Genomic DNA, 53,906 nt, shown 5'->3' with positions numbered 1-53,906 from the left:
GGGCCGACCGGCACGGTGATCCCGGGCGTGTTCGTGGCGCGGTAGGCGGCGCGCCCCGGACCGGTCAGGTCACCAGCGCGTTCAGGAACACCGCCACGGTGCTGCCGACGACCGCGATGCCGAGCAGGACGACGCTGCTGACCTGATCGCCCGTGTCGACGGTCTGGCCCGGACCGAGGGACTGGACGTAGGCGGACCCATGGGGCGTCCCGTGGGCGGTGTCGTGCATGGCCATCCCTCTCTCCTGCGCTGCAGCCGCTTCCGGGCGGCGACGCTGTCAACGCGCGAGGGGCGCTTTTGTCTCGCCCCGTTCGCCCCCGGGCTTGACCGCGCCCGGCCGGCGGCGTTCGAGGAGCGCCGCGACCCGAGGAGCCGGAATGACGCAGAGCCGAGAGAACGACCTGTCCGGCCCGGTGGGGCCGTGGCGGGGCGCAGCGCCGCTCGCCGGATCGGGCATCGCGGTGGTGTGCTTCGTGGCGGCACTCGCGCTCGCCTGGATGTCGGCGGGCACGCTGCTGCTGATCTTCGCCGGGGTGCTGCTCGGGGTGTTCCTCGACGGGCTGACGCGCGGGCTCGGGCGGGTGCTGCCGCTGCCCCGCGGCCTGCGGCTGACGCTGGCGAGCGTCGCGGTGGCGGCGCTCGGGGTCGGGTTCGCCGTCTACGGCAGCGCCACGGTCGTGCAGCAGAGCCGCGATCTCGGGGGCACGATCAAGGCCCAGGCCGACGCGGTGAACGGCTGGCTCTCGCAGCGGGGCATCGACGTCCCGATCCTGGCCAAGCCCGGGGACGGCCATTCCGGCCGCGAGCCCGGCCAGCAGGAGGGGGGCCTGGGCGGCCTCGCCTCGGGGCTGCTCAAGGGGTCCGGCTCGGTGCTCTCGGACGCGGGCAGCGTCCTGGGGCCGGCGGCGACCGTGATCCTCGGGGTGTTCGACGCGCTGGGCAACCTGCTGGTGATCGTGTTCCTCGGGCTCGCCTTCGCCGCCGATCCCAAGAGCTACCGGGACGGGGCGGTCCGCTTCGTGCCGCCGCGCAAGCGCTGGCGGGCGGCGCAGGTGCTCGACGGGGCGGGCGAGACCCTGCGGCACTGGCTGTTCGGCCAGCTCGTGACCATGACGGTGATCTTCCTGTGTACCTGGGCGGGGCTCGCCTTCCTGGGGATCGGCGGCTCGCTGATCCTCGGGCTCCAGGCGGGACTGCTCGCCTTCGTGCCGACGGTGGGGCCGCTGGTCGCCGGCCTCGTCATCCTGCTCGCGGCTCTGGCCTCCGGCACCAAGGCGCTGCTCGGGGCGCTGGGCGTCTACCTCGCGGTGCAGTGCCTGGAGAGCTACGGCCTGACGCCGTTCATCCAGAAGCGGGCGCTCGACATCCCCCCCGCCACGATCTTCGCCGGCCAGCTCATCCTCGGCGTGATCTTCGGTCTCTGGGGCATCGCCCTGGCGCTGCCGCTGCTCGCCGTCATCAAGGTGCTGCTGGAGCAGCTCTACGTGGAGGACACGCTCGGCGAGCAGCCGGATTCATAGCGGGGATCCCGAAGGGACGGGTCCCTTCGGCGGGTCCGGGTGGAGCCCGGTTCTTTCGGTCTCAGCCCCGCAGGGCCCCCTCGACCAGGGCCGCCACGGCGAGCGCCCGCCCGTCGTCGCCGAACCGGCCGATCACCTGCACGCCGACCGGCAGGCGGAAGCCCGGGACCGGGACGTTCACGCAGGGCACGCCCATCAGGGTCCACAGCCGGTTGAAGCGGGCGTCGCCGGTGGAGGCGAGCGTCTCCGGGGCCGGGCCGGGGGCGGAGTAGGTTAGGATCGCGTCGAACTCCGCGAACAGGTCCTTGAGCAGGCGCCGGGCACGGTGGGCGTGCCGACGGGCGTCGTCGTAGGCGGCCGGCGTGATCGCCGCGCCCGCGTCGAGATGGCCCCGGACGAGCGGTGCGAGGCGGTCCCGGTGCCGGTCGTACTCCCAGGCGAGCGCCTGCCGGGCCTCGAAATCCTGGATGGTCGCGTGGCGTTCCCAGGCGCTCGCCAGTTCCGGCGGCAGCGTGAGGTCGAACACCGTGGCCCCCGCGGCCTCAGCGGCGGCGCGAGCCCGCTCCAGGGCCTCGACCGATTCGGGCCCGGGGGCCTGCGCGAAGTCCTGCCGGACGACGGCGATGCGGGGGTTCGAGGCCGTCGCGGGCGCGGTGATGCCCGCGCGGCCGGTGAGCGCCGCGAGCGCGTAGGCGAGGTCGCCGACGCCGGCCGCGAACAGGCCGACCGTGTCCAGCGCCCAGGAATAGGTCTTCACGCCGGTCGTCGGGATCAGCCGGAACGAGGGCTTGATCGCCGCGCAGCCGCAGAAGCTCGCGGGGCGGATCACCGAGCCGCCGGTCTGGGTGCCGAGCGCCAGCGGCATCAGGCCGGCCCCGACCGCGGCGGCCGAGCCCGCCGAGGAGCCGCCGGGGGTGTGGCCGGGATCGTGCGGGTTGCGGGTCTGCGTCGGGTCGAGGCTCGCGAAGGCGGTGGTCGTGGTCTTGGCCAGCACCACAGCGCCGAGCGCTCTCAGCCGCGCCACCACCGCCGCGTCGGCCCGCGGCCGCCAGCCCTCATAGATCGCCGAGCCCATCTGTGTGGGCAGGTCGGCGGTGTCGATGATGTCCTTCACCCCCACCGCGATCCCGGCGAGCGGCCCGCTCTCCGGGATCGCGGGGGCCGCGTCGATGGCGACGAAGGCCTTGAGCGCCGGCTCGCGGGCGGCGATCGCCTCCCGGCACAGGTCGAGCGCGCCGGCGGGCGTCAGGGTGCCGGCAGAGATGCGGGCGCGGATGTCGATCAGGGATTGCATCCCGCCATCAGCCGGGGATGGGGCGCGCCTGTCAACACGGCGTCAACGCGGGGCGGCGAACGCGAAACGGCGTTGACGAAGGCTTTACGGGATCGCGCGCATCGTCCGGATCATGCGGCGTAGCGTTCTCGCGTTCTCCGCCCTGGCGCTGTTCGGCGCGGGGCTCACGGCCTGCTCGGTCAACCGGTTCGAGCGGCGCGAGCCGTGGCGCGACCAGGCCGAGCAGATCTGCCTCGCCAAGAAGCTCGTCCAGACCACCGAGTACGTCACCGCCGTGGCGGCGATCGACGGCCCGGGCCCCTGCGGCATGCAGCAGCCGTTCCGGGTGACGCGGCTCGCGGGCGGCACGGTGATGCTCAAGCAGCGCATGACGCTCGGCTGCCCGGCGCTCGCCGAGGCCGAGGCGTGGCTCGCCGACACGATCCAGCCCGCCGCCGAGCTCTACTTCGGCGTGGCCGTGGCCGAGATCAACGCCGGCACCTATGCCTGCCGCGGGCGCAACAACCAGCCGGGCGCCAAGCTCTCCGAGCACGGCTTCGGCAACGCCCTCGACATCATGTCCTTCAAGCTGGCCGACGGCCACGTGATCACCGTGAAGGGCGGCTGGCGCGGCACCGAGGCCGAGCAGGGGTTCCTGCGCGAGGTCTTCCTGGGGGCGTGCCAGCGCTTCACGACGGTGCTGGCGCCGGGCTCGAACGTGTTCCACTACGACCACATCCACGTGGACCTCGCCCGGCACGATCCCCGCGGCCTGCGGCGCATCTGCCAGCCGATGATCAAGTTCACGCCCCAGCTCGGGGCGGGCGGCGAGCGGCCCCTGTCGCGCCCCCTGCCGCCGCCGCGCCAGCCGGCGCCGCCGCAGGCGCCGGTCGACATCGAGGAGGACGATCCCTACGGCCTCAGCCCGACCGCGCGGGCGCCGGGCGCGGCGCAGGTCGCCCGCGCCCCGGCGCGGGTGTCCGCGGCGTCGGCCTACGCCTCGGTCCCGCCCCGGGCCGCGCCGGCCGCGCGCCCCGCGCCCCGCCCCGCCCCGCAGATCGCCGACGCTGCGGAGCCCGCCGGGGAGGCGTACGACGAGCCGCTCCAGCTCGGGGCGCCTCCGCCGGCGGTGGGGGGACCGATCTACTGAGGCGGGGCTCCCTTCCAAGGCTATCATCAAGTGATAGTTTCGCAGCCCTGCGAGGAAGCCATGCCGTCGAGCTATACCCTGGGCGAGCACGACGAGCGTTTCGTGCGCGAACTGGTGGCGAGCGGACGTTACGCTTCGGCGAGCGAGGTGGTGCGCGACGGCCTCCGACTCGTGGGGGAGCGGGAGCAGGTGCGCGCGGCCAAGCTCGAAGCCCTGCGCCAGGATATCCGCGAGGGCTTGGAGAGCGGACCGCCCGAGCCGTTCGACATGGCGGAGATCATCGCCGAGGCCAAACGACGCCGGGCCGCCCGCGAGCGTGGGTAGGATCAGGCGTCGGCCTCGCGCCCGCGACGACCTCGTCGCGATCTGGACGTATGTCGCCGATGAAAATGAGATCGCGGCGACCACCCTGCTTGAGCGGATGAAAACGACGCTCAGCCTGCTGTCCGATCGCCCGATGCTGGGGCGCGAGCGTCCCGAACTCGCCGAAAGACTCCGAAGTTTCCCCGTCGGGAACTACATCTTGTTCTACAGTACCGATGCGCGGGGGCATCGATCTGATACGTGTGCGTTGTCGCTACTTGGGCCTTGCTTCGGACGACTTTCAGACCTGAGTCGCTGCCCTTGGGCGCGCGAGACGCATCGCGCCCGCAATCGACGCCACGGTTCGACGTGGTCGGACACGGCGAGCTGTATCCCGGCGAACGAGGCATTGACATGCGACCGTGGCCGCTGCGCCGCACCACTCGCCCAAAACATCGCCCAGGTCGCGCCGCTGCTTGACTGGCGCCGGGCGCCGGCCATCGTCGCGCGATGCAGGACAGGAGCCACAGCATGCGCGCGTTCCGCCTCGGCCTCGCCGCCCTGACGCTTCTCGGCGCGCTCGACCCGGCGCTCGCCCGCTCGGCGCGGGAGGACATCGAGCCGGCCGAGGAGCGCATCTTCCCCTTCGACGCGCAGATCCCCGGCTGCCAGGACCCGAATGTGCTGGAGCGGGTCGCCACCAACTTCGCCGAGAAGGAGGCGAAGTTCTGGAACTCGTCGATGACCATCCGGTCGTTCGACTCGATCGAGCGCACCGCGTGGCGGCCCTGGGGCCTCGACACCTACCCGCGCCGGTTCTGCACCGCGGTCGCCACCACCTCGGACGGCCTGCGCCGCAAGGTCGACTACTCGGTGCGCGAGAGCCTCGGCATCATCGGCGCCACCTGGGGCGTCGAGTTCTGCGTGCACGGCCTCGACCGCGACCTCGCCTACGCCTACGCCACGGCCTGCCGCATGGCCCGGCCGTGAGGCGGGCCGCCGCCCTGGCCGCCGCGGCGTTCCTGGCCGGTGCCGGGGCGGCCGCGGCGCAGGATTACGGCGGCTTCGGCCGCAAGGCGGAGCCCGGCGATTTCGACTTCTACGTCCTCGCCCTGTCCTGGTCGCCGACCTACTGCGCGGGGGCGGGCGAGCGCCGCGACGAGGCGCAGTGCGCCCCGGGACGGGGGCTCGGCTTCGTCGTGCACGGGCTGTGGCCGCAATACGCCCGCGGCTACCCGGAGAATTGCGGCGCCTATCCCCGCCCGGTCAGCCGGCAGGCGCTGGAGGTGGCGGGGCAGGTCTTCCCGAGCGAGGGGCTGGCCCGCTACGAGTGGCGCAAGCACGGCACCTGCTCCGGCCTCGACCCGGCCGCCTACTTCGCCGCCGCCCGCGACGCCCGGTCCGCGGTCACGATCCCCGACGGGCTGAAGACCGGCGGCCAGACGCTCGCCCCGATCGAGATCGCCCGCCAGTTCGTCACCGCCAACCGCGGCCTGCGGCCCGACATGATGGCGGTGGCCTGCGCCCGCGGCCGGCTGACCGAGGTGCGGATCTGCTTCTCGAAGGACCTGCGCGGCTTCACCCCCTGCCCCGAGGTCGCCCGCGGCAATTGCCGCGCCCCCGAGATCGCCCTCGACGCCGCTCGCTGATTTTTTCGGACTTTCACGGGACCCCGGCTGGACGGGGGCGAGTCGATCCGGTTGACCGGCTGCCATGAACTACCGGCACGCCTTCCACGCGGGCAACCACGCCGACGTGCTCAAGCACCTCGTGCTGACCCGCGTGCTCGCCCACCTCGCCCTCAAGGACAAGCCGTTCCGGGCGCTCGACGCCTTCGCCGGGCTCGGGGTCTACGACCTCGACGCCGACGAGGCCCGGCGCACCGGCGAGTGGCTGGAGGGCTGGGGCCGGCTCAGTGCTCCGTTCGACCCGGCCGTCGAGGCGGTGCTCGCCCCCTACCGCGCGGCGGTGGCGGCCGTGCAGGCCCGCGCGGGATCGGAGCGGATCTATCCCGGCTCGCCGGCCCTGATCCGCGAGGCGCTGCGGCCGGGGGACCGGGGCGTGTTCGTGGAACTGCACCCGGCCGACGCAGAGGTGCTCAGGGGGCATTTCGCGCGCGACCGCCGGGTGAAGGTGATGCAGCTCGACGGCTGGACCGCGGTGAACGCCCAGATGCCGCCGCAGGAGCGGCGCGGGCTCGTGCTGATCGACCCGCCCTACGAGGTGCCGGGCGAGGTCGGGCGGCTCGGCACCGCCCTGGCCCGGGCGGTCGCCAAGTGGCCGACGGGGATCTTCCTCGCGTGGTACCCGATCAAAGACATGGCGGCGATCGACCGGATGGCGGCCGATCTCGGCGCCGGCCTCGACCGCCCGGCCCTGCGCCTCGACCTGCTGATCGACCGGCCGGACGACCCGACCCGGCTGAACGGCAGCGGATTGATCGTCGTCAATCCGCCCTGGCGGCTGGAGGCGGAGATGCTGGCGGTCCTGCCGGCGCTCGCCGGGCGGCTGGCCCGGGGCGGGTTCGGCGGCTTCCGCTGCGATCCGCTCGGCGCGCCGCCGACCTGAGTCGGCGCCGGTCCGAGTCCGCGCAAGCGCCGCTCGCGCGGATGGGCGGCGCGGCGAGCCGTCAGGTCGAAGCCGCATGCGCCGCGGTGAGACCCGCGACGACGGTCGTTCCCCAGTCTTCGGCGCCGGCCCGGGATGTGTTTGTGGCGCGAATGCCACAACAGTTTACGAGCGGCGGTGAGACGCGCAACTCTGCCCATAATGTGTGCAAGTGCTGATTCTTTGATTTTGTGTCATTCGACGAGCGATGTCAGCTTGGCCGTGGATAGTCCGAACCGAGCTGCGAGATCATGCCGAAGCGTTCCACCCTGGCCGGTCTGGCGACCGCGCTGCTCACCTCCACCAGCGTGCTCGCGGCCGACATGGCCCCCGCCCCTGCCCCAGTCCCGGTCGAGCCGTGCAAGGCGACGCTGCTCGGCCCGACCTTCGGCGGCGTGATCAAGGCCAACCCGAACCCGACCTGCTTCTCGGCCGGCCCGCTCGGCGACATCTACGTCGGCGGCGCGATCTCGGGCTACGCCTACACCCAGACCAACCCGTTCCCGCAGAACTTCCTCGTGCCCCCGGGCGACGCCCCGGACCGGGCCGCGCGGGTCGACTTCACCAACGTCCACGGCATCATCCAGAAGCCGGAGGGCGCGTTCCAGTTCTACGTCCAGGCCGGCGCCTACTCGATCCCGCAGCTCGGCTTCCCGATCTTCGGCACGCTCAACCAGACCGACCTCCTGTTCGGCCCGGTCCCGGTCGCCTTCGGCAAGATCCAGATCAACGACAACTGGTCGATCCAGGGCGGCCGGATGTTCACCCTGATCGGCACCGAGCTGCTGTTCACCTACCAGAACCTGAACATCAACCGCGGCCTGCTGTTCGTGCAGGAGAACTTCATCAACCAGGGCGTCCAGCTCAACTGGGCGGACGGGCCGTGGGCGGTCTCGGTGGCCGGCACCGACGGCTTCTTCTCCAACCAGATCTCGTGGTTCACCGGCGCGGTCACCTACAAGCTCGACGACTTCAACACGATCGGCATCAACGGCGGCCTCAACCTCGACCGCACCAACGCCCTCGACCGCAGCCTGCGCTACCAGTACGCGACGCCGAACCTCCAGCAGAACTCGGGCATCCTCAGCGTCAACTACACCTACTCGAACGGCCCGTGGATCATCCAGCCGTACTTCCAGTTCACCAACGTCGAGCGCGACCCGCGGGTGGGCATCCTCACCGGCGCCTCGACCTACGGCGGCGCGCTGCTCGCGGCCTACAGCTTCAACGAGAACTTCGCCCTGGCCGGACGCGTCGAGTACATCGAGCAGACGGGCGTGCGCGGCTCGGGCACCACCAACCTGCTGGGCTTCGGCGCGGGCAGCAACGCGTTCTCGGTCACCGTGACGCCGACCTTCACCTTCGATCGCTACTTCCTGCGGCTCGAATACGCCCACGTCGAACTCGGCGGCATCACCCGCGGCAACATCGCCGAGGGCACCCTCGGCACCGGCTTCGGCCGCACCGGCAACCGCACCACGCAGGACCGGTACATGATCGAGACGGGCATCACCTTCTGAGGCCCGCGCCGCCCCCCGGGGCGGCACCGCACGGACCGAGCCGTCCGGGATCGCGCGATCCCGGACGGCTTTTTTCTGGGTCCGGGCCGGCGTTCTGGCCCGGGATCAGCCCTGTCCGCCGCCTGCTTCAAGCCGCAGCACCCGGCGCCCGGGGCGGTGGCCGTCCTCGCCGGTGTCGCGGAAGCCGAGCTTGCGCAGCAGGCCCCAGGAGGCGACGTTGCCGGGGCGGCACTCGGCCACCACCGCGCGCGCCGGGAAGCGGCGCGCGAGCAGCGCGAGGAGGGCGGACACCGCCTCGAAGGCGAGGCCCCGCCCCCGCGCCGCGCCGCCGATCCAGGTGCCGATCTCGATCGTGCCCGGCCCGCGCAGGTGGGCGCCGACCACCCCGACGAGCGCCGGCGCACCCGCTTCACGTGTCCAGATCCCGAGGAAGCGGTCCTGCGCGCGGGCGCCGCCGCGGATCAGGTCGTGCGCGTCCTGGAGGGTGAACGGCGCGGGCAGGAAATCGACCGCTCCGGTGATCGCCGGGTCGTCGGTCAGGCGGCGCAGGGCGTCGGCGTCCCCGGGCGCCAGCCCCCGGATCGACAGGCGCGCGGTCGCGAGCGGCGGCAGGTCGGCGAGGCTGTCGCGGGGGGCGCGGCCGAACAACATCCCGCGGATGTGGGGTCGCCCCCGGCCCCGGGAAGGCACGAAGCCCGCGCGGCGGGACGCCTCGGTGCACCGCGGCGGCCGGGGCGTCGAAGCGGTTCCCGGCCATCCGCGTCGGCGCGGCCCCGTGGGGGCGCCGGTCCGCGCGCGAACGTGGTGAACGGGAACGGTTGCTTAACCTGAATCCGGCTTCATTCGGGCATCGGGTTGCGTTGGGCAGACGGGTGCGTCGATGCGGGTGCGCGGAGCTGGGCGGGGGTTGCGGACGCTGTCGCGGTTCGCCCTCATCGGGATCATCGGCGGGGGCGCGGCCGCCTGCTCCTCGGACGCCTCGCGTCTGAGCAACCCGTTCTCGAATCCGTTCTCGTCGGAGCCGGCCGCCACCGGCAGCCTGCCGGACGACGGCCTCAAGCCGGCGCCCGCGATCCGCACCGGCAGGATCCAGTCCGAGGCGCTGCCCGCCCCCGGCGCGCCGACCCGGTCGGCGGCCGTCGCGACCCCGGCCGCGGCCCCGGTCACGACGCCCGCCGCCGCGACGCGCACGGCCGCCACCGGCGCGCCTGGCTGGAGCGCGCAGGGCGGCACCACCATCACCGTCTCGCAGAACGACAGCCTGAACCAGATGTCGACCCGCTTCGGCGTGCCGGCCTCGGCGATCCTCTCGGCCAACGGCCTCTCCAGCGCCAATCAGATCACCCCCGGGCGCCAGCTCGTGATCCCGGTCTACAACGCCTCCGGCATGAACCCCGCCGCCGGCCCGATGACGGCCCGGCCCGCCCGCGCCGCCGAGGAACGGCGCGAGGATGCCAAGGCGGTCGACGCCCGGACGGAAGCCAAGCGCGAGGCCGCCCGCAAGGAGGCCGCCGCCAAGGAGGCCAAGGAGACCGCCGCCCGCGAGGCCGCCCAGAAGCTCGCCGAGGCCAAGGCCGCCAAGGAAGCTGCCCTCAAGGAGGCCGCCCTCAAGGAGGCCGACAAGAAGCGCCACGTCCGGCCCGGCCAGACCGCCAAGGCGGACGAGAAGGGCAAGCCCGAGAAGCGGACGGCCGAGGCGAAGACGGACAAGGCGAACCCGAAGGCCGACCCCAAGGTCGAGGCGAAGGCCCGGGCCGCCGCCGAGGCCAAGGAAGCGGCTAAGGAAGCGGCCAAGGAGGCTGCCAAATCCGCCGCGAAGGCCGAGGCCGCCCAGAAGCTCGCCGAGGCCAAGGCCGCCAAGGAGGCGGCCAAGGACGCGGCCAAGCAGGCCGCCGCCGCGGAGAAGGCCAAGCCCGCACCGGTCAAGGAAGCGGCCCGGGAGCCCGTGAAGGAGGCGAAGGCCGAGCCCGCCCCGGCCGCGCAGGCCGCCTCGGAGAGCTTCCGCTGGCCGGCCAAGGGCCGGGTGATCACCGGCTACGGCACGTCCGGCAACGAGGGCATCAACATCGCCGTGCCCGAGGGCACGCCGGTCAAGGCCGCCGAGGAGGGCACGGTCGCCTACGCGGGTTCCGACGTGAAGGGCTACGGCAAGCTGGTGCTGGTGCGCCACGCCAACGGCTACGTCTCGGCCTACGCCCACAACGGCGAGATCGACGTGAAGCCCGGCGAGAAGGTGAAGCGCGGCCAGACGATCGCCAAGTCCGGCGCCTCGGGCAACGTGACCTCGCCGCAGCTCCACTTCGAGATCCGCAAGGGCGGCGCGCCGGTCGATCCGATGTCCCAACTCGCCAGCAACTGAGCGTTTCGGAGGTTCTCCGGTTCCTGAGCGGCGGCCCCCTGCGGGCCGCCGTTTCGCGTTCGGGGGCGGAGCCGCCGTCCCGGCCGGCGCCCTCAGCGGATCTGCGTGCTGAAGTTCGGCTGCGGCTTCAGCCGCCCGCCCTCGCTGACCTTGGCCACTGCCGCGGGCAGGAATTCCGCCAGCGAGACCGGCACGCGCCCGGGGGGCAGGCTGAGGTCGTCGGCGAGGCGCGCGGTCACCGCCTCCGGCAGGCAGGCGGCGATCACGGCGGCCGGCACCGACCGGCCGGTGTCGCCGCCGAGCCACGCGTCGACCGCCTCGCCCTGCCCCTCGGCGCGCAGCCGGTCGAGGAAGGCCGGCAGGCCGTCGGGGTAGAATTTGGCGAAGGCCATCGCGAGCTTGCCGCTGCCGGCGCGGGCGACCGCCCGCTCGGTCGCCGCCGCCACGTCCCCGAACGCGCTCCGCGCTCCGTCCATCAGCCCCATCGTCCGCCGCTCCCGTCACAGGTCCCAAGCCGAGCGCGGAAGATCGTGCGGGGACGCCCGGCGGCAAGCGCGCGCGACGCGATCGCACGGGCGGAATGATCGTGTAGGGTCGATCCCCCCACGGGAGCCGCCTCCATGAAACGCGTCCGCGCCGGCGTCCTCGACGTCGCCTATGCCGAGATCGGGCCGCCGGACGGGCCGCCCGCGGTGCTCCTGCACGGCTTTCCCTACGCCGCGCACGCCTGCGCGGCGGCGGGCGAGATCCTAGCGGGCGCGGGCGTGCGCTGCCTGATCCCATCCTTGCGCGGCTACGGCGCGACGCGGTTTCGCGATGCGGCGACCCCGCGCTCGGGCGAGCAGGCGGCGCTGGGGGCGGACCTGCTGGCCTTCCTCGACGCCCTCGGGATCGAGCGGGCAGTGCTCGCCGGCTACGACTGGGGCGGGCGCGCGGCCTGCGTCGTCGCCGCCCTCTGGCCGGAGCGCGCGGCGGGGCTCGTGACCTGCGGCAGCGGCTACAACATCCACGACGTCGCCCGGTCCGGCCGGCCCGCCGCGCCGGAGGCCGAGTGTCGGCTGTGGTACCAGTACTACTTCCAGTCCGAGCGGGGCCGCGCCGGCCTGACCGCGGACCGGGCCGGGATCGCCCGGCTGCTGTGGCGGCAATGGTCGCCGAACTGGGCCTTCGACGCGCAAACCTTCGCGGCGAGCGCCGCCGCCTTCGACAACCCGGACTTCGTCGACGTGGTGATCCACTCCTACCGGGTCCGCTACGGCCTCGTCCCGGGGGATCCCGCCTACGCGCAGATCGAGGCGCGGCTGGCGCCGCAGCCGCGGATCGGCGTGCCGACGGTCGTGCTCGAAGGGGGCGACGGCGGCGTCTTCCCGCCGCAATCCGAGCGCGGCGACGCCGAGCGGTTCACGGGCCCTTACGCGTATCGCCGCCTGCCGGGGATCGGCCACAACGTGCCGCAGGAGGCGCCCGAGGCCTTCGCCGAGGCGGTGCGGTCGCTGGTCTGACCGCGTCGGCTGGCGCTTCGGGGCGACCCGCCGCAACCGGCTGCCGTTGCTTTCGGGAAGCCCCTGGCTATAGTCCGCGCGCTTTTCGACGGGCCCCGCGCATGAGGCGGGCGGCCCGCGCCGCAATCGCAGGAGATGAGACGTTGATCACCCCCGCCTTCGCGCAAGGGGCCGGCGCGGCCGCCGGCGGTGCGGAGATCGCCTTCCAGGTGATCCCCTTCGTCCTGATCTTCGTGATCATGTACTTCCTGATCCTGCGGCCGCAGCAGAGGCGGGTCAAGGAGCACCAGGCGCTGATCAAGGGCGTGCGCCGCGACGATACGGTCGTCACCAACGGCGGCCTCGTCGGGCGGGTGGTGAAGGCGGCCGACGACGCCGCCGAGATCGAGGTCGAGATCGCCCCGAACGTCCGGGTCAAGGTCGTGCGCTCCATGATCTCCGAGGTCCGCGCCAAGGGCGGCCCGGCCAAGGCGGCGTGAGCCGGCGTCCCTCAGACATCCGTTGAAGGGGTCGGCTCAAAGGGCCGGCCTGAAAGAGAAAAAGACGGTCGATGCTGCGCTTCTCTCGTGCGAAGATCATCGCGACGCTGGGCGTGATCCTGATCGGCCTCGGGCTCGCCGTGCCGAGCTTCTTCTCGCCGGAGCAGCGCAAGGGCTTCGTCGCGGCGCTGCCGTCCTGGTTCCCGGCCTGGATCGTGCCGACCCGGGCGATCGTGCTGGGTCTCGACCTCCAGGGCGGCTCCCAGCTCCTGCTGGAAGTCGACCAGAACGAGCTGATCGCCTCCCAGGCCAAGGCCCTGCGCGACGACGTGCGCCGCGCGCTCCAGCAGGAGAACGTCCGGGCCGACGGCGGCATCAGCCTGCTCCCGCGCGGCGTGCAGGTGAAGATCGCCGACGACGCGGCGCGGGCCAAGGTGATGCCCAAGCTGCGCGAGCTCAGCCAGCCGATCTCCAGCCCGCTGGTCGGACAGACCGGCGCGCGCACCGTCGACGTGACCGAGCAGCCCGGCGGCGTGATCCGCCTGACGCTCACCGATGCCGGCATCACCGACCGCACGCGGCGCGCGGTGAGCCAGGGCATCGAGGTCATCCGCCGCCGCCTCGACTCGACCGGCACCACGGAGCCGTCGATCCAGCAGCAGGGCGCGGACCGCATCCTGATCCAGGTGCCGGGCGAGCAGAACCCCGAGCGGCTGGAGAAGCTGCTGGGCTCCACCGCCAAGCTCGAGTTCCGGATGCTCGCCGACAGCCCTTCGGGCGACGTCGACATGCTGCCCTCGAAGGACGAGAAGGGCGCCAAGGTGCCGGTGGAGCGCCGCGTCATGGCCGACGGCGGCGAATTGACCGACGCGCAGCCGGCCTTCGACCAGCAGACGCGCGAGCCGATGGTGAGCTTCAAGTTCAACCTGCGCGGCGCGCAACGCTTCGGGCAGGCGACCTCGGAGAACGTCGGCCGGCGCATGGCGATCGTCCTCGACAACGAGGTGGTCTCCGCCCCAGTCATCCGCTCGGCGATCACCGGCGGCTCGGGCCAGATCACCGGCAATTTCACGGTCCAGCAGGCCAACGACCTCGCGGTGCTGCTGCGCGCCGGCGCGCTGCCCGCGAAGTTCACGGTGGTCGAGCGCCGGGTCGTCGGGCCGGGCCTCGGGCGCGACTCGATCGAGGCCGGCAAGCTCGCGACCCTCGTCGCGGCGGGCCTCGTCGTGACCTTCATGTTCGCCACCTACGGGACCTTCGGCTTCATCGCCAACATCGCCCTGATCGTCCACGTCGGGCTGATCCTCGGCCTGATGTCGGTGCTGGAGGCGACGATGACGCTGCCCGGCATCGCCGGCATCGTGCTCACCATCGGCACCGCGGTCGATTCGAACGTGCTGATCTACGAGCGCATGCGCGAGGAGAGCCGCGCCGGCCGCTCGCTGGTCTCGGCGCTCCAGGCCGGCTTCGACCGGGCGTTCGCGACGATCATCGACTCGAACTCGACCATGGCGATCGCCGCGCTGATCCTGTTCTTCCTGGGCTCCGGCCCGGTGAAGGGCTTCGCGGTGGTGTTCATCCTCGGCATCCTGACGACCGTCATCACCGCGGTGACGCTGACCCGGATGATGATCGCCGTGTGGTACAAGACGTTCCGGCCCAAGGCCCTGCCCTTCTGAGGCCCCGCCGCTCCGAGCGCCCCTCTCGGGCGACGACCGCCTCCCGACCGTAAGGTCCGAAAACAATGCGCCTGCTCCGTCTCTGGCCCGACGAATCGCACTTCGACTTCATGCGGTTCCGGCGGATCACCTTCCCGCTCTCGGCGGTGCTGTCGGTCGTCACGGTGGTGCTGTTCCTCACCATCGGGCTGAACTTCGGCATCGACTTCAAGGGCGGCACCCTCGTCGAGCTCCAGGCGAAGTCCGGCACCGCCGACGTCGCCACGATCCGCCACACCGCGGCCGGCTTCGGCTTCGGCGAGCCGGAGGTGCAGGAACTCGGCAACCAGGGCACCGTGCTGGTGCGCCTGCCGCTCCAGCCCGGCGAGCAGGGGCAGACGGCGGTGATGAACAAGGCGCACGCCGCCTTCGACAAGGATTACGACTTCCGCCGCACCGAGACGGTCGGCCCCCGCGTCTCCGGCGAGCTGGTGCAGTCGGGCACGCTGGGCGTCGTGCTCTCCGTGGTCGCGGTGCTGCTCTACCTGTGGTTCCGGTTCGAGCGCGAGCTGGCCCTCGGCGCCATCGTCGGCACCCTGCACGACATCGTGCTCACGGTCGGCGTGTTCATCATCACCCGCATCGAGTTCAACATGACCTCGATCGCCGCGATCCTCACCATCGTCGGCTACTCGCTCAACGAGACGGTGGTGGTGTTCGACCGGACCCGCGAGCTGATGCGCCGCTACAAGACGATCCCGACGGTCGAACTCCTCAACCTGTCGATCAACTCGACCATGTCGCGCACGGTGATGACCTCGATCTCGTCCGGGCTGTCGCTGCTGGCGCTGGTGCTGTTCGGCGGCGAGGCGATCAACGGCTTCGCCGTGGTGATGCTGTGCGGCGTCGTGATCTGCACCTACTCGGCGATCTTCGTCTCGACACCGGTGTTGATCTATCTCGGGCTGATGCTGTCCGGGGCGCGGGCGGCGGCCGAGCGCTCCGGCGTGCCCCAGCCGGCGGAGTAGTCTTTTGGGGTTCGTCGTGGATGTAGCGTCGGACGGCACCCGGATCGGCGCGCGATGAGCGATCCCGCCGCCCTCCCCGATCCCGGCTTCGTCCCGGGCCGGCACATCATCGACACCTACGGCAACGGCGGTTTCCGCTTCGCCGGGATGTCGCACCGCGGCTCGATCCTGCTGCTGCCCTCGGGGGTGCGCGCCTGGGTGCCGACGGCGCCGGGGGAGATCGACCGGGGCGCCCTGCGCCCGATCCAGGCCGAGGCCGCCGACATCGAATTGCTGCTCGTCGGCACGGGGCTCGAGATCGCGGCGATCGACCCGGCGCTGCGCGGCTGGCTTAAGAACTTCGGCGTCGGCCTCGACGTGATGCAGACGGGGGCGGCGGCGCGCACCTACAACATCCTCGTGGCGGAGAACCGCAAGGTCGCCGCCGCCCTGATCGCGGTGGCCTGATGGCCGAGGGCCGGACCGAGAAGGCCGACGCGCCCGCCACGGGGCTGGCCTTCGCGCAGGGCCATTGCGAGGCGCTGGTGCGGGAGGGCGACCCCGACCGCTACCTCGCCACCCTTTTCGCCCCGGCCGCGGCCCGGCCGCACCTGTTCGCCCTCTACGCCTTCAGCCTCACGGTCGCCCGGGTTCGCGAGGCCGCCTCGAACCCGATGGCCGGCGAGATCCGCCTGCAATGGTGGCGCGACGCCCTCCAGGGCGAGGCCCGCGGCGACGTGCGCGCCAACCCGGTCGCGGCGGCGCTGCAGGAGACGATCCGGGCCAACCGCCTCACCCGCCAGCCGTTCGTCGACCTGATCGACGCCCGGGTCTTCGACCTCTACGAGGATCCGATGCCGCGGGTGAGCGATCTGGAGGGTTATTGCGGCGAGACCGCCTCGGCCCTGTTCCGGCTGGCGAGCCTCGTCATCGGCGGCGGCTCCGAGCCGGGCGGCGCCGCGGCGGCCGGCCACGCGGGCGTGGCCTACGGCATCACCGGGCTGCTGCGCGCCCTGCCCTGGCACGCCCGCGCCGGCCAAGTCTACCTGCCCGCCGACGTGCTCGCCCCGCACGGTGTCACCCGCGAGGACATCGTCACCGGCCGCGGCGGGCCCGGCCTGCGCGGCGCCTGCGCCGACCTGCGCGCCCTCGCCCGGCGGCATCTGGCCGCCTACGAGGCGGCGCGGCCGACGATCGCCCCGGCGGCGCGCACCGCCTTCCTGCCGGTGGCCCTCGTCGAGCCCTACCTCGCGGTGATGGAGCGCGGGGCCTACGACCCGCTCAACAGCGCGGTCGAGCTGCCGCGCTGGCGCCGGCTGTGGCGCCTGTGGCGCGCCGCGCGGCGCACCGGCTGAGCGGGTCGTCGGCCCCGCACCCGTCCCCGGGATCGGTGCCGTCGCATCGGCCTCCCGAACCGCGTCGCCGAGGCGGCGGGCGGTGACGCAGACCCGGTCGCCCCACCCGGGCGATCGCCACCGCCTCGGCCGGCGCGCCCGGCAGATTGCGACGCCCATGGCTATCGATCACGTCGATCTCGCCCGCCTCGACCTCAACCTGCTCGTCGCCCTCGACGCGCTCTTGGAGGAGCGCAGCGTCACCCGCGCGGCGGCCCGGGTCGGGGTCGGCCAGCCGGCGATGAGCGCCAGCCTCGCCCGCCTGCGCCGGCTGTTCGACGACGAGCTGCTCACCCGCGCCCCCGACGGCATGCGCCCGACCCCGCGGGCGCTGGCGCTGGCCGAGCCGCTGCGGGGGGCGCTCCGGCAGGTCCAGGCCCTGGTCCACCGGGAGGAGCGGTTCGACCCGGCCACCGTCGCCCGGACCTTCACGGTCAGCCTGCCGGACAGCGTCGAGGTGCTGCTCGGCCCGCGCCTGATCGCCTATCTGCGCGCCCACGCCCCTGGGGTGCGCCTGCTGCTGCGCTCGGTCGACGCCGCCCGCATCCTGGAGGAACTCGACGCCGACCGGGTCGACCTCGCGCTCGGCTTCTTCACGGAGGGGCAGGCCCACCACAAGCGCCGGCTGCTCTACCGGGACAGCTACGTGGTGCTGTTCAACGCCGGGCTCGTCGGGCTCGACGCGCCGATCGGGCTCGACGACTACCTGCGCTTCCCGCACGTGCTGACCTCGCTGCGCGAGACCGCGCACGGGGTGGTCGACGACGCCCTGGCCCGGCTCGGCCGGACGCGGACACTGGCGGTGACGACGCCGCGCTTCCTCGTGGTGCCGTTCCTCGTGCGGGCGGCGCCGGTGATCGCCACGATGCACGCGCGGCTGGCCACCGCCTTCGCCAGCGCGCTGGGCCTCAGCGTCAGCCCGGTGCCGGTGGACCTCGATCCCGTGGCGGTGACGATGCTCTGGCACGCCTCCTACGACCGCGACCCCGCCCACCGCTGGCTGCGCGACCTGCTGGTCCGGCTGGCGGGCGAGGCGCCGGATTTCGGGGTGCTCTGACCGGATCCCCGCGCCGGTCGGCGGGCGCGGTCGCCGCCCCGGCGCGCTCGCGAGAATGTGCAGTCGCCATTCGGATCCGGCCTCGGGATGCGTCGCCCGCCCGCCGCCGCTCTCGCCGGCCGGCCCACGGCCGGTGAGAGCGGCGGCGCTCTGTGACAATCCGGCCCGCGCGGCCCTTGACCGGATCGCGGCCGGAGGAATCTAACCGCCCTGAAATCCGGGAGGCGCCGCGTCTTCCCACCCCGCCGCGCGGATCGCTTCCGCGGGGCGCACGGTGGGTCGGATGGCGGTGCGCGCGCCTCTGTGCAGTTCCCGCACCGTCATCAGGGACCCGACATGCCCAAAGGATCAGATCTTCTCGTCGCAGCGCTGGAGAACGAGGGCGTCGACCGCATCTTCGGCATCCCCGGCGAGGAGAACCTCGACGTCGTCGAGTCCCTGCGCACCTCGAAGATCGAGCTGGTGCTCACCCGCCACGAGCAGGCGGCGAGCTTCATGGCCGCCACCCACGGCCGGCTGACCGGCCGTCCCGGCGTCTGCCTCTCGACGCTCGGCCCGGGCGCGCTGAACTTCTCGACCGGCGCGGCCTACGCGCATCTCGGCGCCATGCCGATGATCATCATCACCGGCCAAAAGGGCATCCTCTCCTCCCGGCAGGCCAAGTTCCAGATCGTCGACGTGATCGGCTCGATGCGGCCGATCACCAAGATGGCCCGCCAGATCGTCTCGGCCTCCTCGATCCCCACCATCGTGCGCGACGCCTTCCGCGTCGCTACCGAGGAGCGGCCCGGCCCGGTGCTGCTGGAGCTGCCCGAGGACATCGCCTCGGAGGAGGCGGACGCGGGTCTCGTGCCCCCGCACCCGATCGACATCCCGGTCGCCCATCCGAAGGCGATCGAGCGCGCCGCCGCGATGATCCTCAAGGCCGAGCGCCCGCTGATCATGCTGGGCGCCGCCGCCAGCCGGCCCCGGGCCACGGGCGAGCTCGGCGGCTTCGTCCAGCGCACCGGCATCCCGTTCTTCACCACCCAGATGGGCAAGGGCACGGTGGCCGGCGGCACCAACCTCTACATGGGCACGGCGGCGCTCTCCGAGCGCGACTACGTCCACGAGGCGATCGACCGGGCGGACGTGATCATCGCCATCGGCCACGACACGATCGAGAAGCCGCCGTTCTTCATGGGCCAGAAGGGCCAGAAGGTCGTCCACATCGGCTACATGCCGGCCAACGTCGAGGAGGTGTACTACCCCGACGCCGAGGTGGTGGGCGACCTCGGCCCGACCCTGAAGCTGCTGGCCGACCAGCTCGACGGCAAGCTCAAGAACGCCGACGCGCTGCTCTCCTTGCGCGACCACATCCTCAGCCACATCACCGACCGGGCCGGCGAGGACCGCTTCCCGGTCACGCCGCAGCGTCTGGTGCGCGACGTGCGCCGGGTCATCCCCGAGGACGGGATCGTGTGCCTCGACAACGGGATGTACAAGATCTGGTTCGCGCGGAACTACCGCACCTACGTCGCCAACACGCTGCTGCTCGACAACGCGCTCGCCACGATGGGCGCGGGGCTGCCGTCCGCGATGATGGCGGCGATGCTCTACCCGAAGCGGCGCGTCATGGCGGTGTGCGGCGACGGCGGGTTCATGATGAACTCGCAGGAGCTGGAGACCGCGGTGCGGCTGGGGCTCAACCTCGTCGTGGTGGTGCTGGACGACTCGGCCTACGGGATGATCCGCTGGAAGCAGGCGGTGGACGCGTTCCAGGATTACGGGATGACGTTCAAGAACCCGGACTTCGTGAAGTACGCCGAGTCCTACGGGGCGACCGGCCACCGGATCGAGTCGGTCGACAGCCTCGTGCCGACGCTGGACAAGGCGTTCTCGGCCGGCGGCGTCCACCTCGTGGCGGTGCCGATCGACTACTCCGAGAACACCCGCGTGCTGGTCGACGAGCTGCGCGCCAAGGTGAAGGACTTCGAGCCGGCCGAGTGAGGTTTCGGGCCGCCGCGGGCGCCAGACCCGCGGCGGCCTCCCATCCGTCGCTCGATCCGTCGCCGCATGCCGGACCGGCGGGCGCCCCGGCCGGACGTTTGAGGACAGCCGCATGAACCCGTTCACCTTCCAGACCACGCCCAACGTCCTGTTCGAGGCCGGCGCCGCCAAGAAGCTGCCCGACATCGTCGCCGGCTTCGGCGCCAAGCGTGTCCTCCTCGTCACCGACAAGGGCGTGCGCGCCGCCGGCCTGACGCAGTCCGCCGAAGCGGCGCTCGCCGCCGCGGGCGTGACCATCGACGTGTACGAGGACGTGGTCGCCGACCCGCCCTCCACCGTGATCGAGGCCGCCGCCGCCCGCGCGCGGGAGCTCGGCACAGATCTCGTCCTGTCGATCGGCGGCGGCTCGGCGCTCGATACCGCCAAGCTCGTCGCCTACCTCGCCAAGTCCGACGACAAGCTCGACGACATCTACGGCGTCGGGCTCGCCAAGGGCGACCGGCTGCCGCTGATCCTGGTGCCGACCACCGCCGGCACCGGCTCGGAGGTGACGCCGATCTCGATCGTCACCACGCCGACCACCGAGAAGAAGGGCGTGGTGGCCCCCCGCCTGCTGCCGGACTGGGCGGTGCTCGACCCCGAGCTGACGCTGGGCCTGCCCGCCCCGGTCACCGCGGCCACCGGCATCGACGCGATGGTCCACGCCATCGAGGCGTTCACCAGCAAGCACAAGAAGAACCCGATCTCGGACCAGCTCGCCAAGCAGGCGCTGGCGCTGCTCTCGGCCAACATCCGCACGGCCTGCTCGGACGGCCGGAACGTCGAGGCGCGCTCCGGCATGCTGCTCGGCTCGATGCTCGCCGGCATGGCCTTCGCCAACGCCCCGGTGGCGGCCGTGCACGCGCTGGCCTACCCCGTGGGCGCGATCTTCCACGTGCCGCACGGGCTGTCGAACGCCCTGGTGCTGATGGGGGTGATGCGGTTCAACCTCAGCCACGCCGAGGATCTCTACGCCGAACTCGCGCCGATCCTCGACCCCGAGGCCGCGGGCCGGCCCGTGCCGGAGGCCGCGGCCCAGTTCGTCGAGGCGCTGGCGGCGATCTGCCGGGACTGCGAGGTGCCGGCCTCGCTGTCGGAGGTGGGCGTCAAGTCCTCCGATCTCGAGCGGATGGCGGGGGACGCGATGAAGCAGACCCGGCTCCTCGTGAACAACCCGCGCGAGGTCACCTACGACGACGCCTACGCGATCTACACCGAGGCGCTCGGGCAAGCGCGCCCGGCGGCCTGACGCAGCGGAGTCGGCCGCAGGCCCCGACACGGGTGAGGGAGGCGCCGGGATGGATCAGTTCGACGCGTTCAAGCAGATGGGCGAGTTCTGGGCCCGGGCCGGCACCGCCTTCTTCGATCCCGCCGGGATCAGCCGGGCGATGGCGCCGGGGCAGGCCGGATCTCCCTGGCCCGGACTGCCCACGGCCGATTTCGCGAAGCTCGCCGAGGCGCAGACCGCGCTGGCGCAGTCCTGGGCCTCGGCGACCGCCCTGTCCCAGACGCTGACCAGCGCCCTGCGCGGCGGCCGCGACGCCCCCGACCCGACCGCGGGGGCGGTGCTCGCCCGGATCTTCGACCCGCAGGCGTGGCTCGGCGGCACCGCCGAGTTCGACGCCGCCCTCAACCGGATGGCCGAGGGGCCGCAGCTCGCCGACCTGTGGCAGGCCGAGCGCCGCTACGGCGCCCTGTTCACCGCCTGGACGGCCCTGCGCCGCGCCCAGGCCGGGCATCAGGCGGTGATGCTCGACGCCTGGACCCGGGCTGCGGGGACCTTCGCCCGCGACACCAACGAGCGGTCGGCGCGCGGCGAGAGCTTCGCCTCGGCCCGCGAGATGATGCAGGCCTGGATCGAGACCGCCAACACGGTGCTCCTGGAGGTCCAGCGCTCGGACGCGTTCCTGGCCTCGCAGCGCGACGTGCTCAAGGCCTCCACCGACCTCCGGCTCGCCCAGCAGGAGGTCGCCGCCTTCGCGAGCGAGCTCTACGGCCAGCCGACCCGGGCCGAACTCGACGACGTGCACAAGAGCCTGACGGACCTGCGCCGCGAGGTCCGCGCCCTGCGCCGGGCGAACCGCGCGGCGAAGGCACGGGCGAACGGCGGACATCGGGAGGACGCGCATGGCTGACGGGACACGCAAGGGCGCCGCGCCGCTCGCCCTCACCCCCGCCGAGATGCTGGCCGAGGCCGGGACGCTCGGGCGCCGGATGGCGGACGGCGCCAAGCTGTTCTCGGACGTGCGCGACGAGGACGTGCAGATCGCCACCACCCCGAAGGACCTCGTCTGGAGCCAGGACAAGGTCAGCCTCTACCGCTACCGGCCACTCGCCGAGTCCAAGGGCCTGCCGCCGGTGCTGATCGTCTACGGGCTGATCGGCCGCTACACGATGGCGGACCTCCAGGAGGATCGCTCGCTGGTGCGCAACCTCCTGAACGCCGGCCTCGACCTCTACGTGGTCGACTGGGGCAACCCGAGCCGCGCCGACCGCTACGTGACGATCGACGACTACGTCGACGGCTACCTCGCCGAGTGCGTCGCGTTCATCCAGGAGCGGGCCGAGCGGGACAAGGTCAACCTGCTCGGCATCTGCGAGGGCGGGGTGTTCACCACCTGCTACAGCGCCCTCTACCCCGAGACGGTCAACGCGATGGTGCTGACCATCACGCCGATCGACTTCCACGCCGACCAGACGGAGAACCGGGCCGGGCACGGCTTCATCAACATCTGGATGCGCTCGCTCAGCCCCGAGGACGTGGACCGTCTGATCGAGGCGCAGGGGTCGCTGCCCGGCGCGTTCATGGGCTCGGTGTTCTCGATGATGACGCCGATGCGCACCATGACGAAGTACAACCTCGACCTGCTCGACGCGCTGGATGACAAGAAGAAATTCCTGAACTTCCTCCGCATGGAGAAGTGGATCGCCGACCGGCCGGACCATCCCGGCGAGGCGGCCAAGCAGTGGCTGAAGGACCTCTACCAGGACAACAAGCTTGTCGACAGCGCGTTCGAGCTGGGCGGCCGCCGGGTCGAATTGAAGAACATCACCTGCCCGGTGCTGAACGTGTTCGCCAAGGACGACCACATCATCCCGCCCGCGACCTCGCAGGCGCTCCGGGGCAAGGTCGGCACCGGGGACTACACGGAACTCGGCCTGCCGGGGGGGCACGTCGGCGTGTTCGTCGGCGGCAAGGCGCAGAAGCTGCTCGGCAGCGGCATCAGTGACTGGATCGCCGCGCGTGGCTGATCCCTCGGCCGAGTCTTCGGCCGATCCGACATCCGACCCGCCGGCCGGCTCCCCGGCCGGATCCTCCGACCGCAAGACGATCGAGAACCGCGTGATGTCGGGCCTCAAGAACAAGATCGTGAGCGCCGACGAGGCGGCGGCGATCGTTCAGGACGGCGACATGGTCGCGGTCTCCGGCTTCGTCGGCATCGGCACGCCCGACGAGCTGATCCTGGCGCTCGCCCGCCGCTTCGAGGGCAGCGGCAGCCCGCGCGACCTCGGGCTGATGTTCGCCGCCGCCCCCGGCGACGGCAAGGAGCGGGGTCTCAATCGCCTCGCCAAGCCCGGTCTCGTGCGCCGGGTGGTCGGCGGCCACTGGGCGCTGGTCCCGAAGCTCGGGCAGATGGCGCTCGCCGGCGAGATCGAGGCCTACAACCTGCCGCTCGGCGTCGTCAGCCACCTCTACCGCGACATCGCCGCCAAGACCCCGGGCCACATCACCAAGGTCGGCCTGCACACCTTCGTCGACCCGCGTCAGGGCGGCGGCAAGCTCAGCCCGATCACCACGGAGGATCTGGTCAGCCTGATCGAGCTGAACGGCGAGCCGTGGCTGCACTACAAGGCGTTCCCGGTGAACGTCGCGCTCATCCGCGGCACCACCGCGGACCCGGCCGGCAACATCACCATGGAGCGCGAGGCGCTGACGCTCGACAACCTCGCCGCGGCGATGGCGGCGAAGAATTCGGGCGGCTTCGTCATCGCCCAGGTCGAGCGCATCGCCGAGTCCGGCTCGCTGGCGCCGCGCGAGGTGCAGGTGCCGGGGGTGCTGGTCGACTGCGTGGTGCTGAGCCAGCCCGAGAACCACCGCCAGACCTACGCGACGCCTTACAACCACGCCTTCACCGGGCGCCAGCGGGTGCCGCTCGACCGGATCGCGCCGCTGCCGCTGGACGCGCGCAAGGTCATCGCCCGGCGCTGCGCCTTCGAGCTGCCGCCCGGCGGCGTGGTCAACCTCGGCATCGGCATGCCGGAGGGGGTGGCCGCGGTGGCGGCGGAGGAGCGGGTGCTGAAGTACCTGACGCTCACCGCCGAGCCGGGGGTGATCGGCGGCCTGCCGCAGGGCGGGCTGGATTTCGGCGCGGCGCTGAACCCGGCCGCAGTGCTGCACCAGAACCAGCAGTTCGACTTCTACGACGGCGGCGGCCTCGACATCGCGGTGCTCGGCCTCGCGCAGGCGGACGCGCGGGGCAACGTCAACGTCAGCCGGTTCGGCAAGCGGCTCGCCGGGGCGGGCGGCTTCATCAACATCTCGCAGAACGCCAAGCGCCTCGTCTTCGCCGGCACCTTCACCGCGGACGGGCTCGACGTGGCGGTCGAGGACGGCGGGCTCCGCATCGTCCGCGAGGGCAAATCGAAAAAATTCATCGCGGCGGTGGAGCAGATCACCTTCTCGGGCGACTACGCCGCCGAGCGCGGCCAGCCGGTGCTGTACGTGACCGAGCGCTGCGTCCTGCGCCGCACCCGGGCCGGGATGGAGCTGGTCGAGGTCGCGCCGGGGATCGACGTGGAACGCGACATCCTCGCCCAGATGGACTTCGCGCCGATCGTGAACGACCCAGGCCCGATGGACCCGCGGCTGTTCCGCGACGCGGTGATGGGGCTGGAGCCGTGGCTGCTCGGCATGAGCCTGGCCGAGCGGATCTCCTACGATCCCGAGCGCAACACGCTGTTCGGCAACTTCGAGAGCTTCCAGGTCCGCACGATCGAGGATGTCGAGCTGGTCCGGCGCGAATTCGAGCGCACCTGCCAGGAGATCGGCCGCAAGGTTCACCTGATCGTCAACTACGACGGCTTCGAACTTGATCCGGCGGTGTCGGATGCGTATTTCTCGACCATCGCCTATCTGGAAAGCCGCTACTACGCCACGGCCTCGCGGTACACGACGAGCGCCTTCATGCGGTTGAAGCTGGGTGTATCCCTGCAGTCGCGCGATCTCGCACCGCACGTGTACGAGACCCGCGCCGAGGCGCAAGCCCGCAACACGGCACAGAGCGTGCCCCTGAGGCGGCCTGCGCCGCCGAAGGAACCGTTGGATGCCTGACACGGCCCTGTCGCTCAAGAACCCGAAGCTCCTGGTCGAGGCCTGCCTGATCGGCGGGGACTGGACCAAGGCCGGCTCGGGGAGCATCGCGGTCACCAACCCGGCCACCGGCGCCGAGATCGCCCGGGTGCCGAACGCGGGCGCCGAGGAGACCCGCCGGGCGGTCGCCGCCGCCCACGCCGCCTACCCGGGCTGGCGCGCCAAGACCGCCAACGAGCGGGCGATGCTGCTGCGCAAGCTCGCCGCGATCATCACCGAGAACCAGGAGGATCTGGCCCAGATCCTCACCGCCGAGCAGGGCAAGTCGCTGACCGAGGCCCGCGGCGAGGTCGGCATGTCGGCCGCCTACGTGCTGTGGTTCGCCGAAGAGGCGCGGCGCGTCTACGGCGACACCATCCCCTCCCCCTGGGCGGACCGGAAGATCCTCGTCACCAAGGAGCCGGTGGGGGTGGTGGGCGCGATCACGCCCTGGAACTTCCCCTCCTCCATGCTCGCCCGCAAGATCGCGCCCGCGCTCGCGGCCGGCTGCACGGTGGTGGCCAAGCCTGCCTCGCAGACCCCGCTCTCGGGCCTCGTCTGGGGCGTGCTGTGCGAGATGGCCGGCATCCCGGACGGGGTGGTGAACGTGGTCACCGGCTCGGCCCGGGCCATCGGCGGCGAGCTGACCTCCAACCCGCTCGTCAAGAAGATCACGTTCACCGGCTCGACCGAGGTTGGCAAGGTGCTCCTGGAGCAGGCGGCCGGCACCGTGAAGAAGGTGTCGATGGAACTCGGCGGCAACGCGCCGTTCATCGTGTTCGACGACGCCGACCTCGACCGGGCGGTGGCCGGCGCGATGCTCGCCAAGTACCGCAACTCGGGCCAGACCTGCATCTGCACCAACCGCTTCCTCGTGCAAGAAGGGATCTACGAGGCGTTCGCGGAGCGGATGGCCGAGGCGGCCAAGGGCTTGAAGGTCGGCAACGGGCTCGAAGACGGGGTGATGCAGGGCCCGCTCATCGACATGGCGGCGGTGGAGAAGACCGAGGAGCACATCCGCGACGCGGTGGCCAAGGGCGGCCGGGTGATCGCCGGCGGCGGCCGGCACCGGCTCGGCGGCCAGTTCTTCGAGCCGACGGTGATCACCGGCGCCACGCCCGAGATGGCGGTGGCCCGGGAGGAGACCTTCGGGCCGCTGGCGCCGCTGTTCAAGTTCCGCGACGAGGCCGAGGCCGTGCGGATGGCCAACGCCACGGAGTACGGGCTCGCCTGCTACGTCTACACCCGCGACCTCGGCCGGACCTTCCGGGTCTCGGAGGCGCTGGAATACGGCATGGTCGGCGTCAACGAGGGGATCATCACCACCGAGGTGGCGCCCTTCGGCGGCGTGAAGGAATCGGGGCTCGGCCGCGAGGGCTCCTACCAGGGCATCGAGGACTACCTGAACACCAAGTACCTCTGCATCGGCGGCCTCGGCGCCTGAGGGCTCACGTCTCGTCCCTCCCCCTCTGCGGGGGAGGGTGGCCAAGAAGGCGCCCCTCGCGTCAGGCCGGGTCGGGAGAGGGGAGCGACGCTGCCGGACATGGCGCCCGGCAGCGGTCGTCGCGACTTTGCCTGAAGCCGGGCTCCCCTCACCCGACCCCCTTCGGGGGCCGCCCTCTCCCGCGGAGGGGAGAGGGGGGCGCGGGCGGAGGAAAATCCCGAACAGGATCAGTCGGTGCGCTCGACCTCGACCTCCTTGGTCTCCTCCACCTCCGGTGCGACCTGCCCGTAGTTCAGCACCGCCACGAGGGTGGTGCCGCCGAAGACGTTGCCGAGCAGCGTCGGCACGAAGAACCGCTCGACGTAGGTGCCCAGCGTGGCGGCGCCGGTGACCACGAGGTAGAAGGCCTCCACCGAGCCGGCGACGATGTGGGCGAGGCCGCAGAGCGAGACGAGCCACGTCATCAGCAGGATGACGAAGGGCGCGGCGCTGGCCGTGGCCGGCAGGAACCACACCATCAGCGCGATGATCCAGCCCGCGAACACCGCCTTGGTGAAGGTCGCGGTGAAGTCGTGGGCGATGGCGTCGTGGCTGAGCTCGGCGAAAGCCTTCAGCACGGCCGGCGGGAAGGCGCCGGCATAGGCGAGCAGCGTGGCGATGGCCGCGGTGGCGAGGATGTTGCCGGCCAGCACGATCACCCAGAGCCGCAGCACCCGCCACGCGGTCTTGGCCGTGCGGTCGTGCAGCAGCGGCAGGATCGGCGTGATGGTGTTCTCGGTGAACAGTTGCTGGCGCCCGAGCACCACCACGAGGAAGCCGACCGCGTAGCCCATCGAGGTGACGATCTTCGCCCACTCGGCATCCGGCAGGTGCGCCTTGAGCACCCCGGGCACGATCAGCGACAGGGCGATGCTCAGCCCCGCGGAGAAGGCCGAGAGGAACAGGGCGAGGCCGTGGCGGCGCAGCTCCTCGTCGCCCTCCAGGCGGATCACCTCGTGCAGGACGTAGGCGTCCGGCCGGCCGATCTCGGAGACCTCCTTCAGAAGCTCGTCGCGCCGCTCCTCCTTCTCCTTGCCGTTGCGCGCCATCTCCGCCTCGCTCCCCGGCGCCCGGTCCGGGTCGGAGCGGCGCACCGCCGGGATCTATGGCGACGGCGAGCGACGGCGACCGCGCCCGGTGACAGCGGCGGCGCCGATCAGGGGGCGAGGCGCGCTACCAGCGCCGCCACCTCGTCCCGGGCCGCGGCGAGCGCGGCGGCGTCGCGCGCGCGCACGACGATGCGATTCCGAAAACCCTCCGGCGTCATCATCGGGTAGGAGCCGATCGACACCGCCGCGTGGCGCTTGGCGATCTCCGCGAGGTCGCCCGCGTAGGTCCCCTCCGGCACGCCCCGGGCCTCCACCGTCTCGGACAGCATCCGGGCGCCGCCGGAGAGCGTCGGGCCGACCGCGTCGAGCATCGCCTGCATGATCGCCGGCACCCCGGCCATGACCATCACGTTGCCGATGCGGAAGCCCGGCGCCTTGGAGACCGGGTTGGGGATCAGGTCGGCGCCGAACGGGATGCGGGCCATGCGCAGGCGGGCGGCGTTCAGGTCCTCCGGCTTGTGGCGCTCCAGCAGCATGGCGCGGGCGCGCTCGTCCACGTCGATGCCGACGCCGAACGCCTGCGCCACGCAGTCGGCGGTGATGTCGTCGTGGGTCGGGCCGATGCCGCCGGTGGTGAACAGGTAGGTGTAGCGGGTGCGCAGGGCGTTGACCGCCTCGACGATCATCGCCGGCTCGTCGGGGACGATCCGCACCTCGCGCAGGTCGATGCCCGCCGCGGTGAGGTAGTCGGCGATGGTGCCGATGTTCTTGTCCTTGGTGCGGCCGGACAGGATCTCGTCGCCGATGACGAGGATCGCGGCGGTGACGGGATTTTCCTCGGGCGTGCTCATGCGGACCTGTCGGCGGCGGGCTCGGGCGTGCAGATAGCGCGTCTCCCTCCCGGCATCCACGGAGCGCGGCGACAGATGCGATGGACCGGCGCGCTCGTGGAAGGCCGGCTGGTGCGCCGCTACAAGCGCTTCCTCGCCGATATCGAGACCGCGGAGGGGCCGGTGACCGCCCACTGCCCCAATCCCGGGGCGATGCTCGGCCTGACCGCGCCCGGCGCCCGCGCGCTGCTCAGCCGCTCGGCCAACCCGGCGCGCAAGCTGCCGCTCACCTGGGAGCTGGTGGAGGCCGACCTGCCCGGCGGCCCGCAATGGGTCGGGATCAACACGCTGCGCCCGAACGCGCTGGTCGCCGAGGCGTTTCACGCGGGGCGGATCGCGGCGCTCGCGGGCTACGACGCGCTGCGGCCGGAGGTGCGCTACGGGCAGGCGAGCCGAGTCGACTTCCTGGCGAGCGGCGGCACCGCGGGCCCGTGTCACGTCGAGGTGAAGAACTGCCACATGATGCGGGTGCCGGGGCTCGCCGAGTTCCCCGACTGCACCGCCGCCCGCAGCGCCCGGCACATGCGGGAGCTCGCCGCCGTGGTGGCCACGGGCGGCCGGGCGCTGGTGGTGATCGTCGTGCAGATGCGGGCCGATTCCTTCGACGTCGCCCGCGACATCGACCCGGCCTTCGACCGCGCCTTCCGCGAGGCCCGGGCCGCGGGGGTCGAGACCCGCGCCTACCGCTGCGCCGTGGGGCCGGAGGGCGTGACGCTCGCCGACGAGATCCCGGTCGTCACGCCGGCGTGAGGGACGTCGCAGGCGCCCGCCGGGCGTGGTAGAATCCTGAGGCATTCGCTCCGGACCCGTCCCGATGGCCGAACCCGCCCTGAGCGCGCACGCCGCCTTCGACGCCGCCGGCTTCCGCGCGTTCCTCGAAACCCGCCCGGACGGCGAGCGCTGGGAGCTGATCGAGGGGGTTGCCATGCAGTCGGCGGCGCCGCGGATCGCCCACCAGCGGATCGCGAGCAACTTCGAGCGGCACCTCAACGCCGCGCTCCGCCTGCACCGCCCCGCCTGGCGCGCCGATCGCGAGATCGGCATCGAGGTGTCGAGCCGGTCGCGCTACCGGCCCGAGCCGGAGGTCACGGTGATCGACGCGGCGACCGACACCGAGCGCAGCTACACCGACCGGTTCTACCTCGTCATGGAGGTGCCCTCCGCCAGCGACCGCGGGCGCGTGCTGGAGCGCAAGATCGCCTTCTACCGGGCGCACCCGCACAACCGCTTCATCCTGATCGTCGAGCAGGATGCGCTGGCCGCGACGCTGCACGTCCGGAGCGATTCGGAGACGTGGCACGTCGAGACGCTCTCGAGGCCCGGCGACGCGATCGTGCTCGGAGAGCTCGGCGCGGTCTGCACCCTCGCCGAGATCTACGCGGACACGCATCTCGATCCGCGGCGCCTCTGACGCGACGGGTCAGCCGCGCTCGTACATCAGGTTCAGCCGCGAGCGGTGCAGTTCGCGGTAGCCGTGGTTCTCCAGGAGCTTCGGCAGGTCGAGCTGCCACTGGCCGGTGCCGTTCTCGATCAGCAGGAAGCGCGGCAGCAGCGCGGCCGGCGCCTCGCGCAGGAACGGCTCCAGGATCAGGTCCTCGGCGCCCTCCACGTCGAGCTTGATCGCGTCGACGCGGGTCAGGCCCTCGCGGGCCAGGAGGTCGAGGAGCGTCACCGCCGGCACGGTGATGCGCGCAGCCTCGTTGGTGCCGACGATGCGCAGGGAGGATTCGCCCCGGTTGCGCGGATCGATGAACAGGGTCAGCTCGCCCGCCTTGTCGGCCACCGCGCAGGCCACCGCCTTGACCGTGTGGAACGGGTTCTGGGCGATGTTGTAGCTCAGCCGCTCGAACACGTCGGGCTGCGGCTCGACCGCGACGACCCGCGCCTCGGGGCCGGAGAAGGCCGCCACGCACAGGGCGTAGGCGCCGACATTGGCGCCGATGTCGAGGAACACGCAGTCCCGCGGCAGCCGCTCGCGCAGGATCGCCCGCTCGGCGGGATCGAAGAACTGCGGCGTGAACAGCACCTTCTTCTCGCAGTTGTTGTTGTAGGGGTGCAGGCGCATCCGCGCCCCGTAGCGGGTCACGTCGAGGGGCCTGCCGCCCAGCAGCGAGATCGCGATCCGGCGCAGGAACAGCGCGAGGCGGCGCCCGTGCCAGGACTCGGCCGGGATGGCGCCGGTGCGGCGGGTGATGGCCGCCACGAGGCCGGCCGGGGCGTAGGTGCCGTAGGGCTGCGCGTCCGTCTTCACCGGCCGGGTGATGCCAGCAGGGCGGGGCCGCCGCAAGGGCCGCTGCGAGCGCCGCGTTGCCCCGGCTCCCTGCGCTGGTCTAAGCCATCGCCATCAGCGCGGGAGACGGCCGGGGCATGGACCAGTTCGATTCGGACGGGGTGCGGATCGCCTATATCGACGTGCCGCCGGCCCCCTCCGGGTCCGGGGACCCGATCCTGCTGATCCACGGCTTCGCCTCGAACCACGCGGTGAACTGGGTCAACACCCAGTGGGTGCGCGCGCTCGCCCAGGCCGGCTACCGGGTGATCGCGCTGGACAACCGCGGCCACGGCGAGAGCGAGAAGCTCTACGATCCGGCGCTCTATTCCTCCGAGCACATGGCCGGCGACGCGGTGCGGCTCCTCGACCATCTCGGCATCGCCCGCGCCCACGTGATGGGCTACTCGATGGGCGGGCGCATCACCGCCCACGTCGCCCTCGACCACCCGAACCGGGTGCGCGCGGCGCTGATCGGCGGCCTGGGCATGCACCTCGTCGAGGGGCGGGGCCTGCCCTCGGGGATCGCCGAGGCGCTGGAGGCGCCCCCCGGCACGCCCGCCGCCAACCCGACGGCCGCCGCCTTCCGGACCTTCGCCGAGCAGACCCGCAGCGACCTGCGGGCGCTGGCCGCCTGCATGCGCGGCTCGCGCCAGACCCTGAGCCGGGGCGAACTCGCGCAGATCGAGGTGCCCGTTCTCGTCTCGGTCGGCACCCTCGACACGGTGGCGGGCTCGGCCTCGGGGCTGGCGGCGCTGATGCCGGACGCCCGCGCCCTCGACATCGCGGGCAAGGACCACTCCACCGCGGTCGGCGCCCGGCCGCACCGGGAAGGCGTGCTGGCGTTCCTCGCCGCGCAGCCGTGATCTCAGCCGGTTGCCGCGCCCCGTGACGCCGCATCGGCCTCCGCTTCGGCGGAAGCCGTATCAGCTCTTCAGCCGGTAGCCCGTCCGGAAGATGTAGGTGACGAGCCCGAGGCAGATCGCCAGGAACAGCCCGGTCATCGCGAGGCTGACGCCGATGCCGACGTCGGCGGTGCCGAAGAAGGCCCAGCGGAAGCCGCTGATCAGGTAGACCACCGGATTCAGCAGGCTGACCGTGTGCCAGAACGGCGGCAGCATGCTCACCGCGTAGAAGCTGCCGCCGAGGAAGGTCAGCGGCGTCACCACCAGCAGCGGCACGAGCTGGAGCTTCTCGAACCCGTCCGCCCACAGGCCGATGATGAAGCCGAACAGGCTGAAGGTCACCGCCGTGAGCAGCAGGAAGGCGAGCATCCAGACGGGGTGATCGATCCGCAGCGGCACGAACAGGGCCGAGGTCGCGAGGATGATCAGCCCGATCAGGATCGACTTCGAGGCGGCGGCGCCGACGTAGCCCAGCACCACCTCCAGCGGCGAGATCGGCGCCGACAGGATCTCGTAGATCGTGCCGGCGAAGCGCGGGAAGTAGATGCCGAACGAGGCGTTGGCGATGCTCTGCGTCAGCAGCGAGAGCATGATCAGGCCGGGCACGATGAACAGCCCGTAGGGCACCCCGTCCACCGCCGAGACCCGCGAGCCGATCGCGGCGCCGAACACCACGAAGTACAGCGTCGTCGAGATCACCGGCGCGAGGATGCTCTGCCCGGCGGTGCGCCAGAAGCGGCCCATCTCGAACAGGTAGATCGCGCGGACCGCCGGCCAGTTCATGCCCGTCCGTTCGCCCATGTCCTTGCCCATCATTCTGCCGCCCGCGCCTCCTCGCGCACGAGGCCGACGAAGATGTCCTCCAGCGAACTCTGCTCGGTGTGCAGGTCGTTGAAGCGGATGCCGGCGGCGGAGAGCCCGGTGAGCAGGCCGGTGATGCCGGTGCGCTCGGCCTTGGTGTCGTAGGTGTAGACCAACTCCTGGCCTCCCGCGGCGAGGTCGAGGTCGAAGCCCGCCAGATCGTCCGGCAGCGCGTCGAGGGGCGTCTGGAGGTGCAGGGTGAGGCGCTTGCGGCCGAGCTTGCGCATCAGGGCCGCCTTCTCCTCCACGAGGATGATGCGGCCGCTGCGGATCACGCCGATCCGGTCGGCCATCTCCTCCGCCTCCTCGATGTAGTGGGTGGTGAGGATGACGGTGACGCCCTGCCCCCGCAGGTCGCGCACCAGCCGCCACATGTCCTGGCGCAGCTCCACGTCCACGCCCGCGGTCGGCTCGTCGAGGAACAGCACCCGCGGCTCGTGCGAAAGCGCCTTGGCGATCAGCACCCGGCGCTTCATGCCCCCCGAGAGGGTCATCAGCCGGTTGTCGCGCTTGTCCCACAGCGAGAGGGCGCGCAGGGTCCGCTCGATATGGCCCGGATCGGCCTTCAGCCCGAACAGGCCGCGCGAGAAGCTGACCGTGTTCCACACCGTCTCGAACGCGTCGGTGGTTAGCTCCTGCGGCACGAGGCCGATCGCCCGGCGGGCGGCGCGATAATTCCCGGCGATGTCGTGGCCGTCGACGGTGACCGTGCCCGAACTCGGCGTGACGATGCCGCAGACGATGTTGATCAGCGTCGACTTGCCGGCGCCGTTCGGCCCGAGCAGGGCGAAGATCTCGCCGCGCTCGATCGCGAGATCGACCCCGCTGAGGGCGCTGAAGCCCGTGGCGTAGGTCTTGGACAGGTTCGCGATGGAGATGATCGGCATGCAGGCCCGGGCGCTCACGCGGGCGGCCCTATAGCACGCGGCGCCCGACCCTCCAGCGGCGCCGGGTGCGCCCGCGCACGGCGCCGCCCGGTCCCGCGCGCCCTCACGGCTCCGCGCAGCGCTCCAGCATCTGCAGGCACTGGCTGCGCAGCCGCGGATCGCGGATCCGCGAGAAGGCCGACAGGACGGCGGCGCACTCGGCGCTCGACGGGCCGGCCACCGCCACGGGCGCGAGGCCGCGGGCGAAGGCCGTGACCGGCAGGTTCAGCGCGTCCGCGATCTGGCGCAGGAGCCGGGCCCGCTCGTCGGACGCGGAGGTGTCTCGATCGGGCAGGAAGCCTCCCGCGTCCGTCATGGCTTCGTCCGTCGTCGCGCCGCCCGCAGCGGCTGGGGCCGCGCGCGGCGACCCCGTCCAGGTCCGCGGCGCATCTTCAGGATGCGGCGCATATTTGCAACCTGCCGTACCCGTCATCCGGTTCCGGCGGCGTGCGGACGCCGCACCCTCACGGCCACAGGCGCAGCGCGGCGTAACCCAGCAGGACCGCGGCGCCGAGGGCGCGCCGCCAGGGGTTCACGCCGCGCAGGATCTCGTCGCCGGCCCACCAGACCAGGGCGAGGGCGGCCGCGCCGCGGATCCAGGGGATCGCGGGGCCCAGCGCGGCGGGCGCGAGCGCCTCCCCCGCCCAGGCCAGCCCCGACAGGCCGAGGAACAGCCAGAGCGGCGGGTTCGGCCACTGCGCCACGGTGATGGCCCCCGTCCGCCGGTCCCGGAACGCCCAGTCGCGGGCGGCGGCGAGCGGCCCCCGGCCGGGCGGCTCCCCCGAGCGGGGGGTAACGGGCGGTCCGGCGGGGCGCGGCGCGTTCATGGTCGGTCAACCCTGCCCCGGGGAAAGCGTTCGGCGCGGCGGCCACGGACCTTGAAAGGACTCGCCCGGCACCCGCGATCCGGCGATGGTCCGGCATCCCCGACGCCGCCCGGCCCGAGCCCCCCGCAAGAGACGCCCCATGAGCGCCCGCCTCGACGACCTGAAGTTCCTCCTGGCGCTCACCGCCGCGGTGCTGCTCGGCAGCGCGCTCGACCTCATGCTGCGATAGGCCGCCGTGGCGCCACGGCCCGGTGCAGGGCCGCGCGCGCGGAGGATGCGGAGGACCCGGCCCGCGCCGCCCGTGCGGGCGCGGCCGGCAGGGCGACGATGCGCAGGGCCGGCGAAGACCTCCGCCGCGCGGCCGTACCCGGACGCAGCGCGGCCGACAGCTCCGCCGCCCGCGCCCGCCGCTCGGCGCGCAGCCGTAGCAGCCCGAGCGCGAGGCCGAAGAGGCCGGCCGCCTCCAGCGCCAGCGCGATCCCGTATCCCGGCTCCATCCCGCGTCCCGCAAAGCCCCGTCCGTTCCGGGCCTTGGTGCGCTGCGGTGGTTACCGCGACCTTAACCGCGGCGGCGGCTCACCACATGTCGAGGGCGACGCGGGCCTCGTCCGACATCCGGCTCTGGTCCCACGGGGGATCGAACACCATCGTGACCGTGCAGGACTGCACGCCCGGCACCGCCGCGACCGCGTTCTCGACCCAGCCCGGCATCTCGCCGGCCACCGGGCAGCCCGGGGCGGTGAGCGTCATGTCGATCGCCACCTTGCGGTCGTCGTCGATGTCGACCTTGTAGATCAGGCCGAGCTCGTAGATGTCGGCCGGGATCTCGGGGTCGTAGACGCTCTTCAGCGCGGCGACGATGTCGTCGGTGAGGCGGTCCAGCTCGGCCGGCGGGATGGCCGTGGCGCCCGCCACCGCGGGTGCGTTGCTGCCGCCGGTGATGGTGGCGTCGGTGCTCATGGCTCGAACCTCCTCCGGGCGCCGTCTGGCTGGCGACCGGCCCATGTCCCAGAAAATCAGGTGAACAGCATCTCGGCCTTGGCGAGCGCTTCCGCAAGCGCGTCGATCTCGGCGGTGGTGTTGTACAGGCCGAACGAGGCGCGGCAGGTCGAGGTGACGCCGAACCGCGACAGCAGCGGCATGGCGCAGTGGGTGCCGGCGCGGACCGCGACCCCCTGCCGGTCGATCACGGTCGCGATGTCGTGGGCGTGCGCGCCCTTCACCTCGAAGGCGATGACCCCGCCCTTGCCCTTGGCCGTGCCGATCAGCCGGAGCGCGTTCATCGCCCCCAGCCGCGCCTGCGCGTAGTCCGTCAGCATCGCCTCGTGGGCGGCGATGTTCTCGCGCCCGAGCCCCATCATGAATTCCAGCGCGGCGCCGAGCCCCACCGCCTCGACGATCGCCGGGGTGCCGGCCTCGAAGCGGTGCGGGGGATCGTTGTAGGTGATCGCGTCCTGGCTCACGGTGCGGATCATCTCGCCGCCGCCCTGGTAGGGGGGCAGCCGGTCCAGCCATTCCCGCTTGCCGTAGAGCACGCCGATCCCGGTCGGCCCGTAGACCTTGTGGCCGGTGAACACGAAGAAGTCGCAGTCGAGCGCGGCCACGTCCACGGGCTGGTGGACCGCGCTCTGCGCCCCGTCGAGCAGCACCGGCACGCCGTGGGCGTGGGCGATGCGCACGATCTCCGCGGCCGGCGTCACCGTGCCGAGCACGTTCGACATGTGAGTGATCGCCACCATCCTGGTGCGCGGCGTGAACAGCCTTTCGTAGTCCTCGACGAGGAAGTTGCCGTCGTCGTCGACGGGGGCCCACTTGATCACCGCACCGCGCCGCTCGCGCAGGAAATGCCAGGGCACGATGTTGGAGTGGTGCTCCATGATCGACAGGATGATCTCGTCGCCCTCGCCGATCAGCCCGGCCCAGCCCATCGAGGAGGCGACGAGGTTGTAGGCCTCCGTCGCGTTGCGGGTGAAGATGATCTCGTCGGTGGACGCCGCGTTGAGGAACTGGCGCGTCGTCTCGCGGGCGCCCTCGAAACCCTCGGTGGCGGCGTTGGCCATGAAGTGCAGGCCGCGGTGGACGTTGGCGTAGCCCGTCTCCATGCACGCCACCATCGCGTCGATCACGGCCTTCGGCTTCTGCGCCGAGGCGGCGTTGTCGAGGTAGACCAGTGGCTTGCCGTAGACCGTCTCGGACAGGATCGGGAATTCCTTCCGGATCGCCGCGACGTCGTAGGCCGGGTTGAGGACGGGTGCGTTCATCGTCGCGACCTTGGATCCGGGTGCCGGTACAGTGCCTCGCCCCTCCCGACCGCAGCCCTCATCCTGAGGTGCCGGAGCGAAGCGGAGGCCTCGAAGGAGCCCTCCAGATGTCCCGCGATCCCTGGAACCCTCCTTCGAGGCCCGCTGACGCGGGCGCCTCAGGATGAGGGACCGGGTGGGAGAGCGGGGTCCGGCCGGCCTTGACGGAGGCCGGCCGACATGGCGTTCAGCCGCGGGCCTCGAGCCACGCCTCGATCTCGCCGATCAGCGCCGCGCGGGCGCCCTCGTGCGTGACCGCCTCGACCGCCTCGCCGAGGAACGCCTGGACCAGCAGGCTCTCCGCGGTGGCGCGCGGCAGGCCGCGGGCCATCAGGTAGAACAGCAGGTCCTCGTCCGGCGCGCCGCAGGTGGCGCCGTGGCCGCAGGCGACGTCGTCGGCGAAGATCTCCAGCTCCGGCTTGTTCATCATCTGACCTTCGTCGGTCAGCAGCAGGCAGTCGGACTTCATCTTGCCGTCGGTCTGCTGGGCGGCCTGCCGGACGATGATCTTGCCCTGGAACACGCCGGTGGCGTCGCCGTCGATCACCGTCTTGAACATCTCGCGGCCGACGCCGCCCACCGCGGCGTGGTCGGCGAGCAGGGTCGAGTCGGCGAGCTGGCCGGCACCGAGCATGGCGGCGCCGTTGACGACGGCGCTGGTGCCCTCGCCGGCCACGTGCATGTAGATCTGGTGGCGGGACAGCACCGCGCCGGTGACGACGTTGACCGTCTCCAGCCGGGCGTCGTCGTCGAGGCGCACGCTGATCGTCGACAGGGCGATCGCCCCCCTGCCCTCGCGGTTGAGCCGGGCGTGGCGGAAGGCGGCGCCGTTGCCGACCCGCACGTCGAGGGCGTCGTTGGGCTGGTAGGTCACCCCGTCCGGCCCCTCGTGGCTCTCCAGCAGGGTGAACTCGGCGCCCTCGGCCAGCTCCACCAGCACGCGCGTGGCGGTGGAGAAGCCGTCCGTGCCGGCGCCGACGAAGCGCAGGTGCAGCGGGCGCTCCGGCTTGGCGCCGGCCGCCACCGAGATCAGGGCCCCGTCCGCCAGGAAGGCGGTGTTGAGCTGGTAGATCGGGTTCGCCCGGGCCTGCTCCACCGGCGCGAGCAGCTTGAGGCGGGCGTCGCTCTGGGCCAGCGCGGCGTTGAGCGGCGTCACGCGCACGCCCTCGGGCAGGCCGTCGAGGTCCGACAGGGCCGGGACGAGGTGGCCGTTGACGAAGGTGAGACGCGCGGCCTCGATCCCGGCGAAGCCCTTGGCACCGGCGACCGCCGCCCGGGCGGCCTCGTCCGAGGGCGCCTCGGCCGGCGGCGCGGCCTCGGTCATCGCGGCGCGCAGGTCGGTGTACTTGAACGCCTCGACCCGGCGGCTCGGCAGGCCGGTGGCCTCGAAGAACTTGAACGCCTCCTCGCGGCCGATGGCCTCCTCGGTGGCGAAGCTCTTGCGGCCCGCCTCGAACAGGCTCGACAGCCCGGTCTCGGCGGCGGTGCGGAGATTGGCGATGTCGGCCATGTCAGGCGGCCTCGTTCGTGCGGTACTCGGCGTAGCCGGAGGCTTCCAGCTCCAGCGCCAGCTCCTTGCCGCCGCTCTTCACGATCCGGCCCTTCGACATGACGTGCACGGTGTCGGGCACGATGTGGTTCAGGAGCCGCTGGTAGTGGGTGATGACCAGGAACGAGCGGCCCGCCGCCCGCAGGTGGTTCACGCCCTCGGAGACGATGCGCAGCGCGTCGATGTCGAGGCCGGAATCGGTCTCGTCGAGGACGCAGAACTTCGGCTGGAGCAGCGCCATCTGGAGGATCTCCATGCGCTTCTTCTCGCCGCCGGAGAAGCCGACGTTGAGCGCCCGCTTGAGCATCTCCTTGTTGATCTCGAGCCGGTCGGCGGCCGCGTTCACGGCGCGGATGAAGTCGGGGGTCGAGAGCTCGTCCTCGCCGCGCGCCTTGCGCTGGGCGTTCATGCACGCCTTGAGGAAGGTCATGGTGCCGACGCCCGGGATCTCCAGCGGGTACTGGAAGGCGAGGAACAGCCCGGCGGCGGCGCGCTCGTCGGCGGCCATCTCCAGCACGTCCTGGCCGTCGAGCAGGATCTGCCCGTCGAGAACCTCGTAATCCTCCTTGCCGGCGATCACGTAGGACAGCGTCGACTTGCCCGAGCCGTTCGGGCCCATGATCGCGGCGACCTCGCCATCCTTCACGGTGAGGTCGAGGCCGTTGAGGATGCGGTTGTCCTCGATCTGCACGACGAGGTTCTTGATCTCAAGCATCGTTCTCGTAGTCCTGTTCGAATCCGATCGTCCCTCTCCCCGTTGCGGGAGAGGGTGGCCCTCGCGTCAGCGAGGGTCGGGAGAGGGGAGCGCCGTATCCGGAGAGGTCGCAGCGGGCGCCACATACGGCCGCGTCGCGCTGCCCCTCTCCCGCCTGCTCCGCAGGCACCCTCCCCCGCCGAAGGGGGAGGGAGATGGCACTTATCTTTCCTAGGCCGTCAGCCCACCGAGCCTTCCAGGCTGATCGAGATCAGCTTCTGGGCCTCCACCGCGAACTCCATCGGCAGTTGCTGCAGCACGTCGCGGACGAAGCCGTTGACGATCAGCGCGGTCGCCTCCTCCTCGGAGAGGCCGCGCTGCTGGCAGTAGAACTTCTGGTCCTCGGAGATCTTCGAGGTGGTGGCCTCGTGCTCGAACACCGCGGAGGCGTTCTTCGACTCGATGTAGGGCACGGTGTGCGCCCCGCACTGATCGCCGATCAGCAGGCTGTCGCAGTTGGTGAAGTTGCGCGCACCCTTGGCCTTCCTGTGGGCCGAGACGAGGCCGCGATAGGTGTTCTGCGAGCGCCCGGCCGAGATGCCCTTGGAGATGATCCGGCTGGTGGTGTTCTTGCCCAGGTGGATCATCTTGGTGCCGGAATCGACCTGCTGCATGCCGTTCGACACCGCGATCGAGTAGAACTCGCCGCGGGAATCGTCGCCGCGCAGGATGCAGGACGGGTACTTCCAGGTGATCGCCGAGCCGGTCTCGACCTGGGTCCACGAGATCTTCGAGCGGGCGCCGCGGCAGTCGCCGCGCTTGGTCACGAAGTTGTAGATCCCGCCCTTGCCGTCGTTGTCGCCCGGGTACCAGTTCTGGACGGTGGAGTACTTGATCTCGGCGTCCTCAAGGGCGACGAGCTCGACCACCGCGGCGTGGAGCTGGTTGTCGTCGCGCTTCGGGGCCGTGCAGCCTTCGAGGTACGAGACGTAGGAGCCCTTGTCGGCGATGATCAGCGTGCGCTCGAACTGGCCGGTATCGCGCTCGTTGATGCGGAAGTAGGTCGACAGCTCCATCGGGCAGCGCACGCCCGGCGGGATGTAGACGAACGAGCCGTCCGAGAAGACCGCCGAGTTCAGCGTCGCGAAGAAGTTGTCGGTCACCGGGACGACCGAGCCGAGGTACTTCTTCACCAGCTCCGGATGCTCGCGCACGGCCTCCGAGATCGGCATGAAGATGACGCCGGCCTTCTCCAGCTCCTTCTTGAAGGTGGTCGCGACCGAGACCGAGTCGAACACGGCATCGACGGCGACGCGGCGCTCGGGGGCGATGCCCTCCAGCACCTCGACCTCGCGCAGCGGGATGCCGAGCTTCTCGTAGGTCTTGAGGATCTCGGGGTCGATCTCGTCGAGCGACTCCGGCCCCTGACGCTTCGGGGCGGCGTAGTAGTAGATGTCGTCGTAGTCGACCCGGTCGTAGGAGACCCGCGCCCACTCCGGCTCCTTCATCGTCTGCCAGCGCTTGTAGGCGTCGAGGCGCCATTCGAGCAGCCACGCGGGCTCGTTCTTCTTGCCTGAGATGAAGCGGATCACGTCCTCGGAGATGCCCTTCTCGGACTTCTCCATCTCGATCGTGGTCTCAAACCCGTACTTGTACTGATCGAGATCGATCGCGCGGACCCGGTCGATGGTTTCCTGCACGGCAGGCATCAGCGTCTCCTGGCAAGCCCGGCGTCAAGGGCCGGGAAGCGTGTGCGAATGGCTTGGGACGCGGCTCTCAGGCCGCGCGCCCTCGCCGCTCATATAGGGATGTTGCGATCCGTTCGAAGGCGTCGAGGAAGCGCAGGGCGTCCCCCTCGACGGTATTCCAGCCGAGGCTGACGCGCAGCGCCCCCGCGGCCAGCGCAGGGCTCACGCCCATCGCCGCCAGCGTCGCCGAGCGGGCCACCTTCCCCGACGCGCAGGCCGAGCCCGAGGACACGGCCACCCCCGCGAGGTCGAGGGCAATCAGCGCCGCGGGCGCGTCGAGCCCGGGCACGGCGAAGCCCAGGGTGTTGGGCAGGCGCGGGGCGTGCGCGCCGAACACGACCGCGTCCGGGGCGCGGGCCAGCACGCCGGCCTCGATCCGGTCGCGCAGGTCCGCGAGGCGCGCGGCCTCCCCGTCGCGCGTCTCGCCGGCGATACGGGCCGCCTCGCCCAGGCCGACGATGCCCGGCAGGCACTCGGTGCCGCAGCGCAGCCGCGCCTCCTGCCCGCCGCCGCGGACGAAGGCCGCGTCGAGACTCACGCCCGGAGCGAGCACCAGCGCGCCGACGCCCTTCGGCGCGGCGAACTTGTGGCCCGACAGGGTCAGCGCGTCGAGGCCGAGCGCCGCCATGTCGAGGGGGATCTTGCCCACCGCCTGCACCGCGTCGCTGTGGACGAGCGCGCGGCCGTGGGCGCGGGCCAGGGCGACGATCCCGGGCAGCGGCTGGACCACGCCGGTCTCGTTGTTGGCGGCGTGGACCGAGACCAGCACCGCCTCCCCCGCCAGCGCCGCGAGCCGCGCCTCCAGGGCGTCGAGGTCGATCACCCCGTCCGCCGTCACCGGCAGGGTCTCGGCCTGCGCGAAGCGGTGGCCCGCGGCGACGCAGGGGTGCTCGCTCGCCCCGTAGAGCAGGCGCGTCGGGCTCGTGCTCCCCCGGCGCAGCGCCCCGGACAGGACGGCGTTGGCCGCCTCGGTGCCGCCGCTCGTGAACACCACCTGCTGGGCCTGCGCGCCGACCAGCGCCGCCACCGGCCCGCGGGCCGCCTCCAGCGCGGCGCGGGCGGCGCGCCCCTCCGCGTGGACCGAGGACGGGTTGCCGGGCAGGGTGAGCGCGCGCGCGACCGCCTCCGCCACGGCCGGGCGGACCGGGGCGGTGGCGTTGTGGTCGAGATAGGCGCGCGGCTGGCTCATCCGGCCTCGTGATTCCCTGTTCCGCGTTGATCCCGCGCCACATTTGCTTGCGCGCGGGCCGGCGCCCCGTGCTATGGCGCGCCACCGAAATTTCGTCCCGCCGACCGACGGGCTCTCGGGCGGGCCGTCGGCGCTTGATGCCGGGCCGCCTTGTTTGGAACGATTCCAATCGTCTGGAATCGTTCTAAGAGCGCTTGTATGGTGCGCGCGCGGCGAGTCAAGGCTGTCTCGCGCCCCGGTCGGCGGCGCGAGCGGCGGCGCGAGCGAGTGAGCAGGTATGCCCGAAGTCATCTTCACCGGTCCCGCCGGCCGCCTCGAAGGCCGCTACCAGGCCCCGAAGAAGCGCGGCGCGCCCATCGCCATCGTGCTGCACCCGCACCCCCAGTTCGGGGGCACCATGAACAATCAAATTGTGTACAACCTTTTCTACACCTTCGCCAACCGCGGATTCGCGGCCCTGCGCTTCAATTTCCGCGGGGTCGGGCGCAGCCAGGGGGCGTTCGACCACGGCTCCGGGGAACTGTCGGACGCGGCCGCCGCCCTCGACTGGGTGCAGTCGGTCAACCCCGAGGCGAAGTCGTGCTGGATCGCGGGCGTCTCGTTCGGCTCTTGGATCGGCATGCAGCTCCTGATGCGCCGCCCGGAGATCGAGGGCTTCATCTCGATCGCGGCGATGGCCAACCGCTACGACTTCACCTTCCTCGCCCCCTGCCCCTCCTCGGGCCTGTTCGTGCACGGCTCCGAGGACCGGGTGGCCCCGGCCCGGGAGGTCATGCCGGTGATCGAGAAGGTGAAGACCCAGAAGGGCGTCATCATCGAGCACCAGATGGTCGAGGGCGCCAACCACTTCTTCGACGGCAAGGTCGAGGAGCTGACGCAGACGGTCGACACCTACCTCGACAAGCGCCTCGGCAAGCGCGACGAGGCCGCCTGAGCGGCCCTGGTCGGGGGGCCAAACGTCGCAGGATCGGGGCGTTCGTGAGAGGTTCATCGCGCGCGAACGGCGTTCGCGCGCACGGAAGCCGGTGATCGCCGCGCCTTGACGGGGGGAGGGTCGGGGAATACGGCCCGGGCCGACCCTATCGCGTGACGCAGCCGCAGGACTGATGACAGACAGCCCGTCCGAGCAACCCGTGGTGCTGCTGGTCGAGGACGACGGCCTCCTGCTGATGGAGGCGTCCGACACGCTGGCGGATGCCGGGTTCACGGTGCTGGAGGCGACCCACGCCGACAAGGCGCTGAAGGTGCTGGAGAACCGGGACGACGTCGAGGTGCTGATGACCGACGTCGACATGCCCCAGGGCTCGATGGACGGCTTCGCGCTCGCCCGTCTGGTCGCCCACCGATGGCCGACGATTCCCGTGCTGGTCGTCTCGGGGATGGGCACGCCGGGGCCCGACGACATGCCCGACGGCGCCCGCTTCATCCCCAAGCCCTACGAGCCGTCGACCCTGGTGCGCACCCTGCGCGCCTTCATCCGCCGCGCCGCCTGAGGCATGGGACCGGTCGGCCTCGACGATCCGGCTTCGAGGCCGTATCGAGAGCCATGACGGACAGCACCCGACCGCACCGCTTCGCGACCCAGGCGATCCACGCCGGCGCGAGCCCCGACCCGGCCACCGGCGCGCGGGTCCAGCCGATCTACTTCACCAACGGCTTCGTGTTCGATTCGACCGAGCAGGCGGCCGACATCTTCGCCGTGCGCAAGACCGGCTACTCCTACTCGCGCGGCTCGAACCCGACGGTGGCCGCGCTGGAGCGCCGGGTGGCGGCGCTGGAGGGCGCCAAGGCGGCGATCGCCGTCGCCTCCGGCCAGTCGGCCGTGCTGCTCGTGCTGATGACGCTGCTGCGCTCGGGCGACGCCTACGTCGCCTCGCCGCGCCTGTTCGGCGGCTCGCTCGGCCTGATGCGCCGCCTCGACGGCCGCTACGACCTCAGGCCCCGCTTCGCCAAGGGCATGACGCCGGAGGATTTCGAGGCGGCGATCACGCCGGAGTGCCGGGCGATCGTCTGCGAATCGATCGTCAACCCGTGCGGCTACGTCACGGATCTCGAAGGGGTCGCCGCGGTCGCCCGCCGCCACGGCCTGCCGCTCGTCGTGGACAATACGCTGGCCTCCCCGGCCCTGATCCGGCCGATCGAGCACGGCGCCGACATCGTCGTGCACTCGACCTCGAAGTTCCTCGGCGGTTCCGGCCAGACCATCGGCGGGGTGATCTGCGATGCCGGCTCGTTCGACTGGGTCAAGGCCGGCGGCTACGACCTGATCAACGGCCCCTGGCCCGACTACGACGGGCTCGTCATCCCCGAGCGCTTCCCCGAGACGCCGTTCGCGGTGGCCTGCCGGCTGTTCGGCCTGCGCGACCTCGGCCCCGGCCTGTCGCCGATGAACGCCTTCCTGACGCTCACCGGCATCGAGACCCTTCCGCTGCGCATGGAGCGCCACTGCGCCAACGCCAAGGCGGTGGCCGCCTTCCTCAAGGACCACCCGAAGGTCGCCTGGGTGAGCTACCCCGGCCTGCCCGGCCAGACCGGCGAGGAGAACGCCCGGCGCTACACGCCGCAGGGGCCCGGCTCGATCTTCACGGTCGCGCTGAAGGGCGGCGAGCCGGCGGCGCTGGCCTTCATCGCCGGGCTCGAACTCGTCTCGCACCTCGTGAACATCGGCGAGATCAAGTCGCTCGCGATCCATCCGGCCACCACCACGCATCGCCAGCTCCCGGATTCCGAGAAGGCCGCCGCCTTCGTCGGCCCCGAGACGGTGCGCCTGTCGATCGGCCTGGAGAACGCGGAGGACCTGATCGCCGACATCGCGCAGGCGCTGGACAGGGTCGATTGATCGGACGGATGCGCGGTCTTGGCCCGCGTCGTTCCGCCGGCTCGGGACCTGGACAATCCGGAAGCTTCGCGCGCCGCGCGGATCCCTCGAAGGATAAGCTCTTTCTGTGTGCAGGGTCCCGGTGCAGAATGAGCCCATGACCGACCTTCTCGAGAAGGCGTTGAAGGCCGCGCGCGGCCTCCCTCCCGCCCTGCAGGACGACATCGCGCGCGTCGTGCTCACGCTGGCCGGGGATGACGCCTCGATCTATCAGCTTACCCCGGAGGAGGAGGCGGACTTGGCCGAATCCGACGCAGAGGTGGCGCGCGGTGACTTCGCCACCGACGAAGAAGTCCGCGCGATGTGGGCGAAGCACGGCCTGTGAAGGTCCGCTACACGCGCACCATCATCCGGCAGATCGACACCGCCGTGATTTATCTGGCGACGCAGAACCCCCAGGCCGCACGCGGTTTGCGGGATCGTATCTCCGCTGTGGTCGCACTGCTGCGAATGCACCTCCACAGCGCGCGCGAGACCAGCAAGCGGGACATCCGGCGCTTCCCGCTGGGCACTTATCCCTATCTCCTCGATTATTCGGTCGGGGAGGACGAGATCGTGCTGCGCCGGTTCCGCCACACGTCGCGGCGGCCCCTCGCATGATCGACGGTCACGCCCGCGTCTCGACCGGCGCGGGGGCGAAGGGCGGCCGCAGGCACGGTGTGAAGCCGGGCGCTGGACCGAGACGCGCCGACCTGCGGTGATGCGGGGGCTCTCGCACCCCCGATCTGCCTGATCCGCGGCGATCCCGACGGGACGCCGCGGACCGAGCGCCTTATCGACGCCGCTCCAGGATCGACACGTAGTTGGCCACCGCGGCGCCGCCCATGTTGAAGATGCCGGCGAGTTTGGCGTCCGGCACCTGCATCTCGCCGGCCTCGTTCATCAGTTGCAGGCAGGCCATGACGTGCATCGACACGCCGGTGGCGCCCACCGGGTGGCCCTTGGCCTTGAGGCCGCCGGACGGGTTGATCGGCAGCCGGCCGCCCTTCTCCGCCAGCCCCTCGCGGACCACGCGGTAGCCCTCGCCGGGGGCGGCGAGCCCCATCGCCTCGTACTCGATCAGCTCGGCGATGGTGAAGCAGTCGTGGGTCTCGACGAAGGAGAGGTCGTCGTTGGTGATCCCCGCCTGGGCGCGGGCCTTGTCCCAGGCGCGGCGGCCGCCCTCGAAGGCGGTGGGGTCGCGCCGCGACAGGGGCAGGATGTCGTTGACGTGGGCCCGGGCGCGGAAGCCGATCGCCCGCTCCAGCCCCTCCGCCGTCTCGGCGTCGGCGACGACGATGGCCGCGGCCCCGTCCGAGATCAGCGAGCAGTCGGTGCGCCGCAGGGGCGCGGCGACGTAGGGGTTCTTCTCGGAGATCCGGTTGCAGAAGTCGAAGCCGAAATCCTTGCGCATCTGCGCGTAGGGGTTGGCGACGCCGTTGCGGTGGTTCTTGGCGGCGATCCGCGCCAGTTCCTCGCTGCGGTCGCCGTAGCGCTGGAAGTAGCCCGCCGCGATCCGCCCGAACACGCCCGCGAAGCCGCCCTCGATGTCGGCCTCCTCCTTGCGGTAGGAGGCGCTGAGCAGGATGTCGCTGGTCTCGGGCACGGACTTGGCCGTCATCTTCTCGGCGCCGACCACCAGGGCGATCCGACCGCGGCCGCTGTCCACGAAGTCGAGGGCCGCGTAGAGGGCGGCCGAGCCGGTGGCGCAGGCGTTCTCCAGGTGGGTCGCGGGGACGTGGGCGAGGCCCGGGCGGTGGAGCGCGACCTGCGCGCCCTCGAACCCCTGCTTCGAGAAGCCGGTGTTCATCACGCCGACGTAGATCCCGTCGACGTCGGCCTCCGCCACGCCGGCATGGGCCAGCGCCTCGCCGGAGACCCGGGCGATCAGGCTCTCGACGTCCGGATCCTCCAGCTTGCCGAAGGGGGTGTGGGCCCAGCCCACGATGCAGGCGCGCGTCATTCCAAGATGTCTCCCGTTCCCCGGACGATGGGCCCGGCGGGGCTCGCGATCAAGGCCGGTGCAGGGATGATCGGGCAGCGCTCGTGATCTGCCGGCATCGTGTCCGGCCTCACGGCCGGGTCGGGACAGGGGAGCCCAGCTCCAACAGAGGTCTTCGCGGCCGATAGCCGTCCGCCACCGTCTGCACCGGTGCTCCCCTCACCCGACGCCCTTCGGGCGCCACGCTCTCCCGCATAGGGGAGAGAGGGAGGGAAGCGCCGCCTTCACCCGAGCGCCAGCGGCACCCCGGTCTCCTCCGCCAGCCGGCCCAGGTCCGCCAGCGTATCCTCGGGCAGGACGAGCCCCTCGGCGCGGTGACGGGCTTCGGCCCGCGCCTCGATCTCGCCGGGATAGAAGACCTCGTCGAACCCTTGGGCGAGCGGCACGCCCTTCAACTCGGTGATCAGCGCCTCCATGCGGGCGGCGAAATCCTCGGGGGGCTGGAAGCGGGCGATGTCGAGGGCGAGCAGGAACTGGCCGGCGCCGCTGCGGCGCTCGGCTTGGTAGGGGCCGGCGACGCCGGTGCCCGACGCGCTGCCCGCGAGCACCCCCGACAGCATGTCCATCATCACGGCGATGGCGTAGCCCTTGTGCCCGGCCATCGGCAGGACGATCCCCTCGATCGCCGCCGCCGGGTCGGTGGTGGGCGCGCCAGCGGCATCGAGCGCCCACCCTTCCGGAATCGGCAGTCCCTTCTGGCGGGCGAGGTAGATCTTGCCGCGGGCGACGCCGGTGTTGGCGATGTCGAGCACCATCGGCGCGTGGCGGCCGGCCGGCGCCGCCCACGACCACGGATTGTTGCCGACCACCTTCTCCCGGCCGCCCCACGGCGCCATCGACGGGCTGGCGTTGGTGGACAGGAAGCCGACGCAGCCCGCCCGCGCCGCCATGCGCGTGTAGTACATGGCGGTGCCGAAATGCCCGGAGTTCCGGAGCGCCACGGCACCGATCCCGTGCGCCCGCGCCCGGGTGACCGCCTCGTCCATGGCGCGGGCGGTGAGCACCTGCCCCATCGCGTCGCGCCCGTCGATCACCGCCACCGCGCCGGCATCGACCACCGTCTCCGGCTCCGCCACCGCGGCGCAGACGCCGGAGCGCAGCCGCGCGACGTACCAGGACAGGCGCATGACCCCGTGGGACTGGTGTCCCCAGAGGTCGGCCTGGACGAGGGTGTCGGCGCTGAGCCGCGCGTCGGCCTCCGGCATCCCGCAGCGGACGTAGACCGCGGTGGCGAAGGCGAGCAGGCGCTCTGGGTCGATCGTGCCGGTCATTCAACCCCTCCTCCTCGCGCTCCTGCGGATCACCGCAGGTGGAACGCGACCCAGGCCACCGCCAGCAGCACGATCCCCGTGAGCAGCCAGCGGGCGTTCCGCCTCATCCCGTGAAGAGATCCGGATGGCGCGCGCGCAGCGCCAGGACCAAAGTCAGGGTCTTGAGGTCGACCAGCCCGCCCGCGTCCGCCAGCCGGCCCAGCTCGGCCAGCGGCATCTCGACCACGCGGATGTTCTCGTGCTCGCCCTCGGCCCCGCCGCCGGGCTCGACGCGGTCGCCGGGCCCGTAGGCCGCGAGGAAGAGGTGGATCCGCTCCGTCGAGATGCCCGCGCAGGAATAGGCCGCACCGACCGGCTCCAGCGCGCCGAGCCGCAGTCCTACCTCCTCCAGCGCCTCGCGCCGGACGTTCTCCTCCGGCCCGCCGTCGTCGATGAGCCCGGCGGGCGCCTCCAGATGCGTCTGGTGGCCCTCGGCGTGCAGGGCCGGCACCCGCAGCTCCCGGACCAGGGTCGCGACCCGCCGCCTGGGATCGTAGGGCAGCACGCCCACCGAGTCGCCGTGGTCCTCGATCTCGCGCTCGACGATCGCCCCGTCGGCGAGCCGCACGGTGGCGATCCCGAACCGGCTCCACCCCTCGTGCACGTACCGGATCGTCTGGATTTCAGCCTTCATGGCGTTGCCGGAGGTTGAGTTCAGGGATTGTCGGGCGTCGTCTGGCAGGCGCGCGGCTCCCCTCCCCACAAGGGGGAGGAGAGGCCCGTCGGCGACCGTCCGCAGAACGATGCGCAGATGTCGTAACCCGCGGAGGGCGGACGTCGTGCCCGCCACAAACTCCGGCTTCCCTCCATCAGAGCGAGCGGCGCGCTTGCCGCGAAGCTCACCGCATCACGAACGGGTTCTCCGGCGCGTCGCGGCTGGTCGAGATCCACACGCTCTTGGTCTCCAGATACGCGCGGATCGACTCGATGCCGCTCTCGCGGCCGATGCCGGAGCGCTTCATGCCGCCGAACGGCATCATGTAGCTCACCGCCCGGTAGGTGTTCACCCAGACGGTGCCGGCGCGCAGGCCCTTCGACATCCGCATCGCCCGGCCGATGTCCTGGGTCCAGACCCCGGCCGCCAGCCCGTAGATCACGTCGTTGCCGAGCCTCAGCGCCTCGGCCTCGTCGTCGAAGCCGATGATCGACAGGACCGGGCCGAACACCTCCTCCTGCGCGATGCGCATGTCGTTGGTGACGTCGGCGAAGATCGTCGGGGCGACGAACTGGCCGCCCTGCACCCCCTCCCCCGTGGCCGGGCCGCCGCCGAGCAGGCAGCGCGCGCCCTCGCTCTTGGCGAGCGCGATGTAGTCGAGCACCTTGGCGTATTGCGGCGGCGTGGTGATCGGGCCGATATTGGTCTCAGGCGCCATCGGGTCGCCGAGCCGGGCGGATCTGGCCAGCGCCACGAGCTGCTCGGTGAACTGTTCCCGGATGCTGTTCTGCACGAGCAGCCGCGAGCCGGCGATGCAGGTCTGGCCGGTGGCGGCGAAGATGCCGGAGATGGCGCCCGACGCGGCGGCCTTCAGGTCGGCATCCTCGAACACGATGTTCGGCGACTTGCCGCCGAGTTCCAGCGAGACGCGCTTGATCTGCTGGGCCGCGGTCGCGTAGATCCGCGCGCCCGTGGCGTCCGAGCCGGTGAAGGTGATCTTGGCGACATCCGGGTGCTCGACGATCGCGGCGCCGGCCTCCTGGCCGTAGCCGGTGACGACGTTGAACATACCGTCCGGCAGCCCGGCCTCCCTGGTGAGCGCCGCGAATTCCAGCGTGCTCGCCGAGGCGAACTCGGACGGCTTGACCACCACCGCGCAGCCCGCCGCCAGCGCCGGGGCGCATTTCCAGGCGACGAACAGCAGCGGCGAGTTCCAGGCGGTGAGCGCGCCCACCACGCCCACCGGCTCGTGCCGGGTGAAGGCGAAGGTCTCGGGCTTGTCGATCGGGACCTGCGCGCCCTCGATCTTGTCGGCGAGCCCGGCGAAGTAATACCACCATTCCGGCTGGTAGCGGGTCTGGCCGTACATCTCGGCGAACAGCTTGCCGTTGTCGCGGACCTCGACCTCGGCGAGCGCCCGCGCCTCGCGCTCCACGAGGTCGCCGATCCGGCGCAGCACCTTGCCCCGGGCCGACGCCGTCATCGTCGCCCAGGGGCCCTCCCACATCGCCCGCTTGGCCGCAGCCACCGCCCGGTCCACGTCGGCGCGCGTGCCCCGCGGGATCCGCGCCCAGGGCTCGCCGCGATAGGGATCGACGGAGTCGAGCCACTGGCCCTCGACGGGATCGACGGAGGCGCCGTCGATGTAGAGCTGGTAGGTCTTCATGGGCCGGGTCCCGGTTGCCGGTGGACCCGCCCGAATATGGGCCCGCGCGCCGGAGCGGCGAGCCCCGCGGCGCCTCAGGCGTTGGCCGAGAGGCGCTTCACGTCGGCGTCGACCATCTCGGTGATCAGCGCCTCCAGGCTGGTCTCCGCCTCCCAGCCGAACGCCGCCTTGGCCTTGGCCGGCTCGCCGAGCAGCACCTCCACCTCCGCCGGGCGGAACAGGGCCGGATCGATCACCAGATGATCGTCGATGTTGAGCCCGACATGCTTGAAGGCGATCTCGCACATCGCCCGCACCGTCGTGGTGCGGCCGGTGGCGATCACGTAGTCGTCCGGGGTCTCCTGCTGGAGCATCAGCCACATCGCCTTGACGTAGTCGCGCGCGTGGCCCCAGTCGCGCTTGGCGTCGATGTTGCCGAGCCGCAGCTCGGTCTGCTTGCCGAGCTTGATCCGCGCGACCGCGTCCGTGACCTTGCGGGTGACGAACTCGACGCCGCGCAGCGGACTCTCATGGTTGAACAGGATCCCGTTCGAGGCGTGCAGCCCGAAGCTCTCACGGTAGTTGATCGTCATCCAGTGCGCGTAGAGCTTGGCCACGCCGTAGGGCGAGCGCGGGTAGAACGGCGTCGTCTCGCTCTGCCGCGCCTCCTGGATCAGGCCGAACATCTCCGACGTGGACGCCTGGTAGTAGCGCGCCTGCGGGGCGACGCTGCGCAGGCACTCCAGCATGTGCACGGCACCGAGGCCCGTCACCTGCCCGGTGAGCAGCGGCTGCTGCCAGGAGGAGGTGACGAAGGACTGCGCGGCGAGGTTGTAGATCTCGTCCGGCTTGGCCGCCTGGACGATGCGGGTGAGCGCCGACAGGTCGAGCAGGTTGCCGTCGACGAGCTCGACGTCGTCGAGGATGCCGAGCCACTTGAGGCGGTGGTCGTAGACGCCGGCATGGCTGGAGCGGCGCACGATGCCGGTGACCGCGTAGCCCTTCCCCAGCAGGAACTGCGCGAGGTACGCCCCGTCCTGGCCCGTCACGCCCGTGATCAGAGCACGCTTGCCGCTCATCAAAACCGCCTCTTCGAAAGTTCAGGGCTGCTAAGACCGATCCGCCGCCGCCGTCAAGGCGCGGCCGGTCGCCTGAAGTTGTACGGATACAGCGCGGCCTCGACGCAGGGTCGGTATTCCGGGCGGATGCTCAGGGCCGGCCGATCCAGGCGCGGACCCCGTCCCGCGAGCGGAACGCCTCCAGCGCGTGCACCCGCGCCCCGGGCAGCGCGGCCTCCGCCATGGTCGCCAGCGCGTGGCCGGGGCCGAGCTCGATCACCCGGTCCGCCCCGTATTCCCGGCAGGCGTCCAGGCAGGCGGCCCAGTCGATCGTCCGCGCGATCTGGAGGGCGAGCTTCTCGCGCCCCGCCGCCGCGTCGAACACCGGCGCGCCGTCGAGGCCGCTGACGAGGCGGGGGGCGCCCGCGGCCGGCCGATGGGTCTCGGCCCCGGCCAGGATCCCGCGGAACCGCGCGGCGGCCGCGTCGAGGAGCGGCGTGTGCGAGGGCGTGTGCACCGGCAGCACCACGGCGCGCTGCGCGCCCAGTCCCGTCGCCTCCCGGCAGAGCGCGTCGAGGGCGTCCCGCGCGCCGCCGACCACGCCGCTGTCGGCGGCGTTGCGGATCGCGAGGTGGCAGCCGTGCCGCTCCGCCAACGCGGCGAGCGCGTCGAAGCCGAGCCCGCGGATGCCGGCGAGGCCGAACCCGTCGCCGGAGGCCGCGTCCATCGCCTCCGCGCGGGCGGCGGCGAGCCGCAGCACCGTATCGGGACCGAACCGGCCGGCCACCCCCCAGGCGGCGAGGTCGCCGATGCTGTAGCCGGCGACGATCGCCCGCTCCGGCCGCGCCGCCGCCACGACCTGCCAGCCGGCGAGGCCGGCGACGCAGCACAGGATCTGCCCCGTCCGGTTGTCGTGGAGCGCCGACCCGCCCGCCCGGGCCAGCGCGCGCGGGTCGGCGCCGAGCAGGGCTGCGGCCGCGGCGAAGACGCCCTGCGCCTCGGGCAGGTCGGCGGTGAGGTCGAACATCCCCGGGTGCTGGCCGCCCTGGCCGGAGAGCAGGATGGCCAGAGTCACGCGGCGGCCCGGGCGCCCACCGGGACGGATCGCAGCGCGGCGCGGTCCCGGTACTTGGCGAGCACCGGTCCGCCCGCCGGCGCGTCGCGAAGCTCGCGCCAGTGGACCCCGCCGCCGTCGGGCAGCAGGATCTCGCCGTCGAGGCGCATCGGCGCGGCATCGGCGATCCGGACGAGGCCGTCGAGGAGGTCCGACGGCACCGGCTCGGGGCAGGGCCACAGCAGGTCGAGGTCGGAGGCCGCGGTGAGATAGGCGAGCCCCGTCATCGCCTGCCAGAGCAGGCCGCCGAACGGCCGCGGCGGGCTCCCGCAGCGCGCGCCGAGGGCGACCAGCGCGTCGAGCGTCGGGCGCCACGCGGCGGGCGCGTGCGCGGCGGCCTCGGCCAGCGTCGGCGCGGTCACGGGCGTGAGGTCGGCGGCCGGCAGGGCGAGGCCGATCCGGCGCTTGCCGTCGGCCGGCGGCAGCGGCAGGCCGAGCGGCACGCGGTCCGTCCCCTCCCCCGGGTGGGAGCGGCGGACGATCAGCGGCCGCCGGGCCCCCGCCCAGCCGGCGAGATGGGGCAGGCCGTCGAGGTCCGGCCGGTCGCGCAGCAGCGCGGCCCAGGCGGCGGGGGCGGCCCGCACGAGGTCGTGGCGGGCGTGAGCCTCAGGCACCGCGCGCCCGCTCGGCGACGCGGTCGGCGATCTCCGCCGCGACCGGTCGGCCGCCGCGCTCGGCGCCGAGCCGGTCGCGCGCGTCCCCGTCCGCCAGCCCGGCGATCAGGGCGCCGACCTGTTCCGCCAGGGACTTGCCCGGGTCGAGCACCGCGTGCACGGCGCCCGCGGCGACCATGTTGTCGAGGCCCGGGGCGAAGACCGGGGTCGATCTGGCCATCTCCGTCAGCGTATCGAGCGGCAGCTTGGTGACGCGGGCGACCGAGGGCAGGTCCATCACGCTCGGGTTGGCGCCGGGCAGGGCCGCCAGCACCCGCGTCGCCAGCGCGGTCGCGATGAAGGCGCCCGCCGCCGAGTGGCCGTAGATCAGCCCGACGGTGGGGTGGCCGGAGCGGTCGGCGAGCAGCAGCGCCTTGGCGAGGTGGGCGAGGTACTCGTTGAGCCCGAGCAACTCGTCGCGCCGGCTCATGCGCTGGCTGTCGGAATCGACCGCCACGAGGATCGGCGACCGGTCGCACGCGCGCACCGCGTCGAGCACCCGGCCCGCCAGGGCCAGGGCGCCCTCGATCCCGAGCGGCGTGTCGCCGTCGACGCCGATCACGTGCAGCCGCCCGCCCGCGAACGGCCCCTCCCCGCTCACCAGCCCGTCCGCGACCGTGACGGCGTGCCCGCCGGGAAACAGCGAGGCCAGGATCTCAGCGAGCGTCATGGTTCGCGCCTCCCACGCCCGCCACCGTCTCGTCGAAGGCCCGCG

The 53,906-nt window shown here is 72.1% G+C and carries 58 protein-coding genes (2 of these 58 only partly in view); 31 read left to right on the top strand and 27 right to left on the bottom strand.

The features are described 5' to 3' along the window. A protein-coding gene (locus Q8W71_RS14690; RefSeq protein ID WP_305526125.1) for a hypothetical protein crosses the window boundary here: on the top strand, positions 1-45 show its final stretch. It extends 312 nt beyond the left edge of the window; only the last 45 of its 357 coding nucleotides appear in the window; its start codon lies off the left edge, out of view; its stop codon occupies positions 43-45. A 19-nt stretch (positions 46-64) separates the two neighbouring features. Here Q8W71_RS14690 and Q8W71_RS14685 read toward each other — a convergent pair whose 3' ends face one another. After that, positions 65-235 carry a hypothetical protein gene (locus Q8W71_RS14685; RefSeq protein WP_305526124.1) on the bottom strand — a complete coding sequence of 57 codons (171 nt, stop codon included), beginning with the start codon at positions 233-235 and terminating at the stop codon, positions 65-67. Positions 236-377: 142 nt separating this feature from the next. Here Q8W71_RS14685 and Q8W71_RS14680 point away from each other — a divergent pair, with 142 nt between their 5' ends. Next, entirely contained in the window at positions 378-1,520 is a 1,143-nt protein-coding gene (locus Q8W71_RS14680) for an AI-2E family transporter (protein ID WP_305526123.1), read from the top strand. 61 nt (positions 1,521-1,581) lie between these two features. Here the strand turns inward: Q8W71_RS14680 and Q8W71_RS14675 are convergent, their stop codons facing one another. Next, positions 1,582-2,814, bottom strand: a complete 1,233-nt coding sequence (locus Q8W71_RS14675) for an amidase (protein WP_305526122.1) — start codon at positions 2,812-2,814, stop codon at positions 1,582-1,584. Between the two features lie 112 nt (positions 2,815-2,926). Between Q8W71_RS14675 and Q8W71_RS14670 the strand changes: the two genes are divergently transcribed. From Q8W71_RS14670 to Q8W71_RS14645, 7 genes are all read left to right on the top strand, one after another. Beyond that, positions 2,927-3,943 carry an extensin-like domain-containing protein gene (locus Q8W71_RS14670; RefSeq protein WP_305526121.1) on the top strand — a complete coding sequence of 339 codons (1,017 nt, stop codon included), beginning with the start codon at positions 2,927-2,929 and terminating at the stop codon, positions 3,941-3,943. Between the two features lie 60 nt (positions 3,944-4,003). Then, positions 4,004-4,267, top strand: coding sequence for a type II toxin-antitoxin system ParD family antitoxin (locus Q8W71_RS14665; protein WP_305526120.1), 264 nt, complete (start codon positions 4,004-4,006; stop codon positions 4,265-4,267). Next, entirely contained in the window at positions 4,260-4,811 is a 552-nt protein-coding gene (locus tag Q8W71_RS32905) for a type II toxin-antitoxin system RelE/ParE family toxin (protein WP_370875414.1), read from the top strand. The genes Q8W71_RS14665 and Q8W71_RS32905 overlap by 8 nt, the downstream gene beginning before the upstream one ends. Continuing rightward, the gene (locus tag Q8W71_RS14660) at positions 4,778-5,236 is read left to right on the top strand and encodes a hypothetical protein (RefSeq protein ID WP_305526119.1); all 459 of its coding nucleotides are present in this window, start codon (positions 4,778-4,780) and stop codon (positions 5,234-5,236) included. The genes Q8W71_RS32905 and Q8W71_RS14660 overlap by 34 nt, the downstream gene beginning before the upstream one ends. Next, positions 5,233-5,895: a ribonuclease T2 gene (locus Q8W71_RS14655; RefSeq protein ID WP_305526118.1), complete on the top strand. Its 663-nt coding sequence runs from the start codon at positions 5,233-5,235 to the stop codon at positions 5,893-5,895. The genes Q8W71_RS14660 and Q8W71_RS14655 overlap by 4 nt, the downstream gene beginning before the upstream one ends. Positions 5,896-5,959: 64 nt before the next feature. Continuing rightward, complete coding sequence (locus Q8W71_RS14650) at positions 5,960-6,814, top strand: 23S rRNA (adenine(2030)-N(6))-methyltransferase RlmJ (RefSeq protein ID WP_305526117.1); 855 nt, start codon at positions 5,960-5,962, stop codon at positions 6,812-6,814. A gap of 290 nt (positions 6,815-7,104) precedes the next feature. Beyond that, on the top strand, positions 7,105-8,373 hold the full coding sequence (locus Q8W71_RS14645; protein ID WP_305526116.1) for a porin: 1,269 nt from the start codon (positions 7,105-7,107) through the stop codon (positions 8,371-8,373). A 105-nt stretch (positions 8,374-8,478) separates the two neighbouring features. On the opposite strand, the gene Q8W71_RS14640 is transcribed toward Q8W71_RS14645, so the two are convergent. Next, complete coding sequence (locus Q8W71_RS14640) at positions 8,479-9,024, bottom strand: GNAT family N-acetyltransferase (RefSeq protein ID WP_305526115.1); 546 nt, start codon at positions 9,022-9,024, stop codon at positions 8,479-8,481. A gap of 229 nt (positions 9,025-9,253) precedes the next feature. Here Q8W71_RS14640 and Q8W71_RS14635 point away from each other — a divergent pair, with 229 nt between their 5' ends. Next, positions 9,254-10,732, top strand: coding sequence for a peptidoglycan DD-metalloendopeptidase family protein (locus Q8W71_RS14635; protein ID WP_305526114.1), 1,479 nt, complete (start codon positions 9,254-9,256; stop codon positions 10,730-10,732). A 92-nt stretch (positions 10,733-10,824) separates the two neighbouring features. On the opposite strand, the gene Q8W71_RS14630 is transcribed toward Q8W71_RS14635, so the two are convergent. Beyond that, positions 10,825-11,208 (bottom strand): YidB family protein, encoded by a 384-nt coding sequence (locus Q8W71_RS14630; RefSeq protein WP_305526113.1) that lies wholly within the window; start codon positions 11,206-11,208, stop codon positions 10,825-10,827. A gap of 144 nt (positions 11,209-11,352) precedes the next feature. On the opposite strand from Q8W71_RS14630, the gene Q8W71_RS14625 reads away from it, so the two are divergent. From Q8W71_RS14625 to Q8W71_RS14565, 13 genes are all read left to right on the top strand, one after another. Then, positions 11,353-12,234 (top strand): alpha/beta fold hydrolase, encoded by an 882-nt coding sequence (locus Q8W71_RS14625; RefSeq protein ID WP_305526112.1) that lies wholly within the window; start codon positions 11,353-11,355, stop codon positions 12,232-12,234. Positions 12,235-12,377: 143 nt separating this feature from the next. Next, positions 12,378-12,713: a preprotein translocase subunit YajC gene (yajC, locus tag Q8W71_RS14620; protein WP_305526111.1), complete on the top strand. Its 336-nt coding sequence runs from the start codon at positions 12,378-12,380 to the stop codon at positions 12,711-12,713. Between the two features lie 71 nt (positions 12,714-12,784). Beyond that, on the top strand, positions 12,785-14,392 hold the full coding sequence (secD, locus tag Q8W71_RS14615; protein ID WP_305526110.1) for a protein translocase subunit SecD: 1,608 nt from the start codon (positions 12,785-12,787) through the stop codon (positions 14,390-14,392). A gap of 65 nt (positions 14,393-14,457) precedes the next feature. Beyond that, entirely contained in the window at positions 14,458-15,399 is a 942-nt protein-coding gene (gene secF, locus Q8W71_RS14610; protein WP_305526109.1) for a protein translocase subunit SecF, read from the top strand. A gap of 54 nt (positions 15,400-15,453) precedes the next feature. Next, the gene (locus tag Q8W71_RS14605; protein ID WP_305526108.1) at positions 15,454-15,846 is read left to right on the top strand and encodes an Mth938-like domain-containing protein; all 393 of its coding nucleotides are present in this window, start codon (positions 15,454-15,456) and stop codon (positions 15,844-15,846) included. Further along, positions 15,846-16,733, top strand: coding sequence for a phytoene/squalene synthase family protein (locus Q8W71_RS14600; RefSeq protein WP_305526107.1), 888 nt, complete (start codon positions 15,846-15,848; stop codon positions 16,731-16,733). The genes Q8W71_RS14605 and Q8W71_RS14600 overlap by 1 nt, the downstream gene beginning before the upstream one ends. Positions 16,734-16,890: 157 nt before the next feature. Beyond that, positions 16,891-17,829, top strand: a complete 939-nt coding sequence (locus tag Q8W71_RS14595) for a LysR family transcriptional regulator (protein ID WP_305526106.1) — start codon at positions 16,891-16,893, stop codon at positions 17,827-17,829. A 336-nt stretch (positions 17,830-18,165) separates the two neighbouring features. Continuing rightward, positions 18,166-19,818, top strand: coding sequence for an acetolactate synthase large subunit (locus tag Q8W71_RS14590; RefSeq protein WP_305526105.1), 1,653 nt, complete (start codon positions 18,166-18,168; stop codon positions 19,816-19,818). Positions 19,819-19,930: 112 nt separating this feature from the next. After that, positions 19,931-21,106 carry an iron-containing alcohol dehydrogenase gene (locus Q8W71_RS14585; protein ID WP_305526104.1) on the top strand — a complete coding sequence of 392 codons (1,176 nt, stop codon included), beginning with the start codon at positions 19,931-19,933 and terminating at the stop codon, positions 21,104-21,106. A 49-nt stretch (positions 21,107-21,155) separates the two neighbouring features. Next, complete coding sequence (locus tag Q8W71_RS14580) at positions 21,156-21,992, top strand: poly(R)-hydroxyalkanoic acid synthase subunit PhaE (protein ID WP_305526103.1); 837 nt, start codon at positions 21,156-21,158, stop codon at positions 21,990-21,992. Next, positions 21,985-23,109 (top strand): class III poly(R)-hydroxyalkanoic acid synthase subunit PhaC, encoded by a 1,125-nt coding sequence (phaC, locus tag Q8W71_RS14575; RefSeq protein WP_305526102.1) that lies wholly within the window; start codon positions 21,985-21,987, stop codon positions 23,107-23,109. Before Q8W71_RS14580 ends, phaC begins: the two co-directional genes overlap by 8 nt. Positions 23,110-23,203: 94 nt before the next feature. Beyond that, positions 23,204-25,189 carry an acyl CoA:acetate/3-ketoacid CoA transferase gene (locus Q8W71_RS14570; RefSeq protein WP_305526132.1) on the top strand — a complete coding sequence of 662 codons (1,986 nt, stop codon included), beginning with the start codon at positions 23,204-23,206 and terminating at the stop codon, positions 25,187-25,189. Further along, the gene (locus tag Q8W71_RS14565; RefSeq protein WP_305526101.1) at positions 25,182-26,651 is read left to right on the top strand and encodes an NAD-dependent succinate-semialdehyde dehydrogenase; all 1,470 of its coding nucleotides are present in this window, start codon (positions 25,182-25,184) and stop codon (positions 26,649-26,651) included. The genes Q8W71_RS14570 and Q8W71_RS14565 overlap by 8 nt, the downstream gene beginning before the upstream one ends. A 227-nt stretch (positions 26,652-26,878) precedes the next feature. Here Q8W71_RS14565 and Q8W71_RS14560 read toward each other — a convergent pair whose 3' ends face one another. Both Q8W71_RS14560 and Q8W71_RS14555 read right to left on the bottom strand, forming a co-directional pair. Next, a complete protein-coding gene (locus Q8W71_RS14560) occupies positions 26,879-27,739 on the bottom strand; it encodes a formate/nitrite transporter family protein (RefSeq protein ID WP_305526131.1) in 861 nt (286 codons plus the stop codon). 107 nt (positions 27,740-27,846) lie between these two features. After that, a complete protein-coding gene (locus tag Q8W71_RS14555) occupies positions 27,847-28,590 on the bottom strand; it encodes a competence/damage-inducible protein A (RefSeq protein ID WP_305526100.1) in 744 nt (247 codons plus the stop codon). Positions 28,591-28,665: 75 nt separating this feature from the next. Here Q8W71_RS14555 and sfsA point away from each other — a divergent pair, with 75 nt between their 5' ends. Together sfsA and Q8W71_RS14545 are read left to right on the top strand one after the other, a co-directional pair. After that, complete coding sequence (gene sfsA, locus Q8W71_RS14550) at positions 28,666-29,379, top strand: DNA/RNA nuclease SfsA (protein WP_305526099.1); 714 nt, start codon at positions 28,666-28,668, stop codon at positions 29,377-29,379. Positions 29,380-29,443: 64 nt separating this feature from the next. Beyond that, complete coding sequence (locus tag Q8W71_RS14545) at positions 29,444-30,040, top strand: Uma2 family endonuclease (protein ID WP_305526098.1); 597 nt, start codon at positions 29,444-29,446, stop codon at positions 30,038-30,040. 9 nt (positions 30,041-30,049) lie between these two features. Here Q8W71_RS14545 and Q8W71_RS14540 read toward each other — a convergent pair whose 3' ends face one another. Further along, positions 30,050-30,880, bottom strand: coding sequence for an FkbM family methyltransferase (locus Q8W71_RS14540; protein WP_305526097.1), 831 nt, complete (start codon positions 30,878-30,880; stop codon positions 30,050-30,052). Positions 30,881-30,996: 116 nt separating this feature from the next. Between Q8W71_RS14540 and Q8W71_RS14535 the strand changes: the two genes are divergently transcribed. Continuing rightward, positions 30,997-31,764 carry an alpha/beta fold hydrolase gene (locus Q8W71_RS14535; protein WP_305526096.1) on the top strand — a complete coding sequence of 256 codons (768 nt, stop codon included), beginning with the start codon at positions 30,997-30,999 and terminating at the stop codon, positions 31,762-31,764. 60 nt (positions 31,765-31,824) lie between these two features. On the opposite strand, the gene Q8W71_RS14530 is transcribed toward Q8W71_RS14535, so the two are convergent. From Q8W71_RS14530 to Q8W71_RS14480, 11 genes are all read right to left on the bottom strand, one after another. After that, entirely contained in the window at positions 31,825-32,586 is a 762-nt protein-coding gene (locus tag Q8W71_RS14530; RefSeq protein WP_305526130.1) for an ABC transporter permease, read from the bottom strand. A gap of 29 nt (positions 32,587-32,615) precedes the next feature. Beyond that, positions 32,616-33,551: an ABC transporter ATP-binding protein gene (locus Q8W71_RS14525; protein WP_305526095.1), complete on the bottom strand. Its 936-nt coding sequence runs from the start codon at positions 33,549-33,551 to the stop codon at positions 32,616-32,618. 103 nt (positions 33,552-33,654) lie between these two features. After that, positions 33,655-33,906: a hypothetical protein gene (locus Q8W71_RS14520; RefSeq protein WP_305526094.1), complete on the bottom strand. Its 252-nt coding sequence runs from the start codon at positions 33,904-33,906 to the stop codon at positions 33,655-33,657. Positions 33,907-34,054: 148 nt separating this feature from the next. After that, positions 34,055-34,417 (bottom strand): hypothetical protein, encoded by a 363-nt coding sequence (locus Q8W71_RS14515; protein ID WP_305526093.1) that lies wholly within the window; start codon positions 34,415-34,417, stop codon positions 34,055-34,057. Positions 34,418-34,632: 215 nt separating this feature from the next. Continuing rightward, positions 34,633-34,914, bottom strand: a complete 282-nt coding sequence (locus Q8W71_RS14510) for a hypothetical protein (RefSeq protein WP_305526092.1) — start codon at positions 34,912-34,914, stop codon at positions 34,633-34,635. A gap of 79 nt (positions 34,915-34,993) precedes the next feature. After that, on the bottom strand, positions 34,994-35,377 hold the full coding sequence (locus Q8W71_RS14505; protein ID WP_305526091.1) for an SUF system Fe-S cluster assembly protein: 384 nt from the start codon (positions 35,375-35,377) through the stop codon (positions 34,994-34,996). Between the two features lie 56 nt (positions 35,378-35,433). After that, a complete protein-coding gene (locus tag Q8W71_RS14500) occupies positions 35,434-36,678 on the bottom strand; it encodes a cysteine desulfurase (protein WP_305526090.1) in 1,245 nt (414 codons plus the stop codon). 226 nt (positions 36,679-36,904) lie between these two features. Further along, a complete protein-coding gene (locus tag Q8W71_RS14495; RefSeq protein ID WP_305526089.1) occupies positions 36,905-38,227 on the bottom strand; it encodes a SufB/SufD family protein in 1,323 nt (440 codons plus the stop codon). Between the two features lies 1 nt (position 38,228). Continuing rightward, a complete protein-coding gene (gene sufC / locus Q8W71_RS14490) occupies positions 38,229-38,981 on the bottom strand; it encodes a Fe-S cluster assembly ATPase SufC (protein ID WP_305526088.1) in 753 nt (250 codons plus the stop codon). Between the two features lie 218 nt (positions 38,982-39,199). Then, positions 39,200-40,669, bottom strand: a complete 1,470-nt coding sequence (gene sufB, locus Q8W71_RS14485) for a Fe-S cluster assembly protein SufB (protein ID WP_305526087.1) — start codon at positions 40,667-40,669, stop codon at positions 39,200-39,202. 67 nt (positions 40,670-40,736) lie between these two features. Beyond that, entirely contained in the window at positions 40,737-41,897 is a 1,161-nt protein-coding gene (locus Q8W71_RS14480) for a cysteine desulfurase family protein (RefSeq protein ID WP_305526086.1), read from the bottom strand. A gap of 277 nt (positions 41,898-42,174) precedes the next feature. Between Q8W71_RS14480 and Q8W71_RS14475 the strand changes: the two genes are divergently transcribed. The 5 genes from Q8W71_RS14475 (at position 42,175) to Q8W71_RS14455 (ending at position 45,375) form a co-directional block, all read left to right on the top strand. Then, positions 42,175-42,831: an alpha/beta hydrolase gene (locus tag Q8W71_RS14475; protein WP_305526085.1), complete on the top strand. Its 657-nt coding sequence runs from the start codon at positions 42,175-42,177 to the stop codon at positions 42,829-42,831. A gap of 172 nt (positions 42,832-43,003) precedes the next feature. Beyond that, positions 43,004-43,390 (top strand): response regulator, encoded by a 387-nt coding sequence (locus Q8W71_RS14470; protein ID WP_305526084.1) that lies wholly within the window; start codon positions 43,004-43,006, stop codon positions 43,388-43,390. A gap of 53 nt (positions 43,391-43,443) precedes the next feature. After that, complete coding sequence (locus Q8W71_RS14465) at positions 43,444-44,736, top strand: O-acetylhomoserine aminocarboxypropyltransferase/cysteine synthase family protein (protein ID WP_305526083.1); 1,293 nt, start codon at positions 43,444-43,446, stop codon at positions 44,734-44,736. 136 nt (positions 44,737-44,872) lie between these two features. Then, positions 44,873-45,100 (top strand): hypothetical protein, encoded by a 228-nt coding sequence (locus Q8W71_RS14460; protein WP_305526082.1) that lies wholly within the window; start codon positions 44,873-44,875, stop codon positions 45,098-45,100. Further along, on the top strand, positions 45,097-45,375 hold the full coding sequence (locus Q8W71_RS14455) for a type II toxin-antitoxin system RelE/ParE family toxin (protein ID WP_305526081.1): 279 nt from the start codon (positions 45,097-45,099) through the stop codon (positions 45,373-45,375). Before Q8W71_RS14460 ends, Q8W71_RS14455 begins: the two co-directional genes overlap by 4 nt. A gap of 172 nt (positions 45,376-45,547) precedes the next feature. Here Q8W71_RS14455 and Q8W71_RS14450 read toward each other — a convergent pair whose 3' ends face one another. From Q8W71_RS14450 to Q8W71_RS14410, 9 genes are all read right to left on the bottom strand, one after another. Then, the gene (locus Q8W71_RS14450; protein ID WP_305526080.1) at positions 45,548-46,717 is read right to left on the bottom strand and encodes an acetyl-CoA acetyltransferase; all 1,170 of its coding nucleotides are present in this window, start codon (positions 46,715-46,717) and stop codon (positions 45,548-45,550) included. 263 nt (positions 46,718-46,980) lie between these two features. Next, positions 46,981-48,027: an Ldh family oxidoreductase gene (locus Q8W71_RS14445; RefSeq protein WP_305526079.1), complete on the bottom strand. Its 1,047-nt coding sequence runs from the start codon at positions 48,025-48,027 to the stop codon at positions 46,981-46,983. Positions 48,028-48,130: 103 nt separating this feature from the next. Continuing rightward, complete coding sequence (locus tag Q8W71_RS14440; protein WP_305526078.1) at positions 48,131-48,700, bottom strand: NUDIX domain-containing protein; 570 nt, start codon at positions 48,698-48,700, stop codon at positions 48,131-48,133. Between the two features lie 205 nt (positions 48,701-48,905). After that, the gene (locus tag Q8W71_RS14435; protein WP_305526077.1) at positions 48,906-50,387 is read right to left on the bottom strand and encodes an aldehyde dehydrogenase; all 1,482 of its coding nucleotides are present in this window, start codon (positions 50,385-50,387) and stop codon (positions 48,906-48,908) included. Between the two features lie 74 nt (positions 50,388-50,461). Continuing rightward, positions 50,462-51,445 carry a GDP-mannose 4,6-dehydratase gene (gmd, locus tag Q8W71_RS14430; protein ID WP_305526076.1) on the bottom strand — a complete coding sequence of 328 codons (984 nt, stop codon included), beginning with the start codon at positions 51,443-51,445 and terminating at the stop codon, positions 50,462-50,464. Positions 51,446-51,575: 130 nt separating this feature from the next. Then, the gene (locus tag Q8W71_RS14425; protein ID WP_305526075.1) at positions 51,576-52,499 is read right to left on the bottom strand and encodes an ACP S-malonyltransferase; all 924 of its coding nucleotides are present in this window, start codon (positions 52,497-52,499) and stop codon (positions 51,576-51,578) included. After that, complete coding sequence (gene mdcG / locus Q8W71_RS14420) at positions 52,496-53,152, bottom strand: malonate decarboxylase holo-[acyl-carrier-protein] synthase (RefSeq protein WP_305526074.1); 657 nt, start codon at positions 53,150-53,152, stop codon at positions 52,496-52,498. The genes Q8W71_RS14425 and mdcG overlap by 4 nt, the downstream gene beginning before the upstream one ends. Continuing rightward, complete coding sequence (gene mdcE / locus Q8W71_RS14415; RefSeq protein WP_305526073.1) at positions 53,145-53,861, bottom strand: biotin-independent malonate decarboxylase subunit gamma; 717 nt, start codon at positions 53,859-53,861, stop codon at positions 53,145-53,147. Before mdcE ends, mdcG begins: the two co-directional genes overlap by 8 nt. Further along, positions 53,848-53,906: the final stretch of a biotin-independent malonate decarboxylase subunit beta gene (locus Q8W71_RS14410; protein WP_305526072.1), read on the bottom strand. Its footprint extends 859 nt past the window's final position; the window shows 59 of its 918 coding nt (coding positions 860-918); its start codon lies off the right edge, out of view; the stop codon is at positions 53,848-53,850. The genes mdcE and Q8W71_RS14410 overlap by 14 nt, the downstream gene beginning before the upstream one ends.

It is taken from the genome of Methylobacterium amylolyticum, assembly GCF_030700245.1.
In the GTDB taxonomy this organism is placed as follows: domain Bacteria; phylum Pseudomonadota; class Alphaproteobacteria; order Rhizobiales; family Beijerinckiaceae; genus Methylobacterium.
This window is presented reverse-complemented; position numbering and strand designations above follow the sequence as displayed.

Excerpts from the sequence above, each read along its gene's own strand:
- Q8W71_RS14660 (WP_305526119.1), top strand. The coding sequence starts at position 4,778 with ATGCGCGCGTTCCGCCTCGGCCTCGCCGCCCTGACGCTTCTCGGCGCG.
- Q8W71_RS14680 (WP_305526123.1), top strand. The coding sequence starts at position 378 with ATGACGCAGAGCCGAGAGAACGACCTGTCCGGCCCGGTGGGGCCGTGG.
- phaC (WP_305526102.1), top strand. The coding sequence starts at position 21,985 with ATGGCTGACGGGACACGCAAGGGCGCCGCGCCGCTCGCCCTCACCCCC.
- secD (WP_305526110.1), top strand. The coding sequence starts at position 12,785 with ATGCTGCGCTTCTCTCGTGCGAAGATCATCGCGACGCTGGGCGTGATC.
- Q8W71_RS14475 (WP_305526085.1), top strand. The coding sequence starts at position 42,175 with ATGCCCGAAGTCATCTTCACCGGTCCCGCCGGCCGCCTCGAAGGCCGC.
- Q8W71_RS14530 (WP_305526130.1), bottom strand. The coding sequence starts at position 32,586 with ATGAACTGGCCGGCGGTCCGCGCGATCTACCTGTTCGAGATGGGCCGC.
- Q8W71_RS14605 (WP_305526108.1), top strand. The coding sequence starts at position 15,454 with ATGAGCGATCCCGCCGCCCTCCCCGATCCCGGCTTCGTCCCGGGCCGG.
- Q8W71_RS14445 (WP_305526079.1), bottom strand. The coding sequence starts at position 48,027 with ATGACCGGCACGATCGACCCAGAGCGCCTGCTCGCCTTCGCCACCGCG.
- Q8W71_RS14545 (WP_305526098.1), top strand. The coding sequence starts at position 29,444 with ATGGCCGAACCCGCCCTGAGCGCGCACGCCGCCTTCGACGCCGCCGGC.
- Q8W71_RS14520 (WP_305526094.1), bottom strand. The coding sequence starts at position 33,906 with ATGACGGACGCGGGAGGCTTCCTGCCCGATCGAGACACCTCCGCGTCC.
- Q8W71_RS14595 (WP_305526106.1), top strand. The coding sequence starts at position 16,891 with ATGGCTATCGATCACGTCGATCTCGCCCGCCTCGACCTCAACCTGCTC.
- Q8W71_RS14590 (WP_305526105.1), top strand. The coding sequence starts at position 18,166 with ATGCCCAAAGGATCAGATCTTCTCGTCGCAGCGCTGGAGAACGAGGGC.
- Q8W71_RS14565 (WP_305526101.1), top strand. The coding sequence starts at position 25,182 with ATGCCTGACACGGCCCTGTCGCTCAAGAACCCGAAGCTCCTGGTCGAG.
- Q8W71_RS14600 (WP_305526107.1), top strand. The coding sequence starts at position 15,846 with ATGGCCGAGGGCCGGACCGAGAAGGCCGACGCGCCCGCCACGGGGCTG.
- Q8W71_RS14440 (WP_305526078.1), bottom strand. The coding sequence starts at position 48,700 with ATGAAGGCTGAAATCCAGACGATCCGGTACGTGCACGAGGGGTGGAGC.
- mdcE (WP_305526073.1), bottom strand. The coding sequence starts at position 53,861 with ATGACGCTCGCTGAGATCCTGGCCTCGCTGTTTCCCGGCGGGCACGCC.
- Q8W71_RS14450 (WP_305526080.1), bottom strand. The coding sequence starts at position 46,717 with ATGACGCGCGCCTGCATCGTGGGCTGGGCCCACACCCCCTTCGGCAAG.
- Q8W71_RS14480 (WP_305526086.1), bottom strand. The coding sequence starts at position 41,897 with ATGAGCCAGCCGCGCGCCTATCTCGACCACAACGCCACCGCCCCGGTC.
- sufC (WP_305526088.1), bottom strand. The coding sequence starts at position 38,981 with ATGCTTGAGATCAAGAACCTCGTCGTGCAGATCGAGGACAACCGCATC.
- Q8W71_RS14585 (WP_305526104.1), top strand. The coding sequence starts at position 19,931 with ATGAACCCGTTCACCTTCCAGACCACGCCCAACGTCCTGTTCGAGGCC.
- Q8W71_RS14535 (WP_305526096.1), top strand. The coding sequence starts at position 30,997 with ATGGACCAGTTCGATTCGGACGGGGTGCGGATCGCCTATATCGACGTG.
- Q8W71_RS14460 (WP_305526082.1), top strand. The coding sequence starts at position 44,873 with ATGACCGACCTTCTCGAGAAGGCGTTGAAGGCCGCGCGCGGCCTCCCT.
- Q8W71_RS14435 (WP_305526077.1), bottom strand. The coding sequence starts at position 50,387 with ATGAAGACCTACCAGCTCTACATCGACGGCGCCTCCGTCGATCCCGTC.
- Q8W71_RS14630 (WP_305526113.1), bottom strand. The coding sequence starts at position 11,208 with ATGGACGGAGCGCGGAGCGCGTTCGGGGACGTGGCGGCGGCGACCGAG.
- Q8W71_RS14570 (WP_305526132.1), top strand. The coding sequence starts at position 23,204 with ATGTCGGGCCTCAAGAACAAGATCGTGAGCGCCGACGAGGCGGCGGCG.
- Q8W71_RS14650 (WP_305526117.1), top strand. The coding sequence starts at position 5,960 with ATGAACTACCGGCACGCCTTCCACGCGGGCAACCACGCCGACGTGCTC.
- sfsA (WP_305526099.1), top strand. The coding sequence starts at position 28,666 with ATGCGATGGACCGGCGCGCTCGTGGAAGGCCGGCTGGTGCGCCGCTAC.
- secF (WP_305526109.1), top strand. The coding sequence starts at position 14,458 with ATGCGCCTGCTCCGTCTCTGGCCCGACGAATCGCACTTCGACTTCATG.
- sufB (WP_305526087.1), bottom strand. The coding sequence starts at position 40,669 with ATGCCTGCCGTGCAGGAAACCATCGACCGGGTCCGCGCGATCGATCTC.
- Q8W71_RS14515 (WP_305526093.1), bottom strand. The coding sequence starts at position 34,417 with ATGAACGCGCCGCGCCCCGCCGGACCGCCCGTTACCCCCCGCTCGGGG.
- Q8W71_RS14555 (WP_305526100.1), bottom strand. The coding sequence starts at position 28,590 with ATGAGCACGCCCGAGGAAAATCCCGTCACCGCCGCGATCCTCGTCATC.
- Q8W71_RS14470 (WP_305526084.1), top strand. The coding sequence starts at position 43,004 with ATGACAGACAGCCCGTCCGAGCAACCCGTGGTGCTGCTGGTCGAGGAC.
- Q8W71_RS14625 (WP_305526112.1), top strand. The coding sequence starts at position 11,353 with ATGAAACGCGTCCGCGCCGGCGTCCTCGACGTCGCCTATGCCGAGATC.
- Q8W71_RS14465 (WP_305526083.1), top strand. The coding sequence starts at position 43,444 with ATGACGGACAGCACCCGACCGCACCGCTTCGCGACCCAGGCGATCCAC.
- Q8W71_RS14635 (WP_305526114.1), top strand. The coding sequence starts at position 9,254 with ATGCGGGTGCGCGGAGCTGGGCGGGGGTTGCGGACGCTGTCGCGGTTC.
- Q8W71_RS14685 (WP_305526124.1), bottom strand. The coding sequence starts at position 235 with ATGGCCATGCACGACACCGCCCACGGGACGCCCCATGGGTCCGCCTAC.
- Q8W71_RS14675 (WP_305526122.1), bottom strand. The coding sequence starts at position 2,814 with ATGCAATCCCTGATCGACATCCGCGCCCGCATCTCTGCCGGCACCCTG.
- Q8W71_RS14505 (WP_305526091.1), bottom strand. The coding sequence starts at position 35,377 with ATGAGCACCGACGCCACCATCACCGGCGGCAGCAACGCACCCGCGGTG.
- Q8W71_RS14525 (WP_305526095.1), bottom strand. The coding sequence starts at position 33,551 with ATGCCGATCATCTCCATCGCGAACCTGTCCAAGACCTACGCCACGGGC.
- Q8W71_RS14640 (WP_305526115.1), bottom strand. The coding sequence starts at position 9,024 with ATGTTGTTCGGCCGCGCCCCCCGCGACAGCCTCGCCGACCTGCCGCCG.
- Q8W71_RS14645 (WP_305526116.1), top strand. The coding sequence starts at position 7,105 with ATGCCGAAGCGTTCCACCCTGGCCGGTCTGGCGACCGCGCTGCTCACC.
- Q8W71_RS14670 (WP_305526121.1), top strand. The coding sequence starts at position 2,927 with ATGCGGCGTAGCGTTCTCGCGTTCTCCGCCCTGGCGCTGTTCGGCGCG.
- Q8W71_RS14560 (WP_305526131.1), bottom strand. The coding sequence starts at position 27,739 with ATGGCGCGCAACGGCAAGGAGAAGGAGGAGCGGCGCGACGAGCTTCTG.
- Q8W71_RS14500 (WP_305526090.1), bottom strand. The coding sequence starts at position 36,678 with ATGAACGCACCCGTCCTCAACCCGGCCTACGACGTCGCGGCGATCCGG.
- Q8W71_RS14510 (WP_305526092.1), bottom strand. The coding sequence starts at position 34,914 with ATGGAGCCGGGATACGGGATCGCGCTGGCGCTGGAGGCGGCCGGCCTC.
- Q8W71_RS14665 (WP_305526120.1), top strand. The coding sequence starts at position 4,004 with ATGCCGTCGAGCTATACCCTGGGCGAGCACGACGAGCGTTTCGTGCGC.
- Q8W71_RS14580 (WP_305526103.1), top strand. The coding sequence starts at position 21,156 with ATGGATCAGTTCGACGCGTTCAAGCAGATGGGCGAGTTCTGGGCCCGG.
- gmd (WP_305526076.1), bottom strand. The coding sequence starts at position 51,445 with ATGAGCGGCAAGCGTGCTCTGATCACGGGCGTGACGGGCCAGGACGGG.
- Q8W71_RS14495 (WP_305526089.1), bottom strand. The coding sequence starts at position 38,227 with ATGGCCGACATCGCCAATCTCCGCACCGCCGCCGAGACCGGGCTGTCG.